Source organism: Methylobacterium sp. E-005 (assembly GCF_022829725.1).
In the GTDB taxonomy this organism is placed as follows: domain Bacteria; phylum Pseudomonadota; class Alphaproteobacteria; order Rhizobiales; family Beijerinckiaceae; genus Methylobacterium.
Genome location: NZ_JAKSYG010000019.1, coordinates 1 through 54,478, shown reverse-complemented (window position 1 = coordinate 54,478; position 54,478 = coordinate 1). Strand labels below are relative to the sequence as shown.

At 68.2% G+C, this 54,478-nt stretch carries 52 protein-coding genes, 1 tRNA gene and 1 pseudogene; 27 read left to right on the top strand and 27 right to left on the bottom strand.

Going from position 1 to position 54,478, the window contains the following annotated elements; genetic code table 11:
• A partial coding sequence (locus tag MKK88_RS00955; RefSeq protein ID WP_243996711.1) for an integrase core domain-containing protein occupies nt 1-282 on the top strand: 282 nt, incomplete at its 5' end.
• On the opposite strand, the gene MKK88_RS34195 is transcribed toward MKK88_RS00955, so the two are convergent.
• The 4 genes from MKK88_RS34195 to MKK88_RS00940 form a co-directional block, all read right to left on the bottom strand.
• The gene (locus MKK88_RS34195; protein WP_409566602.1) at nt 260-649 is read right to left on the bottom strand and encodes a cyclic GMP-AMP synthase DncV-like nucleotidyltransferase; all 390 of its coding nucleotides are present in this window, start codon (nt 647-649) and stop codon (nt 260-262) included. The two genes, MKK88_RS00955 and MKK88_RS34195, sit on opposite strands and share 23 nt — an antisense overlap.
• Nucleotides 650-654: 5 nt before the next feature.
• A complete protein-coding gene (locus tag MKK88_RS00950) occupies nt 655-954 on the bottom strand; it encodes a cyclic GMP-AMP synthase DncV-like nucleotidyltransferase (protein WP_243996710.1) in 300 nt (99 codons plus the stop codon).
• Nucleotides 951-1,955 (bottom strand): patatin-like phospholipase family protein, encoded by a 1,005-nt coding sequence (locus tag MKK88_RS00945; protein WP_313902288.1) that lies wholly within the window; start codon nt 1,953-1,955, stop codon nt 951-953. The genes MKK88_RS00950 and MKK88_RS00945 overlap by 4 nt, the downstream gene beginning before the upstream one ends.
• Nucleotides 1,956-2,402: 447 nt before the next feature.
• Nucleotides 2,403-6,134, bottom strand: coding sequence for a vitamin B12-dependent ribonucleotide reductase (locus tag MKK88_RS00940; protein WP_243996709.1), 3,732 nt, complete (start codon nt 6,132-6,134; stop codon nt 2,403-2,405).
• Nucleotides 6,135-6,646: 512 nt separating this feature from the next.
• On the opposite strand from MKK88_RS00940, the gene MKK88_RS00935 reads away from it, so the two are divergent.
• Nucleotides 6,647-7,063: an NADH:ubiquinone oxidoreductase subunit NDUFA12 gene (locus MKK88_RS00935; protein WP_243996708.1), complete on the top strand. Its 417-nt coding sequence runs from the start codon at nt 6,647-6,649 to the stop codon at nt 7,061-7,063.
• A gap of 125 nt (nt 7,064-7,188) precedes the next feature.
• Nucleotides 7,189-7,851 (top strand): DUF2155 domain-containing protein, encoded by a 663-nt coding sequence (locus MKK88_RS00930; RefSeq protein WP_243996707.1) that lies wholly within the window; start codon nt 7,189-7,191, stop codon nt 7,849-7,851.
• Between the two features lie 7 nt (nt 7,852-7,858).
• Here the strand turns inward: MKK88_RS00930 and aat are convergent, their stop codons facing one another.
• The 4 genes from aat to MKK88_RS00910 form a co-directional block, all read right to left on the bottom strand.
• The gene (aat, locus tag MKK88_RS00925; protein WP_243996706.1) at nt 7,859-8,542 is read right to left on the bottom strand and encodes a leucyl/phenylalanyl-tRNA--protein transferase; all 684 of its coding nucleotides are present in this window, start codon (nt 8,540-8,542) and stop codon (nt 7,859-7,861) included.
• A 79-nt stretch (nt 8,543-8,621) separates the two neighbouring features.
• Complete coding sequence (accC, locus tag MKK88_RS00920) at nt 8,622-9,974, bottom strand: acetyl-CoA carboxylase biotin carboxylase subunit (protein ID WP_243996705.1); 1,353 nt, start codon at nt 9,972-9,974, stop codon at nt 8,622-8,624.
• A 94-nt stretch (nt 9,975-10,068) separates the two neighbouring features.
• On the bottom strand, nt 10,069-10,539 hold the full coding sequence (gene accB / locus MKK88_RS00915) for an acetyl-CoA carboxylase biotin carboxyl carrier protein (RefSeq protein ID WP_243996704.1): 471 nt from the start codon (nt 10,537-10,539) through the stop codon (nt 10,069-10,071).
• 145 nt (nt 10,540-10,684) lie between these two features.
• The gene (locus tag MKK88_RS00910; RefSeq protein ID WP_243996703.1) at nt 10,685-11,470 is read right to left on the bottom strand and encodes a DsbA family protein; all 786 of its coding nucleotides are present in this window, start codon (nt 11,468-11,470) and stop codon (nt 10,685-10,687) included.
• 211 nt (nt 11,471-11,681) lie between these two features.
• Here MKK88_RS00910 and MKK88_RS00905 point away from each other — a divergent pair, with 211 nt between their 5' ends.
• A complete protein-coding gene (locus MKK88_RS00905) occupies nt 11,682-12,836 on the top strand; it encodes a pyridoxal phosphate-dependent aminotransferase (protein ID WP_243996702.1) in 1,155 nt (384 codons plus the stop codon).
• Between the two features lie 4 nt (nt 12,837-12,840).
• On the opposite strand, the gene gph is transcribed toward MKK88_RS00905, so the two are convergent.
• Nucleotides 12,841-13,536, bottom strand: a complete 696-nt coding sequence (gene gph / locus MKK88_RS00900) for a phosphoglycolate phosphatase (protein WP_243996701.1) — start codon at nt 13,534-13,536, stop codon at nt 12,841-12,843.
• Between the two features lie 158 nt (nt 13,537-13,694).
• Between gph and MKK88_RS00895 the strand changes: the two genes are divergently transcribed.
• The 7 genes from MKK88_RS00895 (at nt 13,695) to MKK88_RS00865 (ending at nt 20,137) form a co-directional block, all read left to right on the top strand.
• A complete protein-coding gene (locus MKK88_RS00895; RefSeq protein WP_243996700.1) occupies nt 13,695-14,159 on the top strand; it encodes a hypothetical protein in 465 nt (154 codons plus the stop codon).
• 130 nt (nt 14,160-14,289) lie between these two features.
• Nucleotides 14,290-15,003, top strand: coding sequence for a ribose-5-phosphate isomerase RpiA (gene rpiA, locus MKK88_RS00890; protein WP_243996699.1), 714 nt, complete (start codon nt 14,290-14,292; stop codon nt 15,001-15,003).
• Between the two features lie 44 nt (nt 15,004-15,047).
• Nucleotides 15,048-15,614 carry a DUF2059 domain-containing protein gene (locus MKK88_RS00885; RefSeq protein ID WP_243996698.1) on the top strand — a complete coding sequence of 189 codons (567 nt, stop codon included), beginning with the start codon at nt 15,048-15,050 and terminating at the stop codon, nt 15,612-15,614.
• 103 nt (nt 15,615-15,717) lie between these two features.
• Nucleotides 15,718-16,887 (top strand): O-antigen ligase family protein, encoded by a 1,170-nt coding sequence (locus tag MKK88_RS00880; RefSeq protein WP_243996713.1) that lies wholly within the window; start codon nt 15,718-15,720, stop codon nt 16,885-16,887.
• Nucleotides 16,884-18,266 (top strand): glutathione-disulfide reductase, encoded by a 1,383-nt coding sequence (gene gor / locus MKK88_RS00875; protein ID WP_243996697.1) that lies wholly within the window; start codon nt 16,884-16,886, stop codon nt 18,264-18,266. The genes MKK88_RS00880 and gor overlap by 4 nt, the downstream gene beginning before the upstream one ends.
• 55 nt (nt 18,267-18,321) lie before the next feature.
• Nucleotides 18,322-18,639 (top strand): RNA polymerase sigma factor region1.1 domain-containing protein, encoded by a 318-nt coding sequence (locus MKK88_RS00870; protein ID WP_243996696.1) that lies wholly within the window; start codon nt 18,322-18,324, stop codon nt 18,637-18,639.
• A gap of 115 nt (nt 18,640-18,754) precedes the next feature.
• On the top strand, nt 18,755-20,137 hold the full coding sequence (locus tag MKK88_RS00865) for a class II 3-deoxy-7-phosphoheptulonate synthase (RefSeq protein ID WP_243996695.1): 1,383 nt from the start codon (nt 18,755-18,757) through the stop codon (nt 20,135-20,137).
• 192 nt (nt 20,138-20,329) lie between these two features.
• Here MKK88_RS00865 and MKK88_RS00860 read toward each other — a convergent pair whose 3' ends face one another.
• Nucleotides 20,330-23,212 (bottom strand): EAL domain-containing protein, encoded by a 2,883-nt coding sequence (locus tag MKK88_RS00860; RefSeq protein ID WP_243996694.1) that lies wholly within the window; start codon nt 23,210-23,212, stop codon nt 20,330-20,332.
• 273 nt (nt 23,213-23,485) lie between these two features.
• On the opposite strand from MKK88_RS00860, the gene MKK88_RS00855 reads away from it, so the two are divergent.
• Nucleotides 23,486-23,803, top strand: coding sequence for a plastocyanin/azurin family copper-binding protein (locus MKK88_RS00855; protein WP_243996693.1), 318 nt, complete (start codon nt 23,486-23,488; stop codon nt 23,801-23,803).
• A 15-nt stretch (nt 23,804-23,818) separates the two neighbouring features.
• On the opposite strand, the gene MKK88_RS00850 is transcribed toward MKK88_RS00855, so the two are convergent.
• Both MKK88_RS00850 and MKK88_RS00845 read right to left on the bottom strand, forming a co-directional pair.
• A complete protein-coding gene (locus MKK88_RS00850; protein ID WP_243996692.1) occupies nt 23,819-25,093 on the bottom strand; it encodes an efflux RND transporter periplasmic adaptor subunit in 1,275 nt (424 codons plus the stop codon).
• 93 nt (nt 25,094-25,186) lie between these two features.
• The gene (locus tag MKK88_RS00845) at nt 25,187-25,891 is read right to left on the bottom strand and encodes a sulfate transporter family protein (RefSeq protein WP_243996691.1); all 705 of its coding nucleotides are present in this window, start codon (nt 25,889-25,891) and stop codon (nt 25,187-25,189) included.
• Nucleotides 25,892-26,028: 137 nt separating this feature from the next.
• Here MKK88_RS00845 and MKK88_RS00840 point away from each other — a divergent pair, with 137 nt between their 5' ends.
• From MKK88_RS00840 to MKK88_RS00830, 3 genes are all read left to right on the top strand, one after another.
• Nucleotides 26,029-27,366 carry a flavin monoamine oxidase family protein gene (locus MKK88_RS00840; RefSeq protein ID WP_409566601.1) on the top strand — a complete coding sequence of 446 codons (1,338 nt, stop codon included), beginning with the start codon at nt 26,029-26,031 and terminating at the stop codon, nt 27,364-27,366.
• A 90-nt stretch (nt 27,367-27,456) separates the two neighbouring features.
• Nucleotides 27,457-28,080, top strand: a complete 624-nt coding sequence (locus MKK88_RS00835; protein WP_243996690.1) for a Crp/Fnr family transcriptional regulator — start codon at nt 27,457-27,459, stop codon at nt 28,078-28,080.
• Between the two features lie 100 nt (nt 28,081-28,180).
• Complete coding sequence (locus MKK88_RS00830) at nt 28,181-28,804, top strand: Crp/Fnr family transcriptional regulator (RefSeq protein WP_243996689.1); 624 nt, start codon at nt 28,181-28,183, stop codon at nt 28,802-28,804.
• 30 nt (nt 28,805-28,834) lie between these two features.
• Here the strand turns inward: MKK88_RS00830 and MKK88_RS00825 are convergent, their stop codons facing one another.
• A complete protein-coding gene (locus MKK88_RS00825) occupies nt 28,835-29,833 on the bottom strand; it encodes a 2-hydroxyacid dehydrogenase (protein ID WP_243996688.1) in 999 nt (332 codons plus the stop codon).
• Nucleotides 29,834-30,090: 257 nt separating this feature from the next.
• Here MKK88_RS00825 and MKK88_RS00820 point away from each other — a divergent pair, with 257 nt between their 5' ends.
• Nucleotides 30,091-30,651 (top strand): SH3 domain-containing protein, encoded by a 561-nt coding sequence (locus tag MKK88_RS00820; protein WP_243996687.1) that lies wholly within the window; start codon nt 30,091-30,093, stop codon nt 30,649-30,651.
• A gap of 329 nt (nt 30,652-30,980) precedes the next feature.
• On the opposite strand, the gene irr is transcribed toward MKK88_RS00820, so the two are convergent.
• Nucleotides 30,981-31,496 (bottom strand): Fur family transcriptional regulator Irr, encoded by a 516-nt coding sequence (gene irr / locus MKK88_RS00815; RefSeq protein ID WP_243996686.1) that lies wholly within the window; start codon nt 31,494-31,496, stop codon nt 30,981-30,983.
• 218 nt (nt 31,497-31,714) lie between these two features.
• Between irr and fabA the strand changes: the two genes are divergently transcribed.
• From fabA to fabI, 3 genes are all read left to right on the top strand, one after another.
• Nucleotides 31,715-32,251: a bifunctional 3-hydroxydecanoyl-ACP dehydratase/trans-2-decenoyl-ACP isomerase gene (gene fabA, locus MKK88_RS00810; RefSeq protein ID WP_243996685.1), complete on the top strand. Its 537-nt coding sequence runs from the start codon at nt 31,715-31,717 to the stop codon at nt 32,249-32,251.
• A gap of 163 nt (nt 32,252-32,414) precedes the next feature.
• Nucleotides 32,415-33,641 (top strand): beta-ketoacyl-ACP synthase I, encoded by a 1,227-nt coding sequence (gene fabB, locus MKK88_RS00805; RefSeq protein ID WP_243996684.1) that lies wholly within the window; start codon nt 32,415-32,417, stop codon nt 33,639-33,641.
• Between the two features lie 366 nt (nt 33,642-34,007).
• Nucleotides 34,008-34,835 carry an enoyl-ACP reductase FabI gene (gene fabI / locus MKK88_RS00800; protein WP_243996683.1) on the top strand — a complete coding sequence of 276 codons (828 nt, stop codon included), beginning with the start codon at nt 34,008-34,010 and terminating at the stop codon, nt 34,833-34,835.
• A 6-nt stretch (nt 34,836-34,841) separates the two neighbouring features.
• Here fabI and MKK88_RS00795 read toward each other — a convergent pair whose 3' ends face one another.
• Nucleotides 34,842-35,078 (bottom strand): hypothetical protein, encoded by a 237-nt coding sequence (locus tag MKK88_RS00795; RefSeq protein WP_243996682.1) that lies wholly within the window; start codon nt 35,076-35,078, stop codon nt 34,842-34,844.
• A gap of 155 nt (nt 35,079-35,233) precedes the next feature.
• Here MKK88_RS00795 and MKK88_RS00790 point away from each other — a divergent pair, with 155 nt between their 5' ends.
• Both MKK88_RS00790 and MKK88_RS00785 read left to right on the top strand, forming a co-directional pair.
• The gene (locus MKK88_RS00790) at nt 35,234-35,473 is read left to right on the top strand and encodes a hypothetical protein (RefSeq protein WP_243996681.1); all 240 of its coding nucleotides are present in this window, start codon (nt 35,234-35,236) and stop codon (nt 35,471-35,473) included.
• A 48-nt stretch (nt 35,474-35,521) separates the two neighbouring features.
• Complete coding sequence (locus MKK88_RS00785; protein ID WP_243996680.1) at nt 35,522-37,030, top strand: DUF6880 family protein; 1,509 nt, start codon at nt 35,522-35,524, stop codon at nt 37,028-37,030.
• 21 nt (nt 37,031-37,051) lie between these two features.
• On the opposite strand, the gene MKK88_RS00780 is transcribed toward MKK88_RS00785, so the two are convergent.
• Together MKK88_RS00780 and MKK88_RS00775 are read right to left on the bottom strand one after the other, a co-directional pair.
• Entirely contained in the window at nt 37,052-37,414 is a 363-nt protein-coding gene (locus tag MKK88_RS00780; protein WP_243996679.1) for a DUF427 domain-containing protein, read from the bottom strand.
• Entirely contained in the window at nt 37,411-38,301 is an 891-nt protein-coding gene (locus tag MKK88_RS00775; protein ID WP_243996678.1) for a methyltransferase domain-containing protein, read from the bottom strand. Before MKK88_RS00775 ends, MKK88_RS00780 begins: the two co-directional genes overlap by 4 nt.
• A gap of 167 nt (nt 38,302-38,468) precedes the next feature.
• On the opposite strand from MKK88_RS00775, the gene MKK88_RS00770 reads away from it, so the two are divergent.
• The gene (locus MKK88_RS00770; protein WP_243996677.1) at nt 38,469-38,714 is read left to right on the top strand and encodes a hypothetical protein; all 246 of its coding nucleotides are present in this window, start codon (nt 38,469-38,471) and stop codon (nt 38,712-38,714) included.
• A 27-nt stretch (nt 38,715-38,741) separates the two neighbouring features.
• On the top strand, nt 38,742-39,503 hold the full coding sequence (locus MKK88_RS00765) for a ComF family protein (RefSeq protein ID WP_243996676.1): 762 nt from the start codon (nt 38,742-38,744) through the stop codon (nt 39,501-39,503).
• Between the two features lie 38 nt (nt 39,504-39,541).
• Here the strand turns inward: MKK88_RS00765 and MKK88_RS00760 are convergent, their stop codons facing one another.
• A complete protein-coding gene (locus MKK88_RS00760; protein ID WP_243996675.1) occupies nt 39,542-40,135 on the bottom strand; it encodes a GNAT family N-acetyltransferase in 594 nt (197 codons plus the stop codon).
• A gap of 289 nt (nt 40,136-40,424) precedes the next feature.
• On the opposite strand from MKK88_RS00760, the gene zapE reads away from it, so the two are divergent.
• Both zapE and MKK88_RS00750 read left to right on the top strand, forming a co-directional pair.
• Nucleotides 40,425-41,657: a cell division protein ZapE gene (gene zapE, locus MKK88_RS00755; protein ID WP_243996674.1), complete on the top strand. Its 1,233-nt coding sequence runs from the start codon at nt 40,425-40,427 to the stop codon at nt 41,655-41,657.
• Complete coding sequence (locus tag MKK88_RS00750; RefSeq protein ID WP_243996673.1) at nt 41,654-44,614, top strand: response regulator; 2,961 nt, start codon at nt 41,654-41,656, stop codon at nt 44,612-44,614. The genes zapE and MKK88_RS00750 overlap by 4 nt, the downstream gene beginning before the upstream one ends.
• A gap of 218 nt (nt 44,615-44,832) precedes the next feature.
• On the opposite strand, the gene ubiB is transcribed toward MKK88_RS00750, so the two are convergent.
• The 3 genes from ubiB to leuB all read right to left on the bottom strand — a co-directional run bounded on the left by ubiB (nt 44,833) and on the right by leuB (nt 48,563).
• Nucleotides 44,833-46,395 carry a 2-polyprenylphenol 6-hydroxylase gene (gene ubiB / locus MKK88_RS00745; RefSeq protein WP_243996672.1) on the bottom strand — a complete coding sequence of 521 codons (1,563 nt, stop codon included), beginning with the start codon at nt 46,393-46,395 and terminating at the stop codon, nt 44,833-44,835.
• A 166-nt stretch (nt 46,396-46,561) separates the two neighbouring features.
• Entirely contained in the window at nt 46,562-47,347 is a 786-nt protein-coding gene (gene ubiE, locus MKK88_RS00740; protein ID WP_243996671.1) for a bifunctional demethylmenaquinone methyltransferase/2-methoxy-6-polyprenyl-1,4-benzoquinol methylase UbiE, read from the bottom strand.
• 106 nt (nt 47,348-47,453) lie between these two features.
• Entirely contained in the window at nt 47,454-48,563 is a 1,110-nt protein-coding gene (gene leuB, locus MKK88_RS00735) for a 3-isopropylmalate dehydrogenase (protein ID WP_243996670.1), read from the bottom strand.
• Nucleotides 48,564-48,977: 414 nt separating this feature from the next.
• Here leuB and MKK88_RS00730 point away from each other — a divergent pair, with 414 nt between their 5' ends.
• Nucleotides 48,978-50,552, top strand: coding sequence for a 2-isopropylmalate synthase (locus MKK88_RS00730; RefSeq protein ID WP_243996669.1), 1,575 nt, complete (start codon nt 48,978-48,980; stop codon nt 50,550-50,552).
• A gap of 100 nt (nt 50,553-50,652) precedes the next feature.
• A tRNA-Lys gene (locus MKK88_RS00725) sits at nt 50,653-50,728 on the top strand.
• Between the two features lie 52 nt (nt 50,729-50,780).
• Here MKK88_RS00725 and MKK88_RS00720 read toward each other — a convergent pair.
• The 6 genes and pseudogenes from MKK88_RS00720 to MKK88_RS00695 all read right to left on the bottom strand — a co-directional run bounded on the left by MKK88_RS00720 (nt 50,781) and on the right by MKK88_RS00695 (nt 54,346).
• A complete protein-coding gene (locus tag MKK88_RS00720) occupies nt 50,781-51,848 on the bottom strand; it encodes a tyrosine-type recombinase/integrase (RefSeq protein WP_243996668.1) in 1,068 nt (355 codons plus the stop codon).
• Between the two features lie 248 nt (nt 51,849-52,096).
• Nucleotides 52,097-52,297 (bottom strand): hypothetical protein, encoded by a 201-nt coding sequence (locus MKK88_RS00715; protein ID WP_243996667.1) that lies wholly within the window; start codon nt 52,295-52,297, stop codon nt 52,097-52,099.
• Between the two features lie 73 nt (nt 52,298-52,370).
• Nucleotides 52,371-52,496: pseudogene (locus tag MKK88_RS00710) on the bottom strand (ClpX C4-type zinc finger protein); the annotation flags it as partial.
• Nucleotides 52,489-52,905 (bottom strand): DUF6212 domain-containing protein, encoded by a 417-nt coding sequence (locus MKK88_RS00705; RefSeq protein ID WP_243996666.1) that lies wholly within the window; start codon nt 52,903-52,905, stop codon nt 52,489-52,491. The pseudogene MKK88_RS00710 and the gene MKK88_RS00705, both read right to left, overlap by 8 nt.
• Nucleotides 52,902-53,039, bottom strand: a complete 138-nt coding sequence (locus tag MKK88_RS00700) for a hypothetical protein (RefSeq protein WP_243996665.1) — start codon at nt 53,037-53,039, stop codon at nt 52,902-52,904. The genes MKK88_RS00705 and MKK88_RS00700 overlap by 4 nt, the downstream gene beginning before the upstream one ends.
• Nucleotides 53,039-54,346 (bottom strand): DUF551 domain-containing protein, encoded by a 1,308-nt coding sequence (locus MKK88_RS00695; RefSeq protein ID WP_243996664.1) that lies wholly within the window; start codon nt 54,344-54,346, stop codon nt 53,039-53,041. The genes MKK88_RS00700 and MKK88_RS00695 overlap by 1 nt, the downstream gene beginning before the upstream one ends.
• Nucleotides 54,347-54,478 lie beyond the last annotated feature (132 nt).

The window sequence follows — 54,478 nt, the reverse complement described above, 5'->3', positions numbered from 1 at the left end:
CCCACCGCCTATATCGAGCCTGGCAGTCCGTGGGAGAAAGGCTATTGCGGGAGCTTCAACGCAAAGCTGCGGGCTGAACTCCTCAACGGTGAGGTATTCTATACTCTCAAGGAGGCCGGCGTCGTGATCGAGCGATGGCGGAGGCACTACAACAGCATCCGGCCGCACTCGTCGCTCGGCTACCAGCCACCCGCGCCGGAGGTCGTCCTCTGGCCAACTGAACCGAGCGGATCAGTGCCGTCCGCGCGCCCTGCCATCGTCAGCCGACCGACGATGCACTAACTTCGAACTCGGGCCACCGAATGGGGGCAGGCCAACTCCAGTGGGGACGGCTGCGCGCGAAGGCCTTCACGAGACGGACGACGCGAACGAACTGTCCCTTGTCGCCGTCCCTAGACGTGTCGCCGCTCGTTTCCTCGTTGCGCTTCTTGAACCACTTGGTCACATTCAGCGCATCGGATCCCTTCCAATCGGCGCTTGCTAATTCGTACTTGTCCGTGATTACACCCGTGTACGGGTGCTTAGTTCGGTTACGACGGTAGATTGGAACGTCCACGTGGTAGCTGTTGGGCTTCGCATATTGGATGCGGACGCAGTTGTTCCTGACCTCCGGTTTTCGCTGAAACGCCCGTCTTGAAGGGCGTCGCAGACCATCTAACGTGCGGCGAGCGCAGACATCACGCCGCCGTTCGGGCCGACGAGGTCCTCTTGAGCGAAGTAAACCCCGTCGTCGACGTCGTAATCTCCATCGTCGTTCTGGATCATCGTCCGCATGGCGTAAGATCCCTGCGTCGCTAAACCGACCGGCGTCGGTTTTCCATCGCGGGCTAAGCCGTTCCGCAAACGGTTGCGGTTCGACTTGGCCTTGCCGAAAATGTCCCGGCGGCCCGTTGCGTCCATCCAGACGCGGTCGCCGTGGAAACGGCGAAGCTGTTCGTTCGTGTCCTTCGTCATAGCGCACTCCAATCCACGCCCGTCGCTGGCATAGCCGGCAGGTCCATCATCAAGGCTTTCACCATTCGACCGTCGGCGTTGTTCAGGTCGTCGCAGGAGCTCTTCGTCACGTCGGCATCGGAGTTCGCCTGCTGGATCAGGCGATCCACGGCCGCCTTTCTCGCGTCGTCGAGGGCGAGGAATGGCATCATCTCTGCCGGCACATCTTTTTTGGGAAAGCGCAGCGTCCGCACTGGCCTGCCCGCTTGCGTCAGGATGCCGGCAAGGAACCGCGCCATGTTGTCGAAGGCGAACTCCTGCGCGGTGATGCTGAGGGGGGCCACGTCTGCCCCGAGCTTCCACTTCAGCATCGAGCGGTGCACCTCGCGCTCGGTGAGGTGCTCGCCCTCGGGGCGGGAGCAGGTGCCGAGCGAGAACACCTCGATGGGCTGTCCCGGCGGCGCGACCGCCAAGGCGTCAATCATGCCAACCAGGATCGGGTTGTTCGCCCGAAGGCCGCCGTCGGCGAAGATCTGCTTGAGCCCGTGCTTGGCCATGGGGTCGTCGATGGCCGCGAGAGAGCGGTAGATGGGTGCAGCGCTCGACGCCATGCAGACGTCCACCAACGGGTAGAGATCGTCTCGCGGGCCGCTCTTCGGCGTCTTCTTGAAAACCCAGGAACGATGGGTCTTCATCGCCACGGTCGGCACCGAAAGCGAGATCCCCCGACGCTCGTAGACATCGATTACGCGAAGCTCGCCGAGCACGCCGACAAGGGCTTCCCGCAAGGCACCGTCGCCGGCTCGCACTACCGTGTCGCCTAACAGGAGAGCGCGGTAAAGCGCGCTCAGAACGCCTTTGATGCGGTGGGGAAAGATGTGACGCCCGTTCTCCCTGTAGAGTTCGACGACCTCATCCAACGGCTTTCCAATGGCCAAGGCGCAGGCGACGATGGCACCTGTGCTCGTACCCGTAATGTAGTCGAAGCCCTTGCCGAGATCGAGTGCTTCCTCGCCCCTGATACGCGCAAACTAGCTGGTCAAGCGGTTCAGGAACTCGGCGGTGTAGACACCTCGCATCCCGCCACCGTCAAGACTTAGCACGCGGTACGGTCGCATCGCCGTCTCAGGTAGAGCAGCGGCGGGCTGCTTTACATTATCCATCTTGGACTCCTTCCACCCCTTCTGGGCTATAGCTAAGCTTGATCCCGTTTTGTTCTTTGAATCATCCGGCGGCGGGCTACGCCCGCCGCCATGTCGGTGCTCGTTAGATCAGTCTCTCAGTCGTTTTCCCGGTTAAGACCGCCAGTGATACTCGCGGACTGATGCAGTTCAGGGCTCTGTAGCCGCAGCGAGCTAGCTGACGGCCGAACCAATTTGGCAAGTTATGCCTCTCCGCGACGGGCCTTTGAGAAGCAAAAGTGATCATCTTTTGCCTCACGCTAGACAACAACTCATCGGATAGAGCGGCTACGAGCAACCGGTGGTGCTGCCGCAGGTGTCGCACTTCAGGCAGGTGCCATTGCGGACCAGCGTGAAGTTCGCGCATTCCGGGCAGGCCTCGCCGACATAGCCCTTCATCTTCGCCTCGGCCCGCCGGTCGGCGACGCTCCGCTCCGCCTTGGCGAAGGGGAGGGTGTCGGCGATCGTCTCGGCCTGGCCGGCGACCGCCGGCTCTGCCTTCAGCGCTGTGCTGCCGCGGATCGCGTGGACCGTCCCGCCGGCCGGGGCCGACTGACCGGCGTTCGCCGCTCCGACACCGAGGCTGGCACCGGCCGGGCCGCCCTGGATCAGGGTCAGGCGGTCGGCCGAGCCGCGGAGCAGGCCGCGGGAGACGACCGAGGAGGCCGGGGCAGGCTTCGGACCCTCGCGGGTCGTGTCGCCGCTCTCGCCGCCTCCGATCACCGTGCCGCCGATCTCGGCGGGGCTGACATGGGCAAGGTCGGCGCGGCCGAGATACGAGACCGCGAGCTCACGGAACACGTAGTCCAAGAGCGAGGTCGCGTTCTTGATCGCGTCGTTGCCCTGCACGAAGCCGGCCGGCTCGAACCGCGTGAAGGTGAAGGCCTCCACGTACTCCTCGAGCGGCACGCCGTATTGGAGGCCGAGCGAGATCGCGATGGCGAAGTTGTTCATCAGGCTCCGGAAGGTCGCGCCTTCCTTATGCATGTCGATGAAGATCTCGCCGAGGCGGCCGTCGTCGTACTCGCCGGTGCGCAGGTAGACCTTGTGTCCGCCGACCACCGCCTTCTGGGTGTAGCCCTTCCGGCGGGTCGGTAGCTTCTCGCGGGACCGGATCCGCTCGACGCGCTCGATCACCCGCTCGACGATCTTCTCCGCAACCGCCGCGGCCTTGGCGGCGGCCGGGGCCTGCATCAGCGCCTCGATCCCCTCGTCGGCCTCGTCGTCCTCATCCGCGATGAGGGCCGAGTTCAGCGGCTGCGACAGCTTCGAACCGTCGCGGTAGAGGGCGTTCGCCTTGAGGGCCAGGCGCCAGGACAGCAGATAGGCCGCCTTGCAATCCTCCACCGTGGCGTCGTTCGGCATGTTGATGGTCTTGGAGATCGCCCCCGAGATGAAGGGCTGCGCCGCCGCCATCATGCGGATGTGGCTCTCGACCGAGAGGTAGCGCTTGCCGATCCGGCCACAGGGATTGGCGCAATCGAACACCGGGTAGTGCTCGACCTTGAGGAAGGGCGCGCCCTCCAGCGTCATGGCCCCGCAGATATGGGTGTTGGCGGCCTCGATCTCCTTCTTGCTGAAGCCGAGGAACGGCAGCAGTTCGAAGGTCGGGTCGGCGAGCTTCTCGCCCGGGACCTTGAGGGTCTGGGTCAGGAAGTCGTCGCCGAGCGTCCAGCGGTTGAACACGAACTTGATGTCGAAGGCCGACTTCAGGCCCTTCTCCACCGTGGCGATCTTCTCGTCCGTGAAGCCCTTCGCGCGCAGCGTCGTCGGGTTGATCCCCGGAGCCTGACCCATCGAGCCGTGGCCGACCGCGTAAGCCTCGATCTCGGCGATCTCGGATTCGCGGTAACCGAGCGCCCGGAGGGCGTCGGGGGCGGCCTGGTTGATGATCTTGAAGTAGCCGCCGCCCGCGAGCTTCTTGAACTTCACCAGGGCGAAGTCGGGCTCGATGCCGGTCGTGTCGCAATCCATCACGAGACCGATCGTGCCGGTCGGCGCGATCACGGTGGCCTGCGCGTTGCGGTAGCCGTGCTCCTCGCCGAGCTTCAGCGCCCGGTCCCAGGCGGCGCGGGCATGATCGCCCAGATCCGCCTGCGGGATGTTGGCATGGTCGAGCCCGACCGGGGCGACGTTGAGGAACTCGTAGCCCTGGGCTTCGCCATACGCGGCCCGGCGATGGTTGCGGATCACCCGCAGCATCGCGTCGGCATTCTCGTCATAGGCCGGGAAGGTGCCGAGCTCCGCGGCCATCTCGGCCGAGGTGGCATAGGCGACGCCGGTCATGATCGCTGTGAGCGCGCCGGCCAGAGCCCGGCCCGCATCCGAATCGTAGGGCAGGCCCATGGTCATCAGCAGGCCACCGATATTGGCGTAGCCGAGGCCCAGCGTCCGGTAGCGGTAGGAGAGTTCCGCGATCTCCTTCGACGGGAACTGCGCCATCATCACCGAGATCTCGAGCACCACCGTCCAGAGGCGGTTCAGGTGCTCGAAGGCCTCGACGTCGAAGCGCTTGGTCTCGCGATCGTACATCGTCAGCAGGTTCGCCGAGGCGAGATTGCAGGCGGTGTCGTCGAGGAACATGTACTCGGAGCACGGGTTCGAGGCCCGGATCCGCCCGCCCGCCGGGCAGGTGTGCCAATCATTCATCGTGGTGTTGAAGTGCAGGCCCGGATCCGCCGAGGCCCAGGCGGCCTCGCCGATCCGCTCCCACAGGTCGCGGGCCTTCAGGGTCTTGGTGACCTTGCCGGTCGTGCGGGCTTGGAGCCTCCAGTCCGCATCCGCCTCGACGGCGCGCAGGAAGTCGTCAGTCAGCGAGACCGAGTTGTTGGAGTTCTGGCCGGCGACCGTGAGGTAGGCCTCCGAATCCCAGTCGGTGTCGTAGACGGGGAAGTCGATCTTGGTGAAGCCCTGCCGGGCGAACTGGACGACGCGCTTGATATAGGCATCCGGCACCGAGGCGCGGCGGGCGGCCTTGATCTCGCGCTTGAGGGCCGGGTTACGCTCCGGATCGAAGCAGGCATCCCCCTCGGCCTCGCACTGCGTGCAGGCCTTCATCACCAGGTTCAGGTGCTTGGAGACAACCTTGGAGCCGGTCACCAGGGCGGCGACCTTCTGCTCCTCCTTCACCTTCCAGTCGATGAACGACTCGATATCCGGGTGATCGATGTCGACGATCACCATCTTGGCGGCGCGGCGCGTGGTGCCGCCCGACTTGATCGCGCCGGCCGCCCGGTCGCCGATCTTGAGGAAGCTCATCAGGCCCGACGACTTGCCGCCGCCGCCGAGCTTCTCGTTCTCACCGCGCAGCATCGAGAAGTTCGAGCCGGTACCGGAGCCGTACTTGAACAGGCGCGCCTCGCGCACCCACAGATCCATGATGCCGCCCTCGTTCACGAGGTCGTCCTGGACCGACTGGATGAAGCAGGCATGCGGCTGCGGGTGCTCGTAGGCCGAGGCCGACTTGGTGAGCGCGCCGGTCTGCGGGTCGCAGTAATAGTGGCCCTGGCTGGGGCCATCGATGCCATAGGCCCAGTGCAGGCCGGTGTTGAACCATTGCGGCGAGTTCGGCGCCACCATCTGGCGGGCCAGCATGAAGCGCAGCTCGTCCATGAAGGCCGAGGCGTCCTCCTCCGACGAGAAGTAGCCGCCCTTCCAGCCCCAGTAGGTCCAGCAGCCGGCGAGCCGGTCGAACACCTGCGTGGCGGAGGATTCGGAGACGAAGCGTTCGTCCTCGGGCAGCTCGGCCAGCGCCGCGTCGTCCGGCACCGAGCGCCAGAGGAAGGATGGGACCGCGTTCTCCTCGATCCTGCGCAGACGGGCCGGGACGCCCGCCTTGCGGAAGTACTTCTGCGCGAGCACATCGCTCGCCACCTGGCTCCAGCTCTCCGGCACGTCGATCCCGTCGAGGCGGAACACCACCGACCCATCCGGGTTGCGGATCTCGCTCAGCGCCTTGCGGAAGGGGATCCCGGCGTAGGGGGATTGTCCGGTCGTGGTGTAGCGACGCTCGAAGCGCATGAAACAGACCTCTCCCGACAGGACACGCGTGTCCCGGCTCCGCGCGACGCGGAGTCTCTGCCCGATTGTGGGATGCGGATCCGGCCACGCCCAAGTGTCGAGCGCGCCCTGGGTCCGCTTATGAATTCGTGAACCGGTCGCCCCTGCTCAATGCGCCACTCCGGGGCGCGACCGATGCCGGGACGATACCGCTTTCTTCGCTCTCACGTCAACAAGTAGTGTGCGCCGACTCGGTTCCCCGCTAGATCTTGTGCCGGCTCGGAGATTCCTGTGGATATCATGGCCGCCCCGGATAAGTGCCCTTCCGGCTTCCGGGAATCGGATCGGGATTATTTTCGATTCACAGCCCTGGGTTGGGCGGAACCGTCCGGACAAGTTGTGGTGCGACGAACCGCGCAGCGCACGTTGCCCCACGGCGACACAAAGCTCCCGTGGCTGGACTCGCGCGCGCTCGGTCACCATAAGAACGCCGAACGGCGCCAGCGCGGCGCGACACGATTCTGGGACCGACGATGGCGCTGAAGGATACTCTGCTGCGCGTCTTCACGTGGTGGAACGGCCAGACCGTTTCCCTCGCACTCCAGACCGCACGAAGCGGCATCTTCGTCGGCGAGGACGAGTACGGGAACAGGTACTACAAGGCCGAGGGAGCAATGATCGATCGCTCGGTCGGCTCGGAGCGCCGCTGGGTGGTCTATAACGGCTACGCGGACGCCTCGAAGGTTCCCCCAGGCTGGCGCGGCTGGCTGTGCCACAATGTGGACGTTGCCCCGAGCGAAGAGGACTATCAGCCCCGCGCGTGGCAGAAGCCGCATATCGAGAACCAGACCGGCACGCCCAACGCGTACCGGCCGCAGGGTTCGCAGCTGTCATGGGGCCAGCGGCCGGCAGCGACCGGCGATTACGTCTCCTGGACGCCGGGCGAGTAAGACCAGCGCCCGGGCGGCTCAGGCGCCCTTTTGCCGCCACCGTTCCAGTGTTCATGGCGGGCCAACGACATGTCCGCCGCGCATCCATCGGCGCGGCCGGCCTCCCTCGCCTAGGGATCCGCGCCTTGAGCCGCATCACCGTCCTCGCACGCCGTGCGCTCGCCCCGGGCCTCGTGCTCGCCCTCTGGGCCAGCCCGGCCGCCGCCGACAAGATCAAGAACCCGACCGCGGTGTTCTCCGGCCTCGACAAGATCACCGGCCGGATCGTGTCGTTCGAGGTGGCGGTGGACGAGACCGTGCAGTTCGGCGCCCTGCAGCTCACGCCGCGGGTCTGCTACACGCGCCCGCCGACCGAGAGCCCCAAGACCACGGCCTTCCTCGAGGTCGACGAAGTCACCCTCGACAACAAGTATCGCCGGATCTTCACCGGCTGGATGTTCGCGTCGAGCCCCGGCCTGCACGCGATCGAGCATCCGATCTACGACGTGTGGCTGGTTGATTGCAAAGGCGGCGCCGACGTGATCGCCGAGGCCAAGGAGCAGGAAGACGTGCCTGCCGTCGCGGCCAAGCCCGAGAAGACCAAGCGCGCCGGCAAGGACTCCACCAAGACCGCGCAGCAGATCAACGCCGCCGGTCAGGTGGATGTCGAAGCGCCGCGCGGCGTGCCGGTCCAGCCCCGCCAGAAGCCTTCGCGAAAATTCTTCCCGTCGAACGAGGGCCCGGCGCCGGCCCCGCCGCCTCCGGTACAGCAACAGCCGCAGAATCTCTTCGACGCGCTGTTCCGCTAAGCCGCCTTTACAGATCCCCGGAGGCGTCCAGCGCCTCCAGCACCTGTGCGCCCGTCACCGAGCCGTCGCCGGACCAGACATTCCAGTCAGCGACCTGATCGAGGGCCTCGGCGAGGCGGCGCTTGTAAACGTGCCGCGGCAGTTCCTCCGCGCCGAACTGCGTGAGGTGGTCGGTCACGAACTGCGTGTCGGCCAGCCGGTAACGCCCCGCCCGCAGGCGACCCATCAGGTGGACGAGGGCGACCTTCGAGGCGTCGCGCACCTCGTGGAACATGCTCTCGCCGAAGAAGGCCGCCCCGAGGGAGACGCCGTAGAGGCCGCCGATCAGCCGGCCCTCGGGGCCCGCATAGACCTCGATCGTGTGAACGTGGCCCAGGTCGAACAAAGCGCCGTAGAGATCGCGGATGCGGCCGTTGATCCAGGTCCGCTCGCTGTCGCGCCGCGGGGCCGCGCACCCCTCGATCACGCCGTCGAAATCCGTATCGCACCGCACCGTGAACTGATCCGACCGCACCGTGCGGGCGAGGCGTTTGGGCACGCGGAAATTGTCGAGGGGCAGGACGCCGCGCGCCTTCGGCTCGACCCAGTAGAGCGTCGGGTCATGCGCATCCTCGGCCATCGGGAAGATGCCCGCCGCGTAGGCCTTCAGCAGGATCTCGGGGGTGATGTCCACGCGGTGGCTGTCGTGCATGGCCTGAATGTCGCGCGCGCGCCGCGCGAAAACCAGAGGGTCGACGTGCCGGCGTCGACGCAGCCCCGGTTGAAGCCGATCAGGCCTTCATGCCCCCGTCTTCGAGGAAGTGCTCCAGCCAGTGGATGTCGTAGAGGCCGTTCTGCACGTCCGGGTTGCGGACCAGGGTGCGGAACAGGGGCAGCGTGGTGTCGATGCCGTCGATGACGAACTCGTCGAGGGCCCGGCGCAGGCGCATCAGGCATTCGTTGCGGGTACGCCCGTGCACGATCAGCTTGCCGATCAGCGAGTCGTAGTTCGGCGGAATCCGGTAGCCCTGGAAGGCCGCGGAATCGACGCGGACGCCGAGGCCGCCGGGCGTGTGGTAATGGGTGATCTCGCCGGGTGAGGGACGGAAGGTCTCCGGGTGCTCGGCATTGATCCGGCACTCGATGGCGTGGCCCTCGACCTTGATGTCCGCTTGGCTGACCGAGAGGGGGCCACCCGAGGCGACCTGGATCTGCTCGATCACGAGATCGATCCCGGTGATCATCTCGGTGACCGGATGCTCGACCTGGATCCGCGTGTTCATCTCGATGAAGTAGAAGCGGCCATCCTCGTACAGGAACTCGACCGTGCCGGCGCCGAGATAGCCGAGCTCCTTCATGGCGTTGGCGCAGATGCCGCCGATCTCGGCGCGCATCGACTCGTTGAGCGCCGGCGAGCCGCCTTCCTCCCAGACCTTCTGGTGGCGGCGCTGGAGCGAGCAGTCGCGCTCGGCGAGGTGGACGGCGCCGCCGCGGCCGTCGCCCAGCACCTGCACCTCGATGTGGCGCGGCTTCTCCAGATACTTTTCGAGATAGACCGCGTCGTCGCCGAAGGCGGCCTTGGCCTCGGACTTGGCCATGCCGATCGCCTGCTCCAGCTCGGCCTCGGTACGTGCCACCTTCATGCCGCGCCCGCCGCCGCCAGCCGCGGCCTTCACCAAAACCGGGTAGCCGATCTCGGCGGCGACCCGCTTGGCGGTGTCGATATCCTCGACGCCGCCCTCCGAGCCTGGCACGCAGGGGATGCCGAGCTTCAGCGCCGTGCGCTTCGCCTCGATCTTGTCGCCCATGGTGCGGATATGCTGCGCCTTGGGGCCGATGAATCCGATCTGATGGTGGGCCAGCACATCGGCGAACCGGGCATTCTCCGACAGGAAGCCGTAGCCGGGATGGACCGCATCCGCCCCGGTGATCTCGCAGGCCGCGATGATCGAGGGGATGTTGAGGTAGCTGTCGCGCGCCGCCGGCGGGCCGATGCAGACGCTCTCGTCGGCAAGCCGCACGTGCATCGCGTCGGCATCGGCGGTCGAATGAACCGCCACGGTGGCGATCCCGAGCTCCTTCGCCGCCCGCAGGATGCGCAGGGCGATCTCGCCGCGGTTTGCGATCAGGATCTTGTCGAACATCGGACCCGTTAGGGCGTCCTGACGGTCCTGGACCGCACAGGAGGCTCTATCCTCTGGTTAAGCGGCGTCGTCCCGGCGCAGGGGCGTTCGATATCTAGCTGATGACGAGCAGGGCCTCGCCGAACTCGACCGGCTGCCCGTCCTCGACGAAGATGGCGCTGACCGTGCCGGCGCGGGGCGCCACGATCTCGTTGAAGGTCTTCATCGCCTCGATGAGCAGAAGCTTGTCGCTGGCCTCGACCTTCGAGCCGACCTCCACGAAGGCCTTGGCATCGGGCGAGGGGCGCAGATAGGCGGTTCCGACCATTGGCGAGGGCACCGTACCGGCCTGATTCCGCGGCGCCTCGGCCGGCGCCAGCGCGGACGGGGCCGCCTGGGGCTGGACCGGCGGGGCCAGGGCGGCGACCGGCGCGGCCGCAACCTGGAGTCCGACGGGTTCGAGCCGGCGCACGACGCGGATGCGCAGGTCGCCCTTCTCGACCTCGATCTCGGAGAGGCCGGTCTCGGTGACGAGATTGGCGAGCTCGCGCACGAGCTCGGGATCGATGGCGTCGTTCTTTGACATCCGGCCTACTTCGTATCGCGGCGCGTCGGTCCGTCCATCGAGTCGGCGGTGGACCGCGGCCCTGCGGCTGGCGGCTCTTAGACGAAAGCGGTGCGGCGCGACAAGGCCGCCCCCGCCTTTGCGATCCGCCGGAGAACCCGGTCCCTCAGCAGGACGCGTGACCGCACTGACGCACGTCGGCGATGGTCTTGCGCATCGGATCGACGCCAACCGCGCCCGGGATCACCTCGTCGCCGATGATGAAGGCCGGCGTGCCCGAGAGGCCGAGCCGGTCCCCGAGCCCGCGGTTCTCGCTGAGCGCAGCCTTCACCTCGGGGGAGGCCATGTCCTTCTGGAGCTTGGCGGTATCGACGCCGAGATCCTTGGCGACCTGGATCGCCCGGGCACCGTTGACCCGACCCTTGGTCTCGAGCAGCTTCTGGTGGAACTCGAACAGCTTGTCGCCCTTGAGCTGCTGGCGCACCGCGACCGCGACCTGGCTGGCCTCCAGCGATTCCGGGCCGAGCACCGGGAAGTCCTTGATCACCACCCGGAGTTTCGGATCGGCCTTGATCAGTGCCTGAACGTCGCCCAGAGCCTTCCGGCAGTAGCCGCAATTGTAGTCGAAGAACTCGACCATCGTGACATCGCCCTGCGGATTGCCGGCCACGACATCGTGCGGGCCGTTCAGCAGCGCGTCGCGGGATTCCTTGAGGGCGGCGGCCTGGGCGAGGCGCTGCGTCTCGGCCTGCTGCTTCTCGGCCTCGGCGAGCGCCTCCTGCAGCACTTCGGGGTGCTTGACGAGGTAATCCTTGACGATCGCCTCGATCCCGGCGCGCTGCGCGTCCGTGAAGGGTGAGGCGGTGGGCGCTTCGGCATTCTGCGCGAGCGCCGGAACGGCGACGAGGCCGAGCGCCAGGACCAGCGCGGGCAGGGGGCGGATGAACGGCATGGATCCTCGCTTGCGGGGCAAGCCGGCCCGCATCTGGCGCGAGCGGTAGGTGCTGGGTTTGGCGTTTTCGCGGCACCGGGTCAATCGGAGGGTCGCGGAGCGATTCGGGTACGACGAGCACGGTTGAGGCATCCTGCGGCGCGCTCTAGCGTTCCGCCCCTGACCTGATGATTTCGGCCCCGCGGCTTCCCCTGGCCCAGAGAAGGATCCCATGACCGCGATCTCCCGACGCGCTGCCGCCGTCCAGCCCTTCCTCGCCATGGACGTGATGGCCGCGGCCGCCGCCAAGGCGCGGGCCGGCGCCGACGTGGTTCGGATGGAGGTCGGGCAGCCCTCGGCCCCGGCACCCCGTGCCGTGATCACGGCCGCGCAGGCGGCGCTGGCGACCGGGCGCGTGCCCTACACGGAGGCCCTCGGCCTTCCCGCACTTCGGGAGCGGATCGCCCGGGACTACGCGGAGCGCCACGGCGTTTCGGTGACCCCGGAGCGGGTGGTGATCACCACCGGCTCCTCGGCTGGCTTCGTGCTGGCCTTCATGAGCCTGTTCGATGCCGGCGCCCGTGTCGCGGTGCCGCAGCCCGGTTACCCGGCCTATCGCAACATCCTGGCCGCCCTTGATCTCGTGGCGACCCCGATGGTGCTGCGCGCGCAGGATCGCTTCGCCCCAACCGCCGCGCTTCTGCGCGAGACGCACGCCCGGTCGCCGGTTTCCGGCTTGCTCGTGATGAGCCCCGCCAACCCCTCCGGCACCATCATCACGGAGGCGGCCCTGCGGGACCTCTGCACCGCCTCGCGCAGCCTCGGCCTGCCGTTGATCTCGGACGAAATCTATCACGGCCTCAGCTACGGCCAGCCCACCGTGACGGCGCTACGCTTCGATCCCGACGCCGTGGTGATCAATTCCTTCTCGAAATACCATTGCATGACCGGCTGGCGCGTCGGCTGGATGGTGGTGCCGGAGGCACTGGTGCGCACGATCGAGCGTCTGGCGCAGAACCTCTATATCTCGGCGCCCTACCTGTCGCAGATCGGGGCGCTCGCGGCCTTCGAGGCCACGGAGGAACTCGACTCCGTGCGCGACGGGTACGCGCGCAACCGCGCCATCCTGCTCGACGCGCTGCCCGGCTTGGGCCTCGGGCGCGTGCATCCGGCCGACGGCGCCTTCTACCTGTACGCCGACGTAGCGAACCTCACCAACGACGCCGTGGATTTCTGCCGCCGGATGCTCCACGAGGCGCATGTCGCGGCAACGCCCGGCCTGGATTTCGACCCGGACCTCGGCAGCCACCATGTCCGCTTCTCGTTCGCTGGCTCGGGGGCCGAGTGCCGCGAAGCCGTGGCCCGGCTCCGGAGCTGGCTCGCCTGACGGCTCAGGCGGCGTCCGCCAACACCAGCTCCCGAATCGCCGCCGGAAGCGCCGAGAAATGCTCGATCACCCGATCGGGCCCCAGTTCGCTCACCGGCCGGTCGGTGTAGCCGAAGGTCACGGCGACAACCGGGATGCCGGCCGCCTTGGCGGTGTCGATGTCGGTGCGGGAATCGCCGACCATCACGGCGCGGGCCGGATCACCGCCGGCCCGCTCGATCGTGCCGGTGAGATGGCGTGGATCCGGCTTGAATTGCGGGAAGGTATCGCGGCCGCAGATCGCCGCGAAGCGGTGGCCGATCCCGAGGAGGCGCAGCAGCTCGACCGACTGGCCCTCGTACTTGTTGGTGCAGACGGCGAGGCTGAAACCCTCGGCCTCCAGCCGGTCGAGTGCCTCGATGACGCCCGGGAAGAGGTGCGACGTGTCGGCGAGGTGCTCGCCGTAGTGTGCGATGAAGGCCTCGAACAGCCGCTCGTGGTCCTCCGGCGCGAGCGTGCGCCCCTCGGCCTCGAAGCCGCGCCGGATCAGCGCCTTGGCGCCCGCGCCGATCAGCCCGCGGGCCTGCGAGAGCGGCAACTCGGCCAGACCCTCGCGCCGCATCAGCACGTTGAGGGTACCGATCAGGTCGCCCGCAGTCTCCGCCAGGGTCCCATCGAGGTCGAACACGGCGATGGGCGGGCGGTTCGTGGCAGCGGACATGGCGAAGGGCTCCTGACTGGCACGGCCTCGCTACCGGCGGGCGTCGGAGCGGGCAAGTCACCGTCCCTGCGCCGCACCGACACGGCCGACCGGCCTCCGCGCCCCAGACTCGCCCGAAAGCCCGGCGAAAGGCTTCGCGTCACCGTTCGGAACCCGCGATGAAACCGTCCCTGCCTCTCCTGGCCGCCTGCGCGGCGCTCCACGCCCTGCCGGCCGCCGCGACCTCCTACGAGTTCGTGCCCGCGCCGCAGACCGACCTGAACCGCATGTACCGGGTCGACAAAGTGACCGGCGAGGTGACGTCCTGCCAATACGGCCTCCAGGAATCGGCCGGTGGCATCGGCCAGACGGTCTGCTTCGGCGCCGGCGAGGGTGCGGGGCCGCAGACGCCCTCGGAATACGGGCTGGTGGCGAGCCGCCACACCCGCGAGGCCGGCGTCTTCCGGGTGAATTATCGGACCGGCGAGATGAGCATCTGCTTCGTTCTGGTGAAGAAGGAGCAGGTCGTCTGCACCCAGCAGGGCAAGCCCGGCGCCGAGGGGACCTCCGACGCGCCGCTGACCGGGCCCGCCCCCGGCCGCGCCGGAGCCAGCGCCACGCCCGCCCAGGGCATGCGCCCATGACGCAGCATTGTCGGCGCAGGCGTTCCGGTCCGTCCGCTGCCGTGCTAGGGGCCGCGCGGACTTCGCGGAAAGACCAGCTCTCCATGACGTGCGCGCCCTCGCTTGACCTCACCGACCGGGCCCTCTTCCGGTGAGCGGGCCGGATCTGCGTCGCGCCGCTGCGGCGCGCGCCCTCGATCTCGTCGCGCCCGGCATGCGCCTCGGCCTCGGCACCGGATCGACGGCGGCGGCCTTCGTGGCGCTGCTGGGCGAGCGGGTCCGCGACGGTCTCGACATTCTCGGCGTGCCGACCTCGGAGGCGACGCGCGCCCAGGCCGAGGGACTTGGCATCCGACTTGCCACCCTCGACGAGCAGCCCGAACTCGATCTGACCATCGACGGCGCCGACGAGGTCGATGACAGGTTACGCCTGATCAAGGGCGGCGGGGCGGCGCTCCTGCGCGAGAAGATCGTTGCCTGCGCGAGCCACCGCATGGTGGTGATCGCCGATGCGGCCAAGCGTGTCGACCGGCTCGGCGCCTTTCCGCTGCCGATCGAGGTCAATCCGTTCGGCCTCGCCGCCACCCACCGGGCGGTAGAGCGGACGATCGTGGAGGCCGGCTGCTCCGGAAGCGTCCGGCTCCGTGTGCGGCCTGACGGTACCCCACTCGTCACCGATGGTGGCCATCACATCCTGGACGCCCATCTCGGCGCGATCCCCGATCCGGAGGTGCTTGGCGCGGCGCTCTGGGCCGTGCCGGGGGTCGTCGAGCACGGGCTGTTCCTCGGCATTGCCGACGCCGCGATCCTGGCGGCCGTGCAGGACGGGCAGGCCGCCATCACCGTTCTCGGCAGCCTCGCCTGAGGCGCCGGTTTCCTCGCAAGCCCTCCTCGCAGGATCAGTCCAGCATGTCCCGACGCCTCACTGCCGCGCTCGGCCTCGCGCTTGGCCTCGCGCTCCCGTCTGCGGTCTTCGCCCAGGCGCACAAGCCCACGCCGGCCAAGCCCGCGACGCAGCCGAGCACACCCGCGGCCAATACGCCGGCGACGGCGGGCGTCACGCCGAGCCACCTCGCGCTGGCCCGCGAGGTGATGCTCTCCTCCGGTATCGCCCGGTCGTTCGACTCGGTGCTGCCCGCCTTCGCCGAGCAGATCCGCAAGCAGGCCGTCACCCGGCCGGAACTGGCCAAGGATCTCGACGAGGTGCTGGCCTCGCTGCAACCCGAGATGGAGTTGCAGAAGCAGCGCATGATCGACATCGCGGCCCGCACCTACGCGTCCAAGTTCTCTGAGGCCGAGTTGCAGGAAATCGCGACCTTCTTCCGCTCGCCCGCCGGCAAGCACTACGTCGAGGCGCAGCCGCAGCTCCTCGACGAGATGGTGCAGGAGATGCAGGACTGGACCCAGGACGTGTCGGAATACGTCATGGTCCGCGTCCGCGCCGAGATGGGCAAGCGCGGGCATCAGATGCAGTGAGGGCCTCCGCCCGGGCGAGCGGATCACGGTGAAAGCGCCGTCAGCCCGCTCCGCGGGCGCGCAAAGCCGCCTCTACGCGGCGGGTGGGGTTTGCCTCGCCGTCATGCCGCTTGCGATGGTGCTGGCCAACCGGTCAAGCCCGGCCGTCATCGGGCTGGCGGCGCTCGCCTTTCTGGCCGGGCGCCTGATCGAAGACCGCTCCGCGGCGGTCCGGCAGATCCTGGCGCCGCTGTCGAATCCGCTCGCCGGGGCGGCACTCGCCTTCCTGGCCTGGAGCGTCGTCTCATTCGCCTGGAGCCCGTTCCCGGCCACGTCCCTGCGGGTGGCGGGCGAATTCCTGCCGACGCTCGCGGCAGCCTATCTGCTGTGCTGCCTCGCACCCGGCCGGATCCCGGCTTTCGCGCCGCGGCTCGGGGCTGCCTCGATCGCGCTCGCCGGCCTCCTGATTGCCATTGATCTGGCCTCCGACCTCGCCCTGGAGCGGGCCTTGGGCCATCGGGCCGCAGCCTTCGTGCATAACCGGCCCGCGCTCACCCTCGATCTCGTGGCTGGCCCGCTGGCGCTGGTCCTCTGGCGGCAGCGCGCCCGCGGTCTGGCGGCGGCGACGCTGATCTTCACGGCGCTCGGCGTGCTGCGTTCGATCAGCGGCGCCGCCCAGCTCGGCCTGATCGCGGGCCTCGCGATGTTCGCGGCGGCTCGCCTGCTGCCCCGTCGCGCCGGGATCGGCCTCGCCGGGCTCGGCCTGGGCCTCGCTGTGGCGCTGGCTCCCGTCGAGGGCGATCTCCTGACCCACCTCATGCCGGAGGCGGCCCACGAACGCCTGGTCCAATCTTCCTCCCGGGCGCGGGTCGCCATCGCGCGCAGCTTCGGCGCGGCCGTGGCGGCCGATCCCTGGCGCGGAGCCGGCTACGGCACCAGCGCGCGCTTCGCCGAGACCCCGGTGGCGCAGGCGCTCGTGCCCGAGATGCGCGTTCTCCTCGGGGTCGGACACCCCCACAACAGCTTCCTTCAGGTCTGGGTCGAGCTGGGTCTGCCGGGCGCGTTCCTCGCGGCGCTGACCCTGATGCTGATGCTCGCCCGCATCGCCCGCCTGTATCAGCCGGATCGCGCGGCGGCGCTCGGCCTCGTCGCCTGCGCGGTCGCGATCGCCTTCGTCGAGCATAACGGCTGGGCGGCGTGGTGGACGGCGGGCCTTGGCGCTGCCATCACCTGGATGCGCGCCGTGCCCGGGGCCGGCGCAGTCCTGACACCCGAAAGGGACGGCTCCGCATGAGCGATTTCGACGTCGACCTCTTCGTCATCGGCGGCGGTTCGGGGGGCGTGCGCGCGGCGCGGATCGCGGCGGGCTACGGCGCCAAGGTGATGCTGGCCGAGGAGTACCGGGTCGGCGGCACCTGCGTGATCCGGGGCTGCGTCCCGAAGAAGCTGATGGTCTATGCCGGCCGCTTCGCCGACGAGTTCGAGGATGCCGCCGGCTTCGGCTGGACGGTGGAGAAGCCGCGCTTCGACTGGGCGACCCTGAAGCGCCGCCGGGACGCGGAAGTCACCCGCCTCGAAGGGATCTACGACACCAACCTGATCCGAGCGGGGGTCGAGATTGCGCCGGAGCGGGCCGTGATCGAGGATCCGCACACGGTGCGCCTCCTGACATCCGGCCGCACGATTCGGGCGGAGCGGATCCTCGTGGCGGTCGGTGCGCATCCCGTGAAGGAGCCGGCGGTCCCCGGCATAGGGCTGGCGATCACCTCGAACGAGGTGTTCGAGCTGGAGAGCCTGCCGGAGCGCATCTTGGTGATCGGCGGCGGCTACATCGCGGTGGAATTCGCCGGCGTGTTCGCGGCTCTGGGCAGCGCCACGACCTTGCTGCACCGGGGCGCGGGGCTGTTGCGCGGCTTCGACGACGAGGTCCGCGACGCCCTGGCCGAAGCCTACAGTCACCGGATGGACCTGCGGCTCGGCCGCACGCTCACGGGCATCGAGCGGCGGGACGGCGCGCTCTGCGCCCGGCTCGACGACGGCAGCGAGATCCGCGTCGATCAGGTCCTGATTGCCACGGGTCGGAAGCCCAACGTCGCCGGTCTCGGCCTTGACCGGGTCGGCATCGAAGTCGATGCCGCCGGGGCTATTCCGGTGGATGCCTACTCGCAGACCAAGGTTCCGTCGATCTACGCGGTCGGCGACGTAACCAACCGCGCAAACCTGACCCCGGTGGCGATCCGCGAGGGCCATGCCTTCGCCGACACGGTCTATGGCGGCAAACCCACCTGCGTCGATCACCACCTGATCCCGACCGCGGTGTTCTCGACCCCCGAGATCGGAGTCGTCGGCCACAGCGAGGCGGTTGCGCGGGAGCTTTATGGGACGATCGACGTCTACAAGGCGCGCTTCCGGCCGATGAAGGCGACGCTCTCCGGACGGGACGAGCGGATCCTCATGAAGGTGATCGTCGCGTGCGCCACCGACCGGGTGGTGGGCGTCCACATCGTCGGACACGATGCCGGCGAGGTCATCCAGGCGGTGGGCATCGCTGTGACGATGGGCGCCACGAAGGCCGATTTCGACCGGACCATCGCCGTCCATCCGACGGCCGCCGAAGAGCTCGTGACTTTGCGCGTGCCGGAGGTGACCAAGCATCCGGTCGGCGTCGGCTGAGGACTCCGCGGGTCCGAGACCTCGACGCCAAGCCCGACCGAGCCATATCAGGGGAATGGGCAAGCAGGGCGCAGGCAACGGCCGAGGAAGCGACGACGCGCATGCGCGGCGGCAGGCCATCATCGACGGCCTGCTGGCGGATGCCCTGCGCCCGGTCTTCCATCGCCCCCCAAGCCACGACGCGCTGCCGCCCGATATCCGCCAGGCCATCGACCAACTGCTCGCCAAGGCGGAGGCGCAGCGCCGCCGCTGCCTGACCTACGACGACCTGGAGGAGGCCCTGCCGCCCCGGGACGTGTCGGCGGAGGATCTGGAGGCGATCTTCTGGATCCTGGCCGAGCACGGAATCGAGGTCGAGGACGGCGAGGCCTGAAGCCGGAACGCGCCTGCCCCTTGGATTCCGGTACTCGTCAGCGTGCGGGAACCTCTCTATAAGCCGCGCTTCGCGCGTAAGGCGCGGTCGCACGAGAGGTGCGCGGAGAGAGGCCATGGGCGAGCGTTGGACACCGAAGAGCTGGAGACACCTGCCGATCGAGCAGGTCCCCACCTATCCGGACATGGCCACCCTGGGTGCCGTCGAGTCGCAGATCGCGAGCTTTCCGCCGCTGGTTTTTGCCGGTGAGGCCCGCAAACTGAAGGCGGCGCTCGCGCGCGTCGCCGCGGGTGAAGCCTTTCTCCTCCAGGGCGGCGACTGCGCCGAGAGCTTCGACGAGCATTCCGCCGACAACATCCGCGACTTCTTCCGGGTGTTCCTGCAGATGGCCATGGTGCTGACCTTCGCGGGCGGATCGCCGGTGGTGAAGGTCGGGCGCATCGCCGGGCAGTTCGCCAAGCCGCGCTCCTCGCCGACCGAGACGCTGGAGGGTGTGAGCCTGCCGAGCTACCGGGGCGATATCGTCAACGGCATCGGCTTCTCCGAGGAGGCGCGGATTCCGGATCCACGGCGCCAGCTCGAAGCCTACCGGCAATCGGCCGCGACGCTCAATCTGCTGCGCGCCTTCGCCACCGGCGGTTATGCGAACCTCGAGAACGCGCATCGCTGGATGCTGGGCTTCGTGAAGGATTCGCCGCAATCGTCGCGCTACCAGGATGTGGCGGGCCGCATGACTGACGCGCTCGACTTCATGCGGGCGATCGGCATCAACCCGGAGACCCATCCGGAGGTGCGGACCACCGATTTCTACACCAGCCACGAGGCCCTGCTGCTTGGCTACGAGGAGGCGCTGACCCGCGTCGATTCGACCACGGGCGATTGGTACGCGACCTCCGGCCACATGCTGTGGATCGGCGACCGGACCCGCCAGCCGGACCATGCCCATGTGGAATACGCCCGGGGCATCAAGAATCCGATCGGTCTCAAGTGTGGCCCGTCGATGAAGGCTGAGGGGCTGATCCGGCTGATCGACCTGCTCAATCCGGAAAACGAGCCGGGTCGCTTGAGCCTGATCTGCCGGTTTGGGGCCGACAAGGTCGGCGATCACCTGCCGGCCCTGATCCGCGCCGTCGAGCGGGAAGGCCGCAAGGTGGTGTGGATCTGCGATCCGATGCACGGCAACACGATCTCGGCCGGCCGCTACAAGACCCGGCCCTTCGAGCGCGTGATGCAGGAGATCGAGGGCTTCTTCGGCGTCCACCGGGGGGAGGGCACCTTCGCGGGCGGCATCCATCTGGAGATGACCGGCAAGGACGTGACCGAATGCACCGGTGGTGCCCGGGCGCTGACGGCCGACGATCTGCAGGACCGCTACCACACCTATTGCGACCCGCGCCTCAACGCCGAGCAGGCGCTGGAGGTGGCGTTCCGCACGGCCGAACTGGTGAAGGCCGAGCGCAGCCACGTGGAGCGCCCACGCCTGGACGCGGCGGAGTAGGGCAGGGGCTCGGGAAGCGCGCAACCCTTTCCCGGACGGGTGAAGCGAAGCGGGACCTGGCAGCCGAAACGCTGCATGGGCGGCCCCGCTCGAACGGACGCTTCGCGACGTCGAGCGCCAGGTCCCGGGTCGCATTCCGCTCACGCGGCCTGTGCGCGGGATCGGGAGCCCACGTCGTGGAGGACGGGCCACTTACGCGATCGCCCGGCGGGCTCCGTTCCAGCGGTGGATCACCGCCGATACCTCCGAGACGGGTACGGGCCGGCTGAAGAGGTAGCCCTGCACCTCGTCGCAACCCTCGGCCCTGAGCTGGGCGAGCTGCGCCTCGGTCTCGACGCCCTCGGCGGTGGTCGTCATGCCGAGGCTGGCCCCGAGCCCGATCACCGCCCGGACGATGAAGTGCGTGCCGTCCTTGATGCAGAGATCGCGCACGAAGGACTGGTCGATCTTGATCTTGTCGAAGGGGAAGCTGCGCAGGTAGCTGAGCGACGAGTAACCGGTGCCGAAATCGTCCATGGCGACCCGGACCCCCAGCGCCTTGAGGCTGTGCAGGATCGCGGTCGTCGCGCCGGGATTGGCCACCAGCACCGATTCGGTAATCTCAAGCTCCAGCCGCCGGCCGGGGAGACCGGTGCGGCGCAGCGCCTCCCGGACAACGTTCACGAGACTCGCCGAGGTGAACTGCACCGCCGAGACGTTGACGGCGACCTTCATCTCATCCGGCCAGCGGGCCGCCTCCTCGCAGGCGCGGCGCAGCACCCATTCGCCGAGCGGGACGATCAGGCCAAGCTCTTCCGCAATGGGAATGAACTCGGCGGGTGAGATGAAGCCGCGAACCGCGTGGTTCCAGCGCAGCAAAGCCTCGAACCCACAGACTTGATCCGCATCGAGACTGTAGATCGGCTGGTAATAGACTTCGAACGACTCACGGGCGAGCGCCTCGCGCAGATCGCGCTCCAGAATCCGGCGGGCCTGCAGGCGCGCATCCATCTCGGGTTCGAAGAAGCGGAACGAGCCGCGCGCCTCGCTCTTGCCGCGGTCCAGTGCGACCTCGGCATTCTTCAGAAGCTTGTCGCAGCTCGTCCCATCGCTCGGCGCGAGGGTGATACCGATGGTCAGCCCGACGCTGACCTCGTGGCTGCTCAAGCTGTAAGGCGCGCCGACCACCTCGATGATCCGCCGCGCGAGTACCGCCGCGTCCTCCGGACGATCGATGCCCCGCTGGACCACGATGAATTCGTCGGCGCCGAGCCGGGCGACGCAGTCGATCTCCCGCACGCAGGCGGTGAGCCGGTTTGCCGCCGCGATCAGCAACTCGTCGCCGACGCCGTGGCCCAGGGTCTCGTTCACCGGCCGGAAATCATCGAGATCGATGGCGAAGACCGCGAAGCCGTGGTCGCGCCCCGCCTGGGCCACCGCCATCTCGATCTGTTGGCCCAGGGCAATGCGGTTCGGCAGCCCCGTCAGGATGTCGTGATGCGCCAGGAAGGCGATGCGGGCCTCGGCGCGACGCCGGTCGGTGACGTCCTCGTAGGTTGCGACGAACCCACCATCGGCGGTCTTGCGCCGCTCGATCGCGACGATGCGCCCGTTGCAGAGTTCCTGGAAATGCGTGTGCCAAGCACCGCCGTAGAATGCCTCGCGCTGCTGGCGCAGCAGCGTATCGAGGTCGCAGCCCGGGTGGTTGCCGGCCAGGAGGCTGACGTCCATCACCTCCAGGGCGGTCATTCCGGGCACGACCGCCGTCGGCGCCAAGCCGTAGATCTCCGTGAAACGCCGGTTGACCACCATCAGGCGGTCCTGCGCATCGTAGAGGCACAGGCCCTGCGACATGTTGTCGAGGGCGGCGTCGAGGCGGAGGTTCGTTTCGGTCAGCCGATCCTCCTGCTGCTTCAGCAGGCTGATGTCGCTGCACACTGCGATGAAGCCACCCTGTTGGGTGGCGCTGCGGCTCACCCGCAGCCATCGCCCATCCGCCAAGCGGATATCGCCGTCGCGGGCGAGCGCCCGGAAACAGTCGGACAGGGCCGTTCGTCCGGAAGGACCCGCGCAATCCGTGGTACCCCAGAGGGAGACACCGGCCTCGATCGCCTCGCCAAGACCTTCGAAGAAGCCCTGGGCCTGAGCGTTCGCCAACGCGATCCGGCCGGCCGCATCGACCACGACCACGCCCTCCCGGGAGGTCTGGAGCGCGTCGGTGACCAGCGACTCGGCGCGGCGCCGCTGACTGACTTCGCGGGCCATCATGGCCTGGATATTGTCGCGCATGGCCGCCATGGAGCGAAGCAGGCTGCCGAGTTCGTCGCGGCCGCCGGCGGGGATGCGGTCCTCGAGCCGGCCGCTGGCGATGCGCTCCGCGGCACGGGACGCGGCGGCGAGCGGCCCGCTGATGCGTCGATTGAGCAGCCACGCGATCAGCGCACAGGCCACGACCGCTAGGAGGGCCGCGACGGCGTTGACGCGCATTTCCCGTGCAACCAGCGTGCGTGCAGCCTGCCGGAACGTGAAGCCGTCGCCGGCCGTGTAGTTCACGAGGAGGTCGATCTGATTGTCGACAGCGCTGGCTTGCTGATCCAGGGCATCCCAGCGCTCGGGCCGGGCCGTAGCGGGATCGAGGGAGCGCCGCAGCTCCTCCCAGGCGGTCACGGCTGCCTGTACGGCGCCGGCGGTCCGCACCGCCCGGTCGGACTGGGACCGCTCGACCGCGATCGTCAGATCCTCGGCCAGCGTCGTCGACAGATCCGCGATCTCGGCATTCAGCTTGGCCGTCTCGGCCTCGTTGCGAAGATGCATGCGCCGAGCGAAGGCCGTGCGCATCTTGGCGAAGTCGGCCGCCGTTGCCCGCGCATAGTTGATGGACATCAGCGACTCATCGTAGGTCCGATTGACCAGAGTGCCGATGTGCGAGATCGCGACGACAGCGTAGAGCCCGAGCGCGCCGGAGAGCAGGCTCATGCTCAGGAACGCGACGAGGATTCGGCCGCGGATCGTGGTGAAATAACCCGTAAACCCGCGCGCCGTTACCGACAGCTTCGCCGGGCTTCGCTCCTCCGTCGCCGTCTCGGGGTCTTGCATCGCACCGGCCGTCGCGCCACACGTACCACCATCTGTAGTTGCCACATGTTAAGAGGCGCTTAGCTCGCGGACCCAGCGCTTCGCTTTAACTGCGCGAACGAAGATAAGTCGTATTCCGAACGATCGCCCGGAGAGCGGTTGGGTTTCGGTATTCGAGGAATGATTTTTCAATGAAATCTGTGCGACGGTGATCCTCGAACACCGAGGGATCCCATGTCCGCTTGCGTATCCCGTATCGCCGTGAGCCTGCGGTGGCGGAAGTCAGGACCCGCCGTGCTGGCGCTGGCCTTGGGTGCGCTCAGCGGATTGCTCGTTACCGGGCAACTCCAGGCCTCCGGCATAGCGGTCTCGCAGAAGGGCCGGATGTTTCATCCCGACAATCTTGTGGTTGCGCGCGGCGAGGTGGTCACCTTCGTCAACGACGACAGCGACTTGCTGCACCATGTCTTCGTCGAGTCGGACACGTTCAACTTCGATTCCGGCGATCAGGAGCCCGGCAGCCGTACGCCGATCACCTTCACGGAGCGCGGCACGTTCCAGGTTCTCTGTGGGATCCACCCGAAGATGAAGCTCGTCGTCCGGGTGAACTGAGGCTCCTTCGGCCGGTCAGCGCTGGGCCGACCGCACCGGCGTCGGCGGTGGGGCCGCCTTCAGGCGCTCGATCGCCTGACCGTCGCGCAGGTCCGGCGGCGGGCTGTAGATGATGCGGCTGTCAGCCGGCAGGCCGGATTCCAACTCCAGGGTGCGTCCGAGATCGCGCCGGACCTTCACGGACCGCCACGTCACGCGGTCATCGTCGCCGACCTGGGCGACCTGCAGGCCGTCGCCGTTGAACACGGTTGCCTCCGCGGGCACCGCCACCGCCGGCTCCGCACGCGGGATTTGAAGGGTCACGTAGGCGTAGAGACCAGCGCGCAGTTGCCGATCCGGGTTGGGCACGTCCACCTGCGTCGTCAGCGTGCGCGAGGCGGCATTCAAAGCGACCGAACTGCGCTCCACGAAGCCGTCGAAGCTCTTGCCGGGGATCTGCGGGACGGTGATCACCGCCTTGACCCCCGGCTTGACGCCGACCGCGTCGTTCTGCGGCACGTTCACGGTGATACGCAGGGTGCTGTCCTGATCGATGCTCAGGAGCGGCGTGCCGCCGTTATCCGCCCGGACGAGGTCGCCGACATCGACGTTGCGGACCGTGACGACCCCGTCAAAGGGCGCAACGACCCGCTCGAACGCCGTCAGCGCCTTCAACCGATCGACCACGGCTTCCTGCGACTTGATATTCGCGGTCGCCACTTTCACGCCGGCCTCGGCGGCGGCCAGCGTCGCGGCCTGGGACAGGACACCCGCCTGCGCGGTGTCGGCGTTCTGGCGGGAGGCCCAGCCCTGGACCGCCAGGGTCGTGGTCCGGTTGTTGGTGAGATTTGCGAGGTTCACGCTGGCGCGGGCCTGCTCGACCTGCGCCTGAGCCTGGAGCAGCTGCGCCTTCAACTGACCGACCTGCGCCTCAGCCTGGGCGCGCTGCTGGTCGAGATCCGGGGCCGCGATCCGGAGGAGGAGGTCGCCGGCTTTCACGCGCGAGCCGATATCGATGCGGCGCTCGGCGATGTAGCCCGTGGCCCGCGCCGCGATCGCCGCCGTGGTGAAGGCCTGCATCTCGCCCGGCAGCACGAGGTCGAGCGGTCCATCGGCGCGCTCGGCCACGACCGTGCGCACCTGCGGCACGAGGGCCTTGACCCGCGCAAGCGTCGCGCTCGCCTCAACGTCGCGCCGCCAGTGCCCGTAAGCCCCCCAGCCGAGCAGCCCGAGTCCCAAGAGCCCGACCAAGAGGAACGGGACGAAACCGGGGGGCGGGGGAACGTCCTGCGCCGCGTCGTGGGCCTTCATTGATCGGCTCTCCGCCCCGGCCCCCGCCCGGCTGCGGCGACGGTAACGGCCAAACCCCGTCCCGGCCAGAGCGGGCTTTGGCCGCATCAACGGCTAGAGGGACCGCGGCGCCGTCAGACGCGGCCGCCGGCTGAGGCGTTTGTGCAGGTGGACCATCAGGGCGATGCCGAATAGCGGCGTCAGCAGGTTCAGGATCGGCACCACCATCATGGCCGAGAGCAGGCAGCCGGCACCGAGCGTCCGCACCGAGAAGGCGCGGCGCATGGCGGCGGCCTCGGGCAGCGGCCGGAACCGGGCCGCCGCCATCTCAAAATATTCCCGGGCCAGCAGATAGGCGTTGGCGCCGAAGAAGGCCGCGATCCCGATCACCGGAACGAAGAAGATGACCAGCGCCGCGAGGTTGACCAGGAGCGTCACGCCGGCGAAGCGGACCGCGTAGAGCATTGCGGTGCCGAGCGGCATGGCGCGGCCCGGTGGGTCGTCCGGGAAATCCGTCCGCTCGACGATTGCGGCCGCGTCGTCGAGGAAGAAGCCCGCCACCAGGATCGAGATCGCCGGCATCAGGTAGGCGAGCGCCACGAACAGGCCGAAGCCTGCGAAATAATAGGCGAGGGTGTCGAGGATCGGGTACTGGGACGAGATGTGATGGCTCGCCTGGAATGCCTGGACCAGCCGGGTCAGGCCCAGCCAGACCAGGACCAGGAGCCCGAGCGTCAGGCCCAGTGATTTCCAGAGGATCGCCCGCAGGGGGGGCGAGAAGGTCTGGCGCAATGCCGCCGTGGCGGACTCGACGAGCATCGGGTGTGTTCCGGTCGCCGCCGGTCGCGGCGCGGGCGCGTTGTGGAGCCCTGCGGCCCGCGGCGCAAGGTTGCACGTACCGCAGGACAGGCAAGGGTAGAACCGCAGGAAAACGGGCAGGGAAGCGAGGCGCGCGCGTGCAGGCAGCAACACGAGAGACTCCGGCGCCGCGGCGGGGCGATCCGCCGGCGCAGCCCGCCTACCGACCCCGGCTCGCGGCGCTGCCGCCGTCACCGGAGGTGCTGATCATCGGGGCGGGCGCGGCCGGCATCGGAGCCGCGCGGGCGCTCATGGCCCGGGGGATACCCGTGGCGGTGCTGGAGGCCCGTGATCGCGTCGGCGGCCGCGCCCTGACGGTGGCGCTGCGCGGCCACGCCCTCGATCTGGGCGCCCACTGGCTCCACGCGGGGCCGATCAATCCCCTGGTGGCCCTGGGCCGCGCGCGGGGCGAGCGGCTGCGCAAGGCGCCGCAGGACAGCCATGTCTGGGTCGGACACCGGCCCGGCCGCGCCGACGAGGTCCGGGCCAATGCCCGGGCCTTCGCCCGTGCGGACCGGGCGATGACCGGGGGCGCCGCCCAGCCCGGCGACGACCGACCGGCCGCAAACGTTCTCCCGCCGGGACTCGGGCCCTGGGGGTCCCGGGTGGCGCAGGTCCACGGCCTCGTCTCCGGCCGGCCACTCAGCGAGGTCTCGCTCCACGACTTTCCCAGCATGGAGTATAGCGACAACTTCTTCCTGGCCGATGGCTACGGCAATTATCTGGCCCGCCTCGCCGACGGACTTCCGGTGGCGCTGGCGACGCCGGTCACGCATGTCGACTGGTCGGGCGGCCGCGTCCGGGTCGAGACCGGCGGCGGCCCCCCGTATCAGGCGCGGGCGCTGATCGTCACCGCGCCCATGATGGTGCTGCGCGATGGTCCATCCTTCACGCCGCCCCTGCCGAACGCAGTCCGTGCCGCCATCGACGGCTTCACCACCGGCATCTACGAGCACGCGGTGCTGCACTGGCCGTCGAGCCCGTTCCGGGGTCGCGACCGTCTGGCGGCGATCCACGGTCGCCGCCGCACGCCGCCGGGCCTGCTGACCCGGATCGACGGCACGCCCTTCCATTACTACGAGCTCGACCTGCACGACGCCGCATCCCTCGATGCAGCCGGGTCCGGAGCGGACGGCGTGCGCCGGCACGTCCGGGCCGTGCTGGCCGATCTGTTCGGGCATCGCCGCGTGCGCGACCTGAGCATCCCGGTGGTCAGCGCATGGCGCCACGATCCCTGGTCGCGGGGATCCTGGGCCGTCGTTCCCCCGGGCCATGCGCCGGCGCGACAGACCCTGCATGATCCGGTGGGCGACACGGTGTGGTTCGCCGGCGAGGCCCTGTCCCGCGAGCAATGGGGCACGGTGGGCGGCGCCTACGCCGAAGGCGCGCGCGCCGCCGAGGCGATCGCCCTGCGCCTGCGCGGGCCAGGGGCCTGAAGCAGGCGCCCTGATCCAGGCCCTGCGCCCGTCTTGCCGGGACACGGCAAGACGGGCATCCCCCCGGCAACGACACGCTTGGGAGCGACCATGGATTGGATCGAGGCGATCGGCTACCTCGGCACCGCACTGACGATCTCGGCGACCGCCATGAGCACGATGATTCCCCTGCGGATCATTTCGCTCTGCGCGAGTTGCGCGGTGATCACCTATGGGACGCTGATCGGCAGCATGCCGGTGGTGCTGACCGAGCTGATCCAGATGCCGTTCAACGCCTACCGGCTGTGGCAGATGCTGCGCCTCGTCCGCGACGTGGAGACGGCGGCCGGCGGCGACCTCTCCCTGGAATGGCTGCGCCCCTTCGGCTCGCGCCGCGCCTTCGGGATCGGTGAGGTGGTGTTCCGCCAGGGCGATCTCGCCGACGAGATGTATTACGTCGAGAGCGGCGTCTTCCGGATCCCGGAGGTCGACATCGAGGTCCGCGCCGGCGGGATCGTCGGCGAACTCGGCCTTCTGTCCCCGGGCAATACCAGGACGGCTTCGCTGGTCTGCATCGAGGCCGGTCACGCGCTGTGTGTGACCTATTCTGACGTGAAGCAACTCTACTACCAAAATCCCGAATTCGGCTTCTATTTTCTCAAATTGACAAGTGAGCGGCTGTTTCAGGGCGTGCAGAGTATGAAACGCCCAGCGTTATCGGGAGATGTCATCTAAGTTCGACACGCGTACTTGCGCCGACCAACCCCAAGAAACTTGCGGCCTTGCCAAAGGTCAAGATACCAGACGCCGCGTTCGCATTTGCACGAGGCGGAACATGGATTGGGTCGAAGCAATCGGATTCCTTGGAACCGGACTGGTGATCATTTCGACGTCCATGACCACGATGATACCGCTGAGGATCATCGGTATCTGCGCGAGTTCCGTTCTCATCGTTTATGGAATATTGATCAACAGCTGGCCGGTGATCGTCACCGAACTGTTCGAACTGCCCCTCGCCATGTACCGGCTGTGGCAGATGTTTCGCCTGGTCCGTGACACGAAGACCGCCGCCGAGGGCGACCTGTCGTTGCATTGGCTACGCCCGTTCGGGACGGAGCGCTCCTTCAATGCCGGCGAGACCGTGTTCCGCGCGGGCGATCCGGCGCACGAGATGTACTACGTCGAGAGCGGTGTTTTCCGGGTTCCAGAGATGGATCTTGAGGTGCGGGCCGGCGGGATCGTCGGTGAACTCGGTCTGCTCTCGCCCGGCAATGCCCGCACCGCCTCACTCGTATGTGTTGAGCCCGGCAAGGCTTTGTGCGTGACCTATTCAGACCTCAAGGAACTCTACTATCAGAATCCCGATTTCGGCTTTCACTTCCTGAAGCTGACGACAGAACGCCTGTTCCAGAGCGTCGAAGCGGCCAGGAATCCGATGGCGGTCGCCGGACGGCTTTGACAGCGCGTCGAGGCGCGCCGCCGGCTCCCGTCAGAGCATGCTGGGCAGGATCCGGTCCGGCGGCCGGTGGCCATCCATGAAGGTCTTGATGTTGATGATGACCTTTTCACCCATGTCGATGCGGCTCTCATAGGTCGCCGAGCCCATATGGGGCAGCAGCACGACCTTGCCCTGCCGGGCGAGCTTCACGAGGCGCGGACTCACGGCCGGCTCCTGCTCGAACACGTCGAGGCCGGCGGCCGAAATCTCGCCGCCCTCGATCAGTCGCGCCAGGGCATTCTCGTCGATCACCTCGCCGCGGGCGGTGTTGACCACCACCGCCTCGGGCTTGAGCAGCTTGAGGCGCCGCGCCGAGAGGAGGTGGTAGGTCGCCGGCGTGTGCGGGCAGTTGACCGACACGATGTCGACCCGCGCCAGCATCTGGTCGAGGGATTCCCAGTAGGTCGCGTCGAGCGCGCCTTCGATGGCCGCCGGCACCCGGCGGCGGTTGTGATAATGGACCTGCAGGCCGAAGGCCCGGGCGCGCTTGGCGAGTGCCTGACCGATGCGGCCCATACCGACGATCCCGAGCCGCTTACCGGTGATGCGCCGGCCGAGCATCCAGGTCGGCGACCAGCCCGTGGTCCATTCGTCATCCGGGATGATCCGCGCACCCTCGGCGACCCGGCGGGCGACGGCGAGAATCAGCGCCATCGTCATGTCGGCGGTATCCTCGGTCAGCACGCCCGGAGTATTGGTCACCGTGATGCCGCGTTCGAGCGCCGCCGCCACGTCGATGTGGTCGACGCCGTTGCCGAAATTGGCGATGAGCCGCAGGTTCGGTCCGGCCTGCGCGATGAGCCCGGCATCGATCTCGTCGGTGACGGTGGGGACGAGAACGTCGGCCTCGCGCAGGGCCGCAATCATCGTTTCAGCCGCCAAGGGCGCGTCGTCGGAACTGAGGCGGACGTCGAACAGCTCGCGCATCCGCGTCTCGACGGCATCCGGCAGCCGTCGCGTCACGACCACCAGCGGCTTGCGCTTCGACACGTCTCTCTCCCCGTCAGCTCTGCGGCCGTGGTCACGGCGCCCGGCGGGACCGACCCGCGCAAGCGTCCGTTAACCGAATTCGGCCAGACAGGACCGATCGCGCGGCGCCGGTTCCGGAGCCTGTCCTGACCCATCGGACTCTCTATCAGAGGTGGGCCGGAACACAATCGGATGCGGGCCGTGCCCCCGCGTCGAAAGGGCCTCGCTTTCGACAAGCCCCTTCGCCACCATCGACCCGTCCGGACTGGGAGACGATCATGCGCGCGTTACGCCTCAGCCTCGCCGTTGTGGCGCTGCTGGCGAGTGGCCCCGCGACCCTGGCGGCGGCCCCTGCAGCCCCGATCGAGACCGGGGTCGGGCCGGTGACCAAACTGCCGCTGCCGCGCTATGCCAGCCTCAAGACCGACCGCGTCAACCTGCGTGAGGGGCCCTCCAAGGATCACCGCACCCTATGGGTATTCCAGCGGGCGGGCCTCCCGGTCGAGATCGTCGGCGAGTTCGAGACCTGGCGCCGGATCCGTGACTCGGAGGGGACCGAGGGCTGGGTCCTGCATTCTCTGCTGTCCGGACGGCGCACCGCGATCGTCAATGCCGGGCCCGACAAGGGCATCGAGAAGGCGTCCGTGTCGCTGCGTGCCAAGGCCGAAGACGGCGCCGACGACGAGGCCAAGCTTCAGACCGGCGTGATCGGCAGCGTGAAGAGCTGCACCGGCACATGGTGCCGCCTGATCGTTGCGCTCCCGAACAAGCGGGATGTCGACGGCTACATCCGCCAGAACCGGCTCTGGGGCGTCTACCCGAACGAGGTCGTCGAGTAGCCGCACGGCCACGACGGCGCACGCGAATACGTACGTCGTTTGCAGCACCTATGACGGCCGCCCTGAGACCGTCTTCGCCCCGCCGGCGGGGATACGATGTTCACAATTCTCCGGTGGACATCGACAACAAGGACAAAAAGCAACCTTTACCCCCACCCAGCGGGAGCGGGTTTTGGCGACCTTGGCGGCGCCGGAGCGAGCCGGACGCCCTCGATAAGGGGAGACGTCCTGTGTTTCACGCCCCATCATTGGAAGCCCATCGTCAAACGAAGAAAGGCCCAGACGATGCCGCCGGGCCTCTGCAATCGTCCGACGTTTGAGCCGCCCGTTCAGCCCTGGCGGCGCGCGTTCGGTCGGGCCCGGCGGAGGCGGACGATCACCTCAACACCGGCAATCTCCATACCTTCCGGCGCCTCCGGCAGCGAATCGACCGTGATCCCGCAATCGGGCATGTCGATCACCTGGCTCTCGTCTTCCAGGTAGAAATGGTGGTGCTCGCTCGGATTCGTGTCGAAGTAGGCTTTCGACCCGTCGAGCGCGAGCTGGCGCAGGAGCCCGGCCTCGGTGAACTGGTGCAGGGTGTTGTAGACCGTCGCCAGCGACACCGGCACCTTGGCGCGCATCGCCTCGTCGTACAGCATTTCGGCGGTCAGGTGCCGGTCGCCGCGACCGAACAGCAGCCAGCCCAGGGACAGGCGCTGTCGCGTCGGCCGCAGGCCGGCCCGACGCAGACGGTCGCGCAGGTCGGAAAGCGGGCAGCCGCGTCGCGGAGTCCCGTTGGCCTCCAGCTGAGGCGCGGGAACACGCCCGTTGAAAACAGCCTGGAAGGGCACCGGTTCGGACATTGCTGGACTGAACGCTCGACGGGGGGCCGGGTGAGATCTCACGCACTATAATGAACTGGTCATGGGGTCGCAACCCGAGCGCGACCGCACTGCACCGACGCTGACCGGCAGCCTGTGACTTTGAAGGCGGATCGCCCCGTGCTAACCCGCGCGCCACAGGACGGGCGGACGCTTTTTTGCGTGGGCCGCACCCGGAATCCAAGGAAACAGCCAACGCAATGCCGCCAGACGCCGACACCTTCGCGCCGAACGCGAGCCGTCAGTCGCAGTACTCCTACGAAGACCTGCTCGCCTGCGGGCGGGGCGAGCTCTTCGGGTCCGGAAACGCGCAGCTGCCCCTGCCGCCGATGCTGATGTTCGATCGGATCACATCGATCGCAACCGATGGCGGCGCCCACGGCAAGGGCCACGTGACCGCGGAACTCGATATCCGGCCGGACCTCTGGTTCTTCCCCTGCCATTTTCAGGGCGACCCCGTCATGCCCGGTTGCCTGGGCCTCGACGCCCTGTGGCAGATGCTGGGTTTCCATCTCGGCTGGCTGGGCTCCCCCGGCCGCGGCCGGGCGCTAGGCGTCGGCGAGGTGAAACTCGCGGGCCAGGTGCTGCCGTCGATGAAGCGGGTGGTCTACAATGTCGACGTGAAGCGCGTCCGGCAGGGTAAGCTCGTCCTCGGGATCGGCGACGGCTGGCTGGAAGCGGACGGCGAGCGCGTCTACCAGGTTCAGGACATGCGTGTCGGGCTGTTCCAGAGCTGAGATGTTTACCGCTGCGTCGGCGATGCCGGTCGCGGCTTGTCCGCAACGTCGGACGTGTTGGACCGTTGAGCACGTTGGGCAGTTGAGATTGTACCCGCGTCATCTTAGCTGACCGGGACGCGGCGCGGGCGAGCGACGCCGCGACGGAGGTATCGTCACTATCATGCGCCGTGTCGTCATCACCGGGATGGGCATCGTCTCGTCCATCGGCAACAACACGCAAGAGGTGCTGGCCTCCCTGCGCGAAGCCCGCTCGGGCATCGCGCGCGACGCCAGCTACGCCGAGCACGGCTTCCGCAGCCAAGTCTCCGGCGCGCCCACCCTCGATCCCGAGGGCGTGGTGGACCGGCGCGCCATGCGCTTCCATGGCGGCGGTACCGCCTGGAATCACGTCGCGATGGATCAGGCGATCGCCGATGCCGGGCTTGAGGCGGGCGATATCTCGAACGCGCGCACCGGCATCATCATGGGCTCGGGCGGTCCCTCGACCCGGGTGATCGTGGAGGCGGCCGCCATCGCGCGCGACAAGGGCCCGAAGCGCATCGGCCCGTTCGCGGTGCCCAAGGCGATGTCGTCGACCGCCTCGGCGACGCTTGCCACGTGGTTCAAGATCCGCGGCGTGAACTATTCGATCTCCTCGGCCTGCGCGACGTCCAACCATTGCATCGGCAATGCCGCCGAGATCATCCAGGGCGGCCGGCAGGACATCATCTTCGCCGGCGGCTGCGAGGATCTCGACTGGACGCTTTCGGTGCTGTTCGACGCCATGGGGGCCATGTCGTCGAAGTTCAACGACACCCCAGCCCGGGCTTCCCGGGCCTACGATGCCAATCGCGACGGCTTCGTGATCGCGGGCGGGGCAGGCGTCCTCGTGCTTGAGGAGCTGGAGCACGCCAAGGCGCGCGGCGCGCGGATCTACGGCGAGATCGCGGGCTACGGTGCGACCTCGGACGGGCACGATATGGTGGCACCGTCGGGCGAGGGCGCGGTGCGCTGCATGCGCCAGGCGCTCGAAGGCCTGAAGGGCGCGAAGATCGATTACATCAATCCCCACGCCACCTCGACGCCGGTGGGTGACGACAAGGAGATCGAGGCGATCCGAGAGGTGTTCGGCCGGGGCGACGCCTGTCCGCCGATTGCCGCCACGAAGTCCCTGACCGGGCATTCGCTCGGGGCCACCGGCGTTCAGGAGGCGATCTACAGTCTCCTGATGATGAACAACGGCTTCATCTGCGAGAGCGCGCATATCGACGAGATCGATCCGGCCTTTGCCGACATGCCGATCCTGCGGCAGCGCCGGGACGGTGCCAAGCTCGGCCATGTCCTGACGAATTCGTTCGGGTTCGGTGGGACCAACGCGACCCTCGTGTTGAAGCACGTCGACGCCTGACCGGGTCGGCCGGAACCCCTCACACGCGGTCGGCGTTTACCCCGTGTTGAGATTTGGGGGAGCGGCCATGGGGACATTCATCCTCGGAACGCTGAGTGGGTTGATGATCGCCGGATACGCGGCGATCTACGCCAAACAGGCGCTCATTGACGACGCCAGCTCCCGGACCGACGGTCACTTCTGAACCCGTCTGCAGAAATGTGAGCGCCCCGCCGGATGGCGGGGCTTTTTTGTTGGCCGCGCCGCGTCGCGGCGTTTGGAGCGCGGAGCGAGGCACGCTAAGGCACCCTGTCGCGGTTCGGTCGAGCGCATCGCGACCCGGCCCGGCCGTCCGGGCTCGGCGGGCTCGTTCGGGAAAATGTCGGCATGACGGGTTTGATGGCGGGCAGGCGCGGCCTGATCATGGGTGTCGCCAACGATCACTCGATCGCCTGGGGTATCGCCAAGGCCCTGCATGCCGAAGGCGCCCAGCTGGCCTTCACGTATCAGGGCGAGGCGCTTGGTCGGCGCGTGACGCCGCTCGCCGCGCAGCTCGATTCGGATATGGTCCTGCCTTGCGATGTCGAGGATCTCGCCTCGGTGGACGCCGCCTTCGAGACGCTCGATGCGCGGTTCGACGGCCTGGACTTCGTCGTCCATGCCATCGGCTTCTCCGACAAGGCGCAGCTCAAGGGCCGCTACGTCGACGTGACCACGCGCGAGAACTTCGTGCGCACGATGACGATCTCGTGCTTCTCCTTCACCGAGATTGCCCAGCGCGCGGCCAAGCGGATGAAGCCGGGCGGTTCCCTGCTGACGCTGACTTATGGCGGTGCGACGCGCGTCATGCCGAACTACAACGTGATGGGCGTGGCCAAGGCGGCCCTCGAAGCCTCGGTGCGCTATCTCGCCAGCGACCTCGGCCCGAACGGGATCCGGGTGAACGCCCTCTCGGCCGGTCCGATGCGGACGCTGGCCGGCGCCGGGATCGCCGACGCGCGGCTGATGTTCAATCATCAGCGCGCCCATGCCCCGCTGCGGCGCACCGTCAGCCTGGACGATGTCGGCGGCTCGGCCCTCTACCTGCTGTCGCCGCTCTCCGGCGGCGTGACCGGCGAGATCCATTTCGTAGATGCCGGTTACAACATCATCTCGATGCCGCGCCCGGACGTACTCCAGGCGCAGGATGCCGCGGGCGTCGTGGGCGATTCCTGACGCGCGTCACTCCTGAGGGATGCGGCCGGGCGGAAGTGGCGCGACCTGGCTTCCACGCTCACCACGACCTGCACGTCGCTGGCGCTCGGCTCGGATCTCCTCGGCGGTGGGCGGTGCCGACGCGTAATTCGACGCGAAGGGATTGGGTGGCGCACCCCGCCCGGAGCCGCCGAACAGCTTATCCAGAAATCCCTCTTCGGCGCGCGCCTGCCACGCGGCGCAGATCAGAGCCAGGGCGATCATCGTTCGGAGCTGCATCGTCGTCTTTGCCTTGCCGGGATCGGACGCGGGTAGGCTCGCATTCCGGCAGATCGGAGGCCGACGCTATCCGCCCTCCGGAACCGTGACGCGTCCGGCGGGTTCGCGCTCAACGATCATGGACGCGTACAGGAGGCGTGATGTCCGAGGTTACCTATCGCATCGTCGAGCACGATGGCGGTTTCGCCTACAAGGTTGGCGACGTGTTTTCCGAGACCTTCCCGAGTCGGGAGGAGGCGCTGCAGGCGGCCCAGGCTGCGGCGGCCGAGCAGCAGGTGCCGGGTTCGACCGAGGGGATCCGCTATCAGGATCAGGCCGGCGGCTGGCACGATGAGACCGCCCAGGGCAGTGACCGCCCGCGCGCCAAGGTGGTCGAGTAGCCCCGGCAAGGCGACCATGCTGGCACGTGCGTATCGACAGGAGCAGCCGTGGCGCGACCGCGTGCGGTGAAATCGGAGGCGTCACCGATCAAGGCGCCGCCTCTGCCGAAAGGCGCGCGGCGCACGACGCCGTCGCCCGAGACCCTGGCGGCCCTCGGCAACGACCGGTTGATCGGCCTCATCCTCGGTGAGACCGTGCGCAATCCCGGCTTCAAGAAGCTGGTGACGGCGGCACTGGCCTCTCTGCAGGGTCCGGAGGCCGTCGCGGCGATCATCGATCGGCGGCTGACGGCACTCGAAGGCGCCCAGGGCTACATCGATTGGCAAAAGCGCCGGGCCTTCGCAGCCGATCTCACGGCCCTCGTCACAATCATTCTCGACGAGCTGCGCCCCCTCGATCCCGGCGCCGCACTCGACCGGTTGCGCCGGTTCCTCGATGGCGCCGACGTGGTGCTGGACCGCGTGGACGACAGCAACGGCGCAATCCAGGCCATCTTCGACCGAGCCTCTGCCGGCTTCGTCGCGATCGCGCGCGGGCTGCCGCCCGAGACCGCGGCCGACGTCGCCCTGAACCTCGCGGGTCCGTTCACCGACGATCCGTTCGGTCCGCTCGGCGCCCTCTTGAGCGAGATGGTGCCGGTGCTGCAGGTGGACGCGCTGGCCGCGATAGACGCCCGCCTTGCCGAGGCCAGCGCACATCCCGAAGGCGGCCCGAAGCCGAGGGCCACCGCCGCATACCGCCTGGACAGCCGCGTCCAGATCCTGCGCCTTCGTCAGGTCATTGCAGATCGCCGGGGCGATCCTGACGCCTACATCGCGATCGAGAGCCGGATTGCGCCCGGTGCCGAGAACCGAACCGAGATCGCCCGGCGCCTGCTCGGTTCGGGCCGCGCGTCCGAAGCCCTCGGCTGGATCCGGCGCGAACAGGATCCCGGCAAACGCCGGTCGACGACGCGGGAAGACCTGATCGCTGCCTTCGATCCGCGTGTGCCCGAGCGGGAGCGGCTCGTTGTCGAGATCGACATCCTGGAGGCGTTAGAACGTCGCGCGGAGGCGCAAGATCTGCGCTGGGCGCGGTTCGAGCAAGAACTCGATGTTCCGATGCTGCGCGCATTCCTCGCCAAGCTGCCCGATTTCGAGGACGAGGAAGCGCTCCATCGCGCCCTCGACCATGTCGAAACCTGTCCGGACGCCCATCGGGCGCTCGCGTTCCTGATCGCATGGCCGGACCTGCGCCGCGCGGCCCGGCTGGTGACGGACCGGCCGACCGTCTGGGATGGCGTCCTGCGCTACGCCGTCCTGGCCCCCGCCGCCGAAATCCTGGCGCAGGACCATCCCCTGGCCGCCACGATCCTCTATAGGCGGCTCATCGACGGAATTCTCGATTACGGCCGCTGCCCGGCCTACCCGCATGCCGCGCGCTACCTCGCGGAACTCGACGGCCTGGCCCTGCGGCTCGCGGCGGATTCGGTCGACCCAGATCCAGAGAGCTACCGCGGCAAGCTCCGGCAAAAGCACGGACGCAAATCCGGCTTCTGGACCCTGGTCCGCGGCTGAGCGCCGCGACGGGCGGGCTGGTCAGTCGGTCACCTCGATGGCGTCGACCCGATCCGGATAGAACGCCACATGCTCCCGGATTTCCTCGACCGCGGGGTAGGGCGCCTCATAGCTCCAGACCGCATCGGGCCGCCGCGTTCCGGCGACCACAAGATCGAAATACCGCGCCTCACCCTTGTAGGGGCAGTGGCTAGTCCGTGACGACGGCACGAAGAAAGCAGCCTGCATATCGTGGCGCGGCACGTAGTAGACCGGCGGATAGTGGGCCTCCGCCAGCTGCAGGGCGTGGCGCGTCTCCGCGACCACGGTTCCGGCAACGGTGACCCGCACGCGGCGCGGTTCCGGCGTGATGGTGATCGGATGGTCGGGTCCCAGCACTTTCATCGCGATCCTGTCTCCCCTGGCTTCAGTTCGATCGTTCCCAGCGCGTCGGCGAGGCGTGACTTGGCGCTGCCCGGGCGCAGCGGCTTCTGCTGGCTGGCATGCGGCACCCAGCCGGAGACCCACAGCACTTCGAAGGTCGCCCGCACCCGCCCGTCTGCATCAGCGAAGCGATTGGCGTAGATCTCCGCGGCGCGCAGGAGGGTCGCCCGGCGCAGCGGCGTCCGTCGCCGCTCGGTCAGGACATTGGTCATGCCCATGGCGCGCAGGTCGCGCATCAGGCTGAAGGGGTCGGCATAGCGCACCGTCAGCGTGTCCGTATCGGCCACCGGAAGCGCGAAGCCCGCCCGTTGAAGCAGCGCGCCCACCTCGCGCACGGCCGCGAAGGGGGCAACCCGCGGGCTGATGCCGCCCTCGATCTCGCTCTCGGCCTGCCCGAAACTCTGGCGCAGCTCCGTGAGCGTGGCGCCGCCGAGCAGGCACCCGACGAACAGACCGTCCGGCCGCAGGGCGCGACGGAGCTGGACCAACGTCCCCGGAAGATCGTTCGCGCCATGAAGCGCGAGCAGCGAGACGGCGAGGTCGAGGCTTTCCGGGGCCAGCGGCAGCAGCTCCGGATCGCCGACGATTCGGTTTCCGCCGGGCTCGCGCAGGGGGGCGAGCCGGAGATGCTTTGCCTCCGGGTAGCGGCGATCGAGGATCGGGACGGCAACCGGAACGGGCGTTGCGAGGTCCAGTACGGTCGGGAAACTGCGCAGCACCGCGGCCAGACGATCATCCAGATCGTCGGCAAGGCGATCGAGAAGGAAGCTGGCGTATCCAGACCGGAGAGCGCGGGCGAGCCGCTGTCGGGCTGCGGCCGTATCGAACAGGGTGGCTGGGGCATCCATCCCCCGCAGATGGCGTGTCCGATCGCCGCCCGCCAGCACCCCAGACCCACCCGATGCGGGGTGTCGCACGGAATCGTGAGCCGCTCTGGTAAACTGGAACGACTCGACGGCCCAGCTGTTCCTGCTGCAGCTGGCCACACGGCCAAGATTCATCGGGAGTATCGACTATGAAGCGCACGCTCGTCGGGGCCGCCGTGGCCCTCGCTGCACTCACCGCCGCGGGCGGCGCCGAGGCCAAGGGCTGCATCAAGGGCGCGATCGTCGGCGGCATCGCCGGCCACTATGCCGGGCATCACGGCCTCGTCGGCGCTGCGGCCGGCTGCGCCATCGGCCGCCACCGGGCCAATGCCCGTGCCCGCCAGATGGATCAGCAGCAGATGGGTTCGTCGGCACAGCCCGTATCGGCCCGCTGATCCCCGGTCGAGCGAGCCGAACGAACGATGACGGCGATCCAGGCGATCGCCGGAGCCCTGCGCGGATTCCCGCGTGGGGCTTTGTCGTTGATCTACCCGCCAACCTGCTCGGGCTGCGGCGCGGCGACGGCCGATCCCGGCGCCCTTTGTCCGCGTTGCTGGTCCGGCCTGCGGCTCATTGAGGAACCGGTCTGCCAGCGGTACGGGACGCCCTTCGCGGTGGATCTTGGGATCGGGCCACTGCTCTCGCCCCGCGCCATCGCCGACCCGCCGGTCTTCGGCCGGTGTCGGGCGGTGGCGCTCTATGATGGAGTAGCGAGTCAGCTCGTACACCGCTTGAAATACGAGGATCGTCTGGACCTTGCCAAGGCGATGGCCCGCATGATGGCGGCGAGCGGACGGACCCTGCTCGCCGAGGCGGAGTGCCTCGTTCCGGTTCCGCTCCACCGGACCCGCCTATGGCGGCGCCGGTTCAATCAGGCCGCGCTCCTGGCTCGTGCGATCGCCGCCGAGGCGAAGCTTCCCTTTGCCCCGGCTGCCCTTGAACGCGTCCGCGCGACGCGCTCCCAGGTCGGGCTGAGCCGGGCGGCCAGGGCCCAGAATCTGAACGGCGCGTTCCGCGTACCATCCGCTGAGGCCTATCGGATCCGCGGGCGCCGGCTTCTCCTCATCGACGACGTCACCACGACGGGCGCCACTGGCAATGCCGCCGCACGGGCCCTCCTGCGCGGTGGGGCCGCCTCCGTCGATCTGCTGACCTTCGCGCTGGTGGGCGATACGGTCGGGTGAGCACGGCGGCCCGGACGCAGGTCGGAGCGCGTGCTGCCTCAGGCCATGGTTCCTGGCCGATTCGGGAAACTCACCGCTAGGCTGAAATCGAACGCCTCAGCGATGCCCTCGTACCAGAGCGAGAACGGCGTCGGCCGCTCAAGGTGAAGGGCGCCGTCGATCTCGCTGCCGGCATACTGGAGCGCCGCCCCGTGTTTGGCCGCAAGGCGGAGCATCGGCCCATTCCCGGACAGGCAGCGCACATGGAGATCGACGACGCCGCGGTGGCGAGCCGCACGGGCGATCCGCGCGAACAGGTCGGCGCCCAGTCCGCGGCGGCGGAAGGACCGCTCCACCGCGAACGCGGCCTCGGCCCTGGGTCCCAGGACATAGCGGGATGGGCACGGCCCCATCGGTCGAAGCTCGCCGAGGCCGCGCAGCACGCCGTCCATGAAGGCGCCGTACATCATGCCGTCCGCCTTGATCGCCTGCGCGGCATAGGCCCGCACGCCGGCCTCGCTGACGTTGCCCATGAAGCGGCTCGCCCGGGTCTCCGGATCCAGACGAAGAAAGTAGGCGAGCACTGCCTCGTGGTCCGCCGGCCACAGGCGCCGGACGGTGCGGACCGGTTCGTCACGCGCTAAAACGGCCATGTTGGGTCTCCGGTCTGAGCGCTCGCGCGCAAAAACTCCGGACGTCCCTCCCGAGAACCGCCGGTGATGTCGCATTCCCGGCTCCGTTGTGCAATGCAGCAAAGTGTCGGAAAGACCCCGCGCGCGGCTGCCATGCGCCGATCAGACCGCGGGTTCTGATCCCCGCAGGCCGCTCCCGGGCTTGATTCAGGTTGGCCTTCCCCGGCACAGGGGGGAGCCCGGGCGTCAGCCTTCAACGCGGGCACGGCCGCCCGACCGGCGCCGCGGTGAGCTGCGAGGGACCAGCGGCGTGAACGACAGACCCGGCCTGCACACCCCGCCATCGCCGGAGGCGCGCGCGGGTGCCGTTTCGCCCGGCCCGGTTCACGAGCGCTACGAGACCCTCGTCACATCGCGTGCGATCGAGCGGGACCCCGCCCAGGCCCGCCTCGTCCGCGCCCTCGACCGGCTGATCCAGGATCTGCAGCGTCGCAAGCGTGCCAGCAAGACGAGCGCATTGGGCTGGCTGTTCCGGCGGAAGGATGAAGCCGAGACCCCCCGGGGGCTCTACATCTGGGGCTCGGTCGGGCGCGGCAAGACGATGCTGATGGACCTGTTCCACGACGCCGCGCCGGAGCCGAAGCGCCGCGTCCACTTCCACGGCTTCATGGCCGATGCGCACGAACGCATCCATGCCTACCGGCAGGCGCTGAAGGCCGGCACGGTCAAGGGCGACGATCCGATCGGACCGGTGGCCGATCAGCTCGCCGACGAGGCCACCCTGCTGTGCTTCGATGAGTTCACGGTCACCGACATTGCCGATGCCATGATCCTGGGCCGCCTGTTCGGCCACCTGTTCCGGCGCGGCGTGACCGTTGTGGCCACCTCGAACGTCGAGCCGGACCGGCTGTACGAGGGCGGGCTCAACCGGGCCCTGTTCCTGCCTTTCATCGAAACGCTCAAGGAGCGGGTGGAGGTGCTGCGCCTCGATTCGCGCACCGATTTCCGTCTGGAAAAGCTCGGCGGGGCGGCCGTGTATCACGTGGCGGCCGGGCCTGAGGCCCGGGCCGCCCTCGATGCCGCCTTCAAGGGGCTCACCGGCAAGGCGAAGGGCCAGCCGGCGGCAGTGACGGTCCATGGCCGGGATGTCGCGATTCCCGAGGCGGCTGGCGGTGTCGCGCGCTTCGGCTTCGACGACCTCTGTCGCATGCCGCTCGGCGCCTCGGACTACATGGCCCTGGCCCGCACCTTTCACACGATCATCCTCGACGGGATCCCGGTGATGACCGAGGCCGAGCGCAACGAAGCCAAGCGTTTCATCACGCTGATCGATACGCTCTACGACCGGCACGTGAAGCTCGTGGCCTCCGCCGCCGCCGAGGCGCCGGACCTCTACGCCGCCGAGACCGGCCGGGAGGCCTTCGAGTTCGACCGGACCGTCTCCCGCCTGATCGAGATGCGCTCGCGGGAATATCTCGCCCTGCCGCATGGCAAACCGGATTCCGGCGCCTCGGGCACCAGCACGGGATTGGTCGAGACATGAGCGCGCGTCCGGGGGGCGGCTCGATCTTCCGCCTGCGGCGGCGCAATTGGCGCGGCGCCAAGCCGCTGGGGGCACTCCTCGGCTCGCCAGCAGCCTTCCTTCTTTTCCTTGTCGCCCTGGCGGCAGGCACGGCCAATTACCTCGCCGGAGAAGCCGATCGCGGCGCCACCGCGCGAACCAATGCGATCATCGCCGATGTCGAGCGCCTGATCTCCGAGGTGAAAGATCTCGAGACCTCCGAGCGCGGCTACGTGCTGGTTGGTAGCGAGGAGTACCTGACGCCCTACACGGCCGCCCTACCCAAGATCGAGGCGGAACTGTCCACCCTGGGTGCGGCCGCCCAGGAGCCGGTCCGGGCCGGCGGCCCCTCCCTGGCAGGCCTGATCGCGCAGAAACGGGACTTTGCCGCGCGGGTGATCGCGGCCCGTCGCGGGCAGGGCTTCGACGCGGCCACCGAACTCGTCCGGACCGGCGAGGGCAAGCGCCTGATGGACGCAATCCGCATGGAGGCCGCCGCTCGACAGGCGGTGGCCGCCGCCGATCTCGCCGCCCTGCAGATCCGCACGAAACGGCGCGGCTTGATCCTGTTCTTGCTTTCGGGCGCCGCCGCCCTCGGTGCCATCGGGCTGCTTGCACGCCTTGCCCTGGTGCGGCGCCAGGAATCGCTGCGCATGTCGCGTCTCCTCGACGGCGTGCTGGCGAACGCCCCCGTGGGCCTCGGCTTCCTCGACAGAGACCTGCAGATCCGCCACATGAACCGGGCGCTCGCCACGATGAGCGAGCGCGGCTTCGGGGCCGATCTCGGCGCCCCGATCTGGGCGATGCTGCCGACCCTCCGCACGGAGCTGGCGCCCAAGCTCGCCGCCGCCTTGAACGACGGGCTGGTCTCCCCCGACGTCCCGGTCGCGGTCCCCACCTCCTCGGCGCCGGGGGGCCTGCGGCAGTTCTCGATGAGCTTCTACCCGCTGCGCGGCGCGCTGGCTGCGACCGGGCAGGAGAACCCGGACGTCGAGGGCGTCGGCCTCGTCGTGGTCGACGAGACCATCCGCCATCTCGCGGAAGCCCGGCTGCGCCGCAGCGAGGAACGCTTCCGCTCGCTGATCGAGGCGAGCGCCGCGATCGTCTGGACGGCCAATCCCGAAGGGAGCCTCCAGCGCCGGCAGGCCGCCTGGAGCCGGTTCACCGGGCAGGACGAGGCCGCCTATGCCGGCCTCGGCTTTCTGGACGTCATTCACCCCGAGGACCGCGATCACACCCGTGTCGCCTGGGCGGACGCGGTGGCGACGCGCGCCCCCTACGTGACGGAGCACAGGATCCGATCCGCGTCGGGCGCCTACCGGCACATGAGCGTGCGCGCCGTTCCGATCCTCGAACCCGACGGGACCCTGCGCGAGTGGGTCGGCACCCACACCGACATCACCGAGCGCAAGGAAGCCGAGGCGGCGATCGAGGCGGCCCGCGCGGCCGCCGAGGCGGCCAACACCGCCAAGAGCCAGTTCCTGGCCAATATGAGCCACGAGCTGCGCACGCCGCTCTCCGCGGTGATCGGCTATTCCGAAATGGTGCAGGAGGAGTTGGAGGATCTCGGCGAGGCCGCGCTCATCACCGACATGAAGAAGATCGAGTCGAATGCCCGGCATCTCCTCGGCCTGATCAACGACGTGCTCGACATCTCGAAGATCGAGGCCGACCGGGTGGAGATCTACGCGGAGGATTGCGACGTGGCCGCGGTGGTACGCGAGGTCGCCACGACCGTGGACGGCCTGATCGCGAAGAAGGGCAACGTCCTCTCCCTGGACCTCGCCGAAGATCTCGGTACGGCCCACACCGACGTCACCAAGCTGCGCCAGTGCCTGATCAACCTGCTCAGCAACGCCGCGAAATTCACCGAGAACGGCCGTATCACCCTGGCGGTTACCCGTACGGCGGACGCGCTGCGCTTCGCCGTCGCCGATACCGGCATCGGCATGACGGCGGAGCAGGTTGGCAAGCTGTTCGAGCGCTTCGCCCAGGCCGATGCCTCGACCACGCGCCGCTTCGGTGGCACCGGCCTCGGCCTCGCCATCACCCGGGCCTTCGCCGAGATGCTCGGCGGCGCGATCACGGTGGCGAGCCGGGAGGGGGAGGGCACCACCTTCACGTTGACCTTGCCGCTGCACGTCGCGGGCGCCGACGTGTCGGGTCCGGACGAAGCCGGCGCGATCATCGCCGACCGCAACACCATCCTGGTGATCGACGACGATGCCGCGACGCGTGATCTGCTCGCCCGGTTCCTCGAGCGGGAAGGGTTCTCGGTGGCGATCGCCGAGGATGGGCAGCGAGGGCTCGAACGCGCCCGGAGCCTGCGCCCGCGGGCCGTCCTTCTCGACGTGACCATGCCGCAGATGGACGGCTGGGACGTGCTGCGCGCGCTGCGGGCCGACCCCGAGATCGGGGCGACGCCCATCGTGATGGTGACGATTCTCGACGAGCAGAACTTTGCCTTCTCCCTCGGCGCGACCGATTACCTTCAGAAGCCGATCGACTGGGGCAACCTGCGCCAGATCGTCGACCGGTTCCGGTCGGCGGGGGGCGGAGGTCCGATCCTGGTGGTCGAGGACGAGGCGGACGTGCGCGCCCATATCTGCGCCTACCTCCAGCGCGAGGGTCTTTCCGTGCGCGAGGCGGAGAACGGCATCCAAGCGCTGGAGCGGATGGAGGGGGAGCGGCCTGGGCTGATCCTCCTCGACCTGATGATGCCCGAGATGGACGGCTTCACTTTCCTGCGCCTGCTGAGGGAGCGGCCGGATTGGCGCGATGTGCCGGTGGTGGTGCTCACCGCCAAGGACATCACCGCGGAGGACCGGCGTCGTCTCGCCGGTCAGGCGGACCGGGTGCTGGCCAAGGGCAAGACGGGTCTCGGCGAACTCGTCCGCGAACTGCGCGCCCTGATGCCAGCGCAAGCTGACGCCGCCTGACCAGCGGTGTTCGGGCGGGTTTGACACGCGCGCGCCAACCCGCGCCCTCATTCTGCGGTGCCCGCGTCAGCGGTTCGCGAAGGCGGGCATCAGGGATCGGGCGGCCGGCTGGCGGGATCCTTCGAGGCCTCCGCCGCGCTGCGGCACCTCAGGGTGAGGGAGGATCTCTGTCGCCTCCAACCGGCTTCGAATCCAGAACCCGCCGTGTGATCAGCGACTCAAAACCCCCGGAAGGCCAGCACGAGCGCCCCAATGGCGATGCCCCACAATGCGAGGGTCGACCAGATCGCCCGCAGGCGCTCGTCCCGGGCGAAGCCTTCGAGGCGTCGCGCATCACCGGTGCCGGCCTCGTCGAGGCGGATCAGCACGCGCTTCAACCGCGTCGCCAGATCCGGGATATCGCCGACGACGTCGGTCACAACCCGCAGGGCCTCCAGGCCGCTCTGGGCGCGGCCGACCGGCCCCATGTTGCGGGCGATCCAGGCGCGCACCACCGGCTCGGCGGTGGTCCACATGTCGAGGCGCGGATCGAGGGAGCGGGCGACGCCCTCGACCACCACCATGGTCTTTTGCAGCATCACCAGTTCGGTTCGGGTGCTCATGTCGAACAGGGCGGTGATGTCGAACAGGAGCGTCAGCACCTTCGCCATCGAGATCTCGTCGGCCCGGCGCTGGTGGATCGGCTCGCCGATCGCCCGGATCGCCTGCGCGAAATCCTCCACGGAATGGTGGGCGGGCACGTAGCCCGCCTCGAAATGCACCTTCGCCACCCGGCGATAGTCGCGCAGGATGAAGCCGAGCAGGATCTCGGCGAGGAACCGGCGCTCGTTCGGTCCGAGCCGGCCCATGATGCCGAAATCGACCGCCACCAGCCGGCCCTCGGCATCGACCAGCAGATTCCCCTGGTGCATGTCGGCGTGGAAGAACCCGTCGCGGATCGCCTGCCGGAGGAAACTCTGGATCACGGTTCGGCCGATCGCCTGCGGGTCGTGCCCCTTGGCGGCCAGTTCGGCGGCGCTGTGCAGGCGCGTTCCCTCGATCCATTCCGCCGAGAGCACCTCCCGGGCGGTCAGCTCCCATTCGGGCTTGGGCACACGGAAATCGGAGTCGTTCTTGGTGTTCTCCGCGATCTCCGAAGCGGCGGCCGCCTCCAGGCGGAAATCCATCTCCATCAATACGGAGCGGGCCAGGATCTCCACGACCTCGCGGGGCCGCAGCCGCTCCGCCTGCGGCGACAAAGCGTGAACCACCCGGGCCATGAAGCGCATGACCTCGAGGTCGCGCATGAAGCGCTCGCGCACCCCCGGCCGCATCACCTTGACGGCGAGCGTGCGCTGCGTGCCGTCGGCATCCTGCACCACCGCCTTGTGGACCTGCGCGATCGAGGCGGCAGCGATGGGCTCGCTGAACGAGACGAACAGCGCGCTCACGGGCTTGCCGAGGGCGGCCTCGACCGTGCGGAGCGCGACCTCCTGCGGGAAGGGCGGCACCCGGTCCTGCAACTTCTCAAGGTCGAAGGCGGCCCGCATGCCGACGATGTCGGGCCGCGTCGCGAGGAACTGGCCGAACTTCACGTAGGACGGGCCGAGGCGGGTCATCGCCGCCGACAACCCGACTGCGCCGTCGCCGCGGCCGGGTTTCTCCAACAGCCGTCCGATCCGCAGGGCGAGCCGCAGGTGCGGCGGCATTTCCGACGGGTCGGCGAAGGCCAGCGCTCCTTCGCGCGCCAGCACGAAGCCGACCTTGGCGCCGCGGAACAGGTTGATGGCGGCGCTGATCACCGAGAGGGCAGCCTTAAGCCGATGCGCACACAGGCTCTCTCCTCCCCCCTGCGGGGAAGAGCCGGGGGTGGGGGTGGGGCAGGATGAAGGGCTGCGGTGCCGTCTGCACCACCGCCACCCCTGACCCCTCCCCACAGGGGGGAGGGGAAAGCGATCTCGGCCAACGTCAAGAGACCTTCCAGCCCGAATGGATCGCCACGATGCCGCCCGTGAGCGGCCGGTCGGTGACGTGGCGGAAGCCGGCGCGCTCGATCAAGCCGGCGAAGGCCCCGCGCGTGGGAAACTTCCGGATCGATTCGACCAGATAGCGGTACGAATCCGCATCGCCGGCGACCCGGGCGCCGATCTGGGGGATCACGTTGAACGAGTAGGCGTCGTAGATCCGGTCGAGGAGCGGGATGTCGACGGCCGAGAATTCGAGGCACAGGAAGCGCCCCCCCGGCTTCAGCACCCGTCGCGCCTCGGCGAGCGCCGTCTCGATCCGCGGCACGTTCCGGATGCCGAAGGCGATCGTGTAGGCGTCGAAGGCGGCATCCGGCAGCGGCAGGGTCTCGGCATTGCCGGTCACGAAGGCGATCCGGTCGCCGGCCTCGTCCAGCTTGCGTTCGCGCGCCCGCTCGGCGCCGACGCGCAGCATCGATTCGTTGATGTCGAGCACGGTCACGCAAGTGCGCGGACCGCCCGCGGCCAGCACCCGGAACGCCACGTCGCCCGTGCCGCCAGCCACGTCGAGATGCGCGAAGGCCCGAGTCTGCGGCGGACGCAGCATCGAGACGAGCTGCGCCTTCCAGGCCCGGTGCAGGCCCGCCGACATCAGGTCGTTCATGATGTCGTAGCGGCGGGCCACCGAGTGGAACACGCTATCGACGCGCCCCTGCTTCTCGTCGAGCGCCACGCGCTCGAAGCCGAAATCCGCACTGGCGCGCTCGGACGCCCCGTCTTCGACCTTCATGACGCTCCCGCTTCTCGATGGGCGCGTCTTAGCGAAGCGCGCGCCCGTCCGCCATGCGTCCAAACACGCGGACGCCGGTGATCCCCCGGCGGCTGTCTCAGGACGTTCAGCCGACGCGGGCCTTCAGGGCATCCGCTACGGCCGTCGCCATGGCGCGGGTGCCCATGGGGTTCGCGCCTTCGCCAGCGATGTCGGCGGTGCGCGCACCACCCGCGAGCGCGTCGGTGATGGCCCCGTCCAGCGCGTCGGCCGCATCGCCCAGGCCGAAGGAATAGCGCAGGCACATGGTCAGGGATCCGATCATGGCGATCGGGTTGGCCTTGTCCTGGCCGGCGATATCCGGCGCCGAGCCGTGGCACGGCTCGTAGAGCGCCCGGCGCAGGCCGCTCTCATCGACGGCGCCCAGCGAGGCCGAGGGCAGCATGCCGAGCGACCCGGTGAGCATCGCGGCGAGATCGGACAGCACGTCGCCGAACAGGTTGTCGGTCACCAGCACGTCGAACTGCTTGGGCCGGCGCACGAGCTGCATGGCGCAGTTGTCGGCCAGGATGTGCTCGAGCTGGATGTCGGCGTAGTGCTCGGCGTGGAGCTTGGTGACGACCTCCTTCCAGAGCACACCGGACTTCATCACGTTGTGCTTCTCGGCAGAGGCGACCCGGCCCGAGCGCTTGCCCGCAAGGTCGAAGGCGACCCGGGCGATCCGCTCGATCTCCCCGGTCGTGTAGACCTGGGTGTCCACCGCGCGCTTGGACCCGTCCGGCAGCGTCGTGATCTCTTTCGGCTCGCCGAAATAGACGCCGCCCGTCAGCTCCCGGACGATCATGATGTCGAGGCCCTCGACCAGCTCGCGCTTCAGCGCCGAGGCCTCGGCCAGCGCCGGGTAGCAGATCGCCGGGCGCAGGTTGGCGAAGAGGTCGAGATCCTTGCGCAGGCGCAGCAACCCGGCCTCGGGGCGGTTCTCGTAGGCGACGCCGGCCCATTTCGGACCGCCGACCGCGCCGAGCAGGATCGCGTCCGCGGCCTTCGCGCGCTCCAGGGTCGCGTCGGCGAGGGGGACGCCATGCGCGTCGAGGGCGCAGCCGCCGACGAGGTCGGTCTCGGTCTCGAAGGTCGCGAGGCCGGTCTCCCTGAGGGCATCCAGCACAACCTGCAGGCCGCCCGCCACCTCCGGGCCGATCCCGTCGCCGGGGAGGAGCAGGAGCTTGTAGCTGGCCATCATGGTCTCGCGGGTTGGGTCTCGACGTAGCGGCGGCTTTATCGAGGCGGGGCTGCCATTGGCAAGGCGCACCGTCGGCGGAAGCGGCGGCCGCTCTTGTGTTTCGGACGGCCGGGCGCTACGTCTCCGACCCATCGCGCGGATGCTGCCCATGCCGTCCGCGCCCGACCCGGGAGAGACGAGCCTTGGCCAGAGCCGGCTCAGCGACCGAGACCGCCAAGGCCGCCGTTCCGGCGCCGCGGTCGCGTGCGCGCCGCGCCGGGCTTCGCCTTTCGCTTCTGCTTACCCGCCCCTGAGGGCCGTCCGGGCGCGCGCCTGGGCCTTCAGGGGATTTTTCGACATTCGCGAACCCGCCCGCCTGGGCATCACGCCGCGCCGCGCCACACGCCGGGCGGCCCGCGACAGGGTAAGATCATGACCTCGACGACCCCTTCGACCAGCACCACCGCCCGCGACCGCATCCTGATCTTCGACACCACCCTGCGCGACGGCGAGCAATGCCCCGGCGCCACCATGACGTTCGACGAGAAGCTGGCGGTGGCCGAACTCCTCGACACGATGGGCGTCGACATCATCGAGGCCGGCTTCCCGATCGCCTCGGTCGGCGATTTCGAGGCCGTGTCGGAAATCGCGAAGCGCACCAAGCGCGCCACCATCGCGGGCCTCGCCCGGGCGATCCCCGCCGACATCGCCCGGGCGGGCGAAGCCGTGCGGCACGCCAAGCGCGCGCGGATCCACACCTTCGTGTCGACCTCGCCGATCCACCTCGCCCACCAGATGCGCAAGAGCCAGGACGAGGTGGTCGAGATCATCCTCAAGACCGTGGCCCAGGCCCGCGACCTCGTGGAGGACGTGGAGTGGTCGGCCATGGACGCCACCCGCACGCCGATCGACTACCTGTGCCGCTGCGTCGAGGCGGCCATCAAGGCCGGTGCCACCACGATCAACCTGCCCGACACGGTGGGCTACGCCACGCCCTCCGAGTACCGCGACATGTTCACGAACGTCCGCGAGCGGGTGCCGAACGCCGACAAGGCGGTGTTCTCGGTCCATTGCCACAACGATTTGGGGCTGGCGATCGCCAACTCGCTGGCCGGTATCGAGGGTGGCGCCCGGCAGGTCGAGTGCACCATCAACGGCATCGGCGAGCGCGCCGGCAACGCCGCGCTTGAAGAGATCGTGATGGCGTTGCGCACCCGCGCCGACGTGCTGCCCTACGAGACCGGCGTCGAATCGACGATGCTGACCCGCGCGTCGAAGTTGGTGAGCCACGCCACGAACTTTCCCGTGCAGTTCAACAAGGCGATCGTCGGCCGCAACGCCTTCGCGCATGAGAGCGGCATCCATCAGGACGGCATGCTCAAGAACTCCGAGACCTACGAGATCATGACCCCGGCCTCGGTCGGCCTGACCAAGACCTCCCTGGTGATGGGCAAGCATTCCGGCCGGGCGGCCTTCCGCTCCAAGCTGGACGATCTCGGCCTGCACCTGTCCGACAACCAGTTCCAGGACGCGTTCGAACGGTTCAAGGCGCTCGCCGACCGGAAGAAGCACGTCTACGACGAGGATATCGCGGCGCTGGTCGACGAGAACCTCGCCACGGCCCACGACCGGATCCGGCTGGTCTCCCTGTCGGTGATCGCCGGCACCCGGGGTCCGCAGCGCGCGACCCTGCGCATCGCCGACGAGACCGGTACGCGGATCGAGGAGGCGGACGGCAACGGGCCCGTGGATGCGGTGTTCAACGCGATCTCGGCCCTGGTGCCGCATCAGGCGCAGCTGGAACTGTACCAGGTCCATGCCGTGACGGGCGGGACCGATGCGCAGGCCGAGGTCTCGGTGCGCCTGCGGGACGGCGAGCGGAGCGTCACGGCCCGCGGTGCCGACCCCGACACGCTGGTCGCTTCTGCGAAGGCGTATCTGTCGGCGCTGAACAAGCTCGCGGCCCATGCGGTGCGCGTGCATGCGCAGCATGCGGCGGCGGAATAAGAAAAACGACGGCCGGGGGTGGACAGCTCCCGGCCACGTTGGTATCAGCCCGCCACCCCAGCGGACTTGGTGGCCGCCGGGGTGGATCGCAAATGCGATCGGGCGTATAGCTCAGTTGGTAGAGCAGCTGACTCTTAATCAGCGGGTCCTAGGTTCGAACCCTAGTGCGCCCACCAAGACTTAGCTCGATTTCATATCGGGCATTTTACCCAACATTTTACAGGCTGGCTACGGTTGAGCGTCCAAATCGGGCGCTTTTTTCGTGTCTCCGTTGCGCTTCTCGTGCGCCTCCCGCTTCGCCATCGCGGCCTCGGCCAGCCGCACGTCCCGACCGAGGTAGTGCTTGTTCAGGATCGCCTCCGCGTCCGCGAGCGAGTGGCCGGTGATCGACACGATTTCCGGGACGGTGCAGCCGGATAGCGCCAGCGCCACGACGGCCGTCCCTCGCAGATCGTGGAATGTGACGCCCTTTACGCCGGCCTTGGCGCACGCCTTGCGCCAGGAGGCGCGGAAGCCGCTCGATGTCCACTCCGTGCCGTCTGTCGTCTTCAGAATGGTGCCGCTTCGGTCGCTCGTCGCGTCCAGTTCGGCGCGCAGCGTGGCATGGATCGGAATGGAAACATTCGCCTTCGTTTTGGACTGCGAAACTCGGATGTGCCGGCCGTCATAGGCCGTCCACTCCATCGTCAAAAGATCACCCTGACGCTGTCCGGTCCAGAGCGCGAGGTTCATGACTTGCCGGAGGTGGCGCGGCGCCTTGGCGGCGAAAGCGGCGACCTGATCGTCGGACCAGATCACGTCCTTTCGATCGCCCGTGTAGATCCGCCCACCCTTCTCGCACACGTTGACGCTGATCTTGCCGCGGTCTTTGGCGAATGCCAGCACGCGTGCCAGCACCGACCAAGCGTAGTCGGCCTTACGGGGCGTCGCGGACATGCTGTCCCGCCATTCTTTGAAATCGCCGCGAGCGCGCTTATCCTGCACGGCCTCCAACGTCATGTCCCGGAATTCGTCCTCGATCAGCGCGAGGTACGCTCGGTAGGCCCGCTTGCTGCTTTCGGCACGTCCCTTAAACTCGGAACTATTCCGGTAGGCGACAATCAGCGCGTGCAGCGTGCCTGGCGGTACGACCTTCCTGGCGGCATGTGCCGCGTTGTAGGACGCGTGAAAGGCTGGCGAACCGGGCTTGCCTTCCAGCCGAGGTCCGCCCCGCCACGCGTAGTGGTAGGTTACGACCTTGCCTGAGGCCAGCTTGGCGCGCACTGTATGCACGCCCTGAAGGTCAAACTTGACCACGCCGTGCCTCGCGAGCCCGCTTCCAGCGGTCGTAGTCGGTTTCCTGCGTCGGCTCCTCCTTTTCTAAGCCGCTCAGCCGATCAAGCGCCGCATCGATCGCGTGCCGGTCCCAGCGCCGGGTGCCGGGGAGTGGGCGCGGAAGCGTTCCGCGGGCCACCCAAGCTCGAAAGCCGCTCGACGTTAGCCGGCAGTAATTGGCGGCCTCAGAAGCCGTCAGACAGCGCGCGTCGGCGAATGCAGCAGGACGCTCAGCTCCCATGCTCAGCCTCCTGTGCGAGAATGGAAAGGGCGGGATCACGGCCGGGCATCTTGGCGAACGCCGCCTCTATTGCCTCACGAAAGCCCGGCCCTGGGCTAAGCAGATGCGGTTGGCCCGGCCAGCGGTCGCGCAGCACGCCCCAGGCGGCGGCGATCATCTCGGGTGTGGGAATGAAGGGCTCAGCGGCCATTGCGAACTTCCACCTTCGGAGGTGGCACGATCTGCCATGTCTTGCGCCAAGCGCGAGTGAGAGGTGTCGTCCTTTCCGCGATGATCTCGACGCACAGGTCGACACACTCGTCGCAAATGAACACGATCGGCCCGGCTATGAGCTGTGCGCGCTCGTACTGGCTGTAGCCGCAGAATGAGCAATACAGGGGTTTAGCCATTCTGCTTCTCCGGGTCTGAGGAGGAGACAGACCGAGCGTAGTAACCAACGACCGGGTGATTTGAGATGACGCTCCAGGCCGTAACTGGGTCGCCGTGCGGTGGCCCACGATCTCGCCACAGCAGGACGTAAGCGACGAACTTCTCCAGCCTCGCCACCCGTTCCCTGAGGGTGTCCCGTTCCTCTCGTGCGGCTGTAAGATCGGAGTGGAGGCGGGCGTTCTCGGCCTCAAGCGCTTCGATCTGATCGGCAGCTTGCGCACAGTAGCGACGAGCTGAGTACGCGCTGCTGAGGAGCGAGACACCATCCGAGGCGAGCCGAAGCCAATAGGTCAGCGGCCGGTCTGGATACCGCATCTCCTCGCCCTCGGTTCCGGGGCTTGAGGGATCGGGGGTGAGGGAAGGGGTCATGGCTTCGCTCCGCACGGCTGCAACGGGGGCATGTGCGAGATCACGGCCTGTGTGTAGCCGCAGGTGCTGAGACCGAGGCAGATGGCGAGGATCACTGCCGCCAAGCCGATGCCGTTAGCGAGATCTTCGTGCATCACGACCGACCTCCCTTCCCCGGCTCGCGCAGGACGGCGGCGGGGTGAGAGGAAAGAATGCGGAGGGCGGCTTCGACACGAGTTGCGTGAGCGTTGAAGGCGGTCGTGACGTAGGGCTCCATCGCGTCGGCTGCGCGTGTGCGGAGGCCGATCAGATAGCTTTCGGGGTCCATCCAGCGCGGTATGTTATTTTCCAAAACCTCTCTCGCCTCATCCACCGTCATCTCAGGCTGAGAGGGGGTGGATTTGGGAAGGGGTCGGGGCGTCTCGGCTTCGCCGACCGCGCTGGCATCGCTTCGCGACTCAGCCGCACGAGGTGCGTCTTTGCCCGTAGGGCGCTCATCGCATGACGCGCCCGGCGGCGCTGGCAGCGGCATCCAATGCGTCGGGTAGAGCTTGCCCCCGCGCCCGCTGGGAATGACCCATGTCGGGCCATTCTCGCATTCGAAAGCATGACCCTCGGGAAGCCACCACGCAATCTGCGCGCGACAGAACTCATTCGCGATCAAGATCTCGGTGCCATCTTTCGGCGCCGTCTCTATTGGCCTCCACCAGCCCGATGGGATCGCAGCGGCGAAGACAGCGTTCTTCTTTCGCCGAGCCTCTTTGTATTCGACGTGCCAGCTCACCGCGTCAGATCGGTGCTGTTCTATGAACGGCTCAACCGCGCTGGCGACTGCGTTGCGTAGACCCATGAAGGTCACGCCGCCGGTCGCAACAAGCTCATCTTGGAATGGGACCAGCGCCTGCCAGATTGCAGCATTGAGCCGGTCACGTTCTTGCACGAGATTGATCGCAGCGGATAACTCGCGCCGCATGTCGGCCACTACTTCGTCTGGGTCTCGGCCTTGAGCGGTCAAGTCGGCTCGTAATTCCTCCTCGCTCATCACTAGGATGCGGCCGATCTCCGCGTCGTCATCCGCCGGGCCGCGCGAGGAACACTCACCCGTAGGGCCGAGACCGTCTTCGGGCTCGGGCTCCGCTGAGTGGTCCGGTCCGAAGGACGCGCCCAGCACATCCCTCTGTCCCTGCTTCCGTGCTTCTGACATGAGGGTGAGGATGGCGTCGCGAATGCTCTCTAGCGACCAGAGGGGCTTCGACAGCTCGCCTTCTTCACAGCAATGCGCGTCGATGTAGCCGTAGTTATTGGCCGTATCCTGGCCCGGTAGCACCCAGCAATGCGGTTCGCCCAGACGCTCCCGCAGGTTCGCGGCTGGGTCGCCCCGTTCCTCACTCCCCACGGCCGGGATCTCTGCGAGCTTCGCCAGTTCGTCTGTCTGGGCGGGTGTGATCGGGGTGACGGGCATGGGTCAGTGTCCTTTCCCCTGAGTGGTAAAGCGTTCGCGGATGATGTTGCGGATGTCGGCGGCGATGGCGTCAGCAGCTGAGATAGCCGCGGCTTCGGAGATGCCCGGCAGACTGAGAATTGCGTCTGCCGC

Coding starts and splice junctions, on each gene's coding strand:
- MKK88_RS00895 (WP_243996700.1), top strand. CDS start 13,695: ATGAAACCGTCCCTGCCTCTCCTGGCCGCCTGCGCGGCGCTCCACGCC.
- MKK88_RS00905 (WP_243996702.1), top strand. CDS start 11,682: ATGACCGCGATCTCCCGACGCGCTGCCGCCGTCCAGCCCTTCCTCGCC.
- MKK88_RS00775 (WP_243996678.1), bottom strand. CDS start 38,301: ATGGATGCCCCAGCCACCCTGTTCGATACGGCCGCAGCCCGACAGCGG.
- MKK88_RS00790 (WP_243996681.1), top strand. CDS start 35,234: ATGTCCGAGGTTACCTATCGCATCGTCGAGCACGATGGCGGTTTCGCC.
- MKK88_RS00910 (WP_243996703.1), bottom strand. CDS start 11,470: ATGCCGTTCATCCGCCCCCTGCCCGCGCTGGTCCTGGCGCTCGGCCTC.
- MKK88_RS00705 (WP_243996666.1), bottom strand. CDS start 52,905: ATGACCCCTTCCCTCACCCCCGATCCCTCAAGCCCCGGAACCGAGGGC.
- MKK88_RS00870 (WP_243996696.1), top strand. CDS start 18,322: ATGGGCAAGCAGGGCGCAGGCAACGGCCGAGGAAGCGACGACGCGCAT.
- MKK88_RS00715 (WP_243996667.1), bottom strand. CDS start 52,297: ATGGCCGCTGAGCCCTTCATTCCCACACCCGAGATGATCGCCGCCGCC.
- MKK88_RS00750 (WP_243996673.1), top strand. CDS start 41,654: ATGAGCGCGCGTCCGGGGGGCGGCTCGATCTTCCGCCTGCGGCGGCGC.
- MKK88_RS00760 (WP_243996675.1), bottom strand. CDS start 40,135: ATGGCCGTTTTAGCGCGTGACGAACCGGTCCGCACCGTCCGGCGCCTG.
- MKK88_RS00700 (WP_243996665.1), bottom strand. CDS start 53,039: ATGCACGAAGATCTCGCTAACGGCATCGGCTTGGCGGCAGTGATCCTC.
- MKK88_RS00770 (WP_243996677.1), top strand. CDS start 38,469: ATGAAGCGCACGCTCGTCGGGGCCGCCGTGGCCCTCGCTGCACTCACC.
- MKK88_RS00935 (WP_243996708.1), top strand. CDS start 6,647: ATGGCGCTGAAGGATACTCTGCTGCGCGTCTTCACGTGGTGGAACGGC.
- MKK88_RS00885 (WP_243996698.1), top strand. CDS start 15,048: ATGTCCCGACGCCTCACTGCCGCGCTCGGCCTCGCGCTTGGCCTCGCG.
- MKK88_RS00830 (WP_243996689.1), top strand. CDS start 28,181: ATGGATTGGGTCGAAGCAATCGGATTCCTTGGAACCGGACTGGTGATC.
- MKK88_RS00780 (WP_243996679.1), bottom strand. CDS start 37,414: ATGAAAGTGCTGGGACCCGACCATCCGATCACCATCACGCCGGAACCG.
- ubiE (WP_243996671.1), bottom strand. CDS start 47,347: ATGAAGGTCGAAGACGGGGCGTCCGAGCGCGCCAGTGCGGATTTCGGC.
- gor (WP_243996697.1), top strand. CDS start 16,884: ATGAGCGATTTCGACGTCGACCTCTTCGTCATCGGCGGCGGTTCGGGG.
- fabA (WP_243996685.1), top strand. CDS start 31,715: ATGCCGCCAGACGCCGACACCTTCGCGCCGAACGCGAGCCGTCAGTCG.
- MKK88_RS00850 (WP_243996692.1), bottom strand. CDS start 25,093: ATGAAGGCCCACGACGCGGCGCAGGACGTTCCCCCGCCCCCCGGTTTC.
- aat (WP_243996706.1), bottom strand. CDS start 8,542: ATGCACGACAGCCACCGCGTGGACATCACCCCCGAGATCCTGCTGAAG.
- MKK88_RS00695 (WP_243996664.1), bottom strand. CDS start 54,346: ATGCCCGTCACCCCGATCACACCCGCCCAGACAGACGAACTGGCGAAG.
- accC (WP_243996705.1), bottom strand. CDS start 9,974: ATGTTCGACAAGATCCTGATCGCAAACCGCGGCGAGATCGCCCTGCGC.
- fabB (WP_243996684.1), top strand. CDS start 32,415: ATGCGCCGTGTCGTCATCACCGGGATGGGCATCGTCTCGTCCATCGGC.
- MKK88_RS00860 (WP_243996694.1), bottom strand. CDS start 23,212: ATGCAAGACCCCGAGACGGCGACGGAGGAGCGAAGCCCGGCGAAGCTG.
- gph (WP_243996701.1), bottom strand. CDS start 13,536: ATGTCCGCTGCCACGAACCGCCCGCCCATCGCCGTGTTCGACCTCGAT.
- MKK88_RS00835 (WP_243996690.1), top strand. CDS start 27,457: ATGGATTGGATCGAGGCGATCGGCTACCTCGGCACCGCACTGACGATC.
- MKK88_RS00845 (WP_243996691.1), bottom strand. CDS start 25,891: ATGCTCGTCGAGTCCGCCACGGCGGCATTGCGCCAGACCTTCTCGCCC.
- MKK88_RS00795 (WP_243996682.1), bottom strand. CDS start 35,078: ATGATCGCCCTGGCTCTGATCTGCGCCGCGTGGCAGGCGCGCGCCGAA.
- MKK88_RS00820 (WP_243996687.1), top strand. CDS start 30,091: ATGCGCGCGTTACGCCTCAGCCTCGCCGTTGTGGCGCTGCTGGCGAGT.
- MKK88_RS00765 (WP_243996676.1), top strand. CDS start 38,742: ATGACGGCGATCCAGGCGATCGCCGGAGCCCTGCGCGGATTCCCGCGT.
- leuB (WP_243996670.1), bottom strand. CDS start 48,563: ATGGCCAGCTACAAGCTCCTGCTCCTCCCCGGCGACGGGATCGGCCCG.
- MKK88_RS00940 (WP_243996709.1), bottom strand. CDS start 6,134: ATGCGCTTCGAGCGTCGCTACACCACGACCGGACAATCCCCCTACGCC.
- fabI (WP_243996683.1), top strand. CDS start 34,008: ATGACGGGTTTGATGGCGGGCAGGCGCGGCCTGATCATGGGTGTCGCC.
- MKK88_RS00880 (WP_243996713.1), top strand. CDS start 15,718: ATGCCGCTTGCGATGGTGCTGGCCAACCGGTCAAGCCCGGCCGTCATC.
- irr (WP_243996686.1), bottom strand. CDS start 31,496: ATGTCCGAACCGGTGCCCTTCCAGGCTGTTTTCAACGGGCGTGTTCCC.
- MKK88_RS00950 (WP_243996710.1), bottom strand. CDS start 954: ATGACGAAGGACACGAACGAACAGCTTCGCCGTTTCCACGGCGACCGC.
- MKK88_RS00865 (WP_243996695.1), top strand. CDS start 18,755: ATGGGCGAGCGTTGGACACCGAAGAGCTGGAGACACCTGCCGATCGAG.
- accB (WP_243996704.1), bottom strand. CDS start 10,539: ATGTCAAAGAACGACGCCATCGATCCCGAGCTCGTGCGCGAGCTCGCC.
- MKK88_RS00730 (WP_243996669.1), top strand. CDS start 48,978: ATGACCTCGACGACCCCTTCGACCAGCACCACCGCCCGCGACCGCATC.